Source organism: Streptosporangium minutum (assembly GCF_002149035.1).
GTDB classification, from domain to species: Bacteria; Actinomycetota; Actinomycetes; order Streptosporangiales; family Streptosporangiaceae; genus Streptosporangium; species Streptosporangium minutum.
Genome location: NZ_NGFP01000022.1, coordinates 1 through 54,893, shown reverse-complemented (window position 1 = coordinate 54,893; position 54,893 = coordinate 1). Strand labels below are relative to the sequence as shown.

General features: G+C 72.6%; 50 protein-coding genes. 14 read left to right on the top strand and 36 right to left on the bottom strand.

The features are described 5' to 3' along the window. The 16 genes from CA984_RS07585 to CA984_RS07510 form a co-directional block, all read right to left on the bottom strand. Positions 1–917, bottom strand: a 917-nt coding sequence (locus CA984_RS07585; protein ID WP_086569688.1) for an LLM class flavin-dependent oxidoreductase, incomplete at its 3' end; no start/stop codon positions are given. Continuing rightward, positions 914–1,558, bottom strand: a complete 645-nt coding sequence (locus tag CA984_RS07580; RefSeq protein WP_086569686.1) for an isochorismatase family protein — start codon at positions 1,556–1,558, stop codon at positions 914–916. The genes CA984_RS07580 and CA984_RS07585, both read right to left, overlap by 4 nt. Before the next feature lie 52 nt (positions 1,559–1,610). Next, positions 1,611–2,807 (bottom strand): CaiB/BaiF CoA transferase family protein, encoded by a 1,197-nt coding sequence (locus CA984_RS07575; protein ID WP_086569684.1) that lies wholly within the window; start codon positions 2,805–2,807, stop codon positions 1,611–1,613. Further along, entirely contained in the window at positions 2,804–3,427 is a 624-nt protein-coding gene (locus CA984_RS07570) for a GntR family transcriptional regulator (protein ID WP_086569681.1), read from the bottom strand. The genes CA984_RS07575 and CA984_RS07570 overlap by 4 nt, the downstream gene beginning before the upstream one ends. A gap of 140 nt (positions 3,428–3,567) precedes the next feature. Beyond that, positions 3,568–4,872 carry a DUF4437 domain-containing protein gene (locus tag CA984_RS07565; protein WP_086569679.1) on the bottom strand — a complete coding sequence of 435 codons (1,305 nt, stop codon included), beginning with the start codon at positions 4,870–4,872 and terminating at the stop codon, positions 3,568–3,570. Between the two features lie 12 nt (positions 4,873–4,884). Beyond that, positions 4,885–6,366 carry a class I adenylate-forming enzyme family protein gene (locus tag CA984_RS07560; protein WP_086569677.1) on the bottom strand — a complete coding sequence of 494 codons (1,482 nt, stop codon included), beginning with the start codon at positions 6,364–6,366 and terminating at the stop codon, positions 4,885–4,887. Positions 6,367–6,434: 68 nt separating this feature from the next. After that, positions 6,435–7,373: a hydroxymethylglutaryl-CoA lyase gene (locus tag CA984_RS07555; RefSeq protein WP_086569675.1), complete on the bottom strand. Its 939-nt coding sequence runs from the start codon at positions 7,371–7,373 to the stop codon at positions 6,435–6,437. Between the two features lie 81 nt (positions 7,374–7,454). Then, positions 7,455–8,417, bottom strand: a complete 963-nt coding sequence (locus tag CA984_RS07550) for an alpha/beta hydrolase family protein (RefSeq protein ID WP_086569673.1) — start codon at positions 8,415–8,417, stop codon at positions 7,455–7,457. A 45-nt stretch (positions 8,418–8,462) separates the two neighbouring features. Continuing rightward, positions 8,463–9,206, bottom strand: a complete 744-nt coding sequence (locus tag CA984_RS07545) for a maleate cis-trans isomerase family protein (RefSeq protein WP_086569671.1) — start codon at positions 9,204–9,206, stop codon at positions 8,463–8,465. Continuing rightward, positions 9,203–9,829, bottom strand: a complete 627-nt coding sequence (locus CA984_RS07540) for a hypothetical protein (RefSeq protein ID WP_086569668.1) — start codon at positions 9,827–9,829, stop codon at positions 9,203–9,205. Before CA984_RS07540 ends, CA984_RS07545 begins: the two co-directional genes overlap by 4 nt. Beyond that, positions 9,826–10,590, bottom strand: a complete 765-nt coding sequence (locus CA984_RS07535) for an SDR family oxidoreductase (protein WP_086569666.1) — start codon at positions 10,588–10,590, stop codon at positions 9,826–9,828. The genes CA984_RS07540 and CA984_RS07535 overlap by 4 nt, the downstream gene beginning before the upstream one ends. Next, on the bottom strand, positions 10,581–11,501 hold the full coding sequence (locus CA984_RS07530; RefSeq protein ID WP_086569664.1) for a hypothetical protein: 921 nt from the start codon (positions 11,499–11,501) through the stop codon (positions 10,581–10,583). Before CA984_RS07530 ends, CA984_RS07535 begins: the two co-directional genes overlap by 10 nt. 50 nt (positions 11,502–11,551) lie before the next feature. Then, on the bottom strand, positions 11,552–12,268 hold the full coding sequence (locus CA984_RS07525) for a hypothetical protein (protein WP_086569662.1): 717 nt from the start codon (positions 12,266–12,268) through the stop codon (positions 11,552–11,554). Beyond that, complete coding sequence (locus CA984_RS07520) at positions 12,243–13,382, bottom strand: aromatic ring-hydroxylating dioxygenase subunit alpha (RefSeq protein ID WP_086569660.1); 1,140 nt, start codon at positions 13,380–13,382, stop codon at positions 12,243–12,245. Before CA984_RS07520 ends, CA984_RS07525 begins: the two co-directional genes overlap by 26 nt. Before the next feature lie 131 nt (positions 13,383–13,513). Then, positions 13,514–14,314: an oxidoreductase gene (locus CA984_RS07515; RefSeq protein WP_086569658.1), complete on the bottom strand. Its 801-nt coding sequence runs from the start codon at positions 14,312–14,314 to the stop codon at positions 13,514–13,516. Further along, a complete protein-coding gene (locus CA984_RS07510; RefSeq protein WP_086569656.1) occupies positions 14,311–15,945 on the bottom strand; it encodes a nitrilase-related carbon-nitrogen hydrolase in 1,635 nt (544 codons plus the stop codon). The genes CA984_RS07515 and CA984_RS07510 overlap by 4 nt, the downstream gene beginning before the upstream one ends. 83 nt (positions 15,946–16,028) lie before the next feature. Between CA984_RS07510 and CA984_RS07505 the strand changes: the two genes are divergently transcribed. Continuing rightward, entirely contained in the window at positions 16,029–16,310 is a 282-nt protein-coding gene (locus tag CA984_RS07505) for a Dabb family protein (protein ID WP_086569654.1), read from the top strand. Beyond that, complete coding sequence (locus CA984_RS07500; RefSeq protein ID WP_086569652.1) at positions 16,307–16,894, top strand: hypothetical protein; 588 nt, start codon at positions 16,307–16,309, stop codon at positions 16,892–16,894. Before CA984_RS07505 ends, CA984_RS07500 begins: the two co-directional genes overlap by 4 nt. 54 nt (positions 16,895–16,948) lie before the next feature. Here the strand turns inward: CA984_RS07500 and CA984_RS07495 are convergent, their stop codons facing one another. The 4 genes from CA984_RS07495 to CA984_RS07480 are packed head-to-tail and all read right to left on the bottom strand — an operon-like array spanning position 16,949 to position 22,403. Continuing rightward, positions 16,949–18,367 (bottom strand): aldehyde dehydrogenase family protein, encoded by a 1,419-nt coding sequence (locus CA984_RS07495; RefSeq protein ID WP_086569650.1) that lies wholly within the window; start codon positions 18,365–18,367, stop codon positions 16,949–16,951. A gap of 46 nt (positions 18,368–18,413) precedes the next feature. Continuing rightward, on the bottom strand, positions 18,414–19,652 hold the full coding sequence (locus tag CA984_RS07490) for an FAD-dependent oxidoreductase (protein WP_086569647.1): 1,239 nt from the start codon (positions 19,650–19,652) through the stop codon (positions 18,414–18,416). 40 nt (positions 19,653–19,692) lie between these two features. After that, positions 19,693–21,129 carry an aldehyde dehydrogenase family protein gene (locus CA984_RS07485; protein ID WP_086569645.1) on the bottom strand — a complete coding sequence of 479 codons (1,437 nt, stop codon included), beginning with the start codon at positions 21,127–21,129 and terminating at the stop codon, positions 19,693–19,695. Then, positions 21,126–22,403, bottom strand: coding sequence for an acyl-CoA dehydrogenase family protein (locus tag CA984_RS07480; protein WP_086569643.1), 1,278 nt, complete (start codon positions 22,401–22,403; stop codon positions 21,126–21,128). The genes CA984_RS07485 and CA984_RS07480 overlap by 4 nt, the downstream gene beginning before the upstream one ends. Positions 22,404–22,648: 245 nt before the next feature. On the opposite strand from CA984_RS07480, the gene CA984_RS07475 reads away from it, so the two are divergent. After that, positions 22,649–23,470: an IclR family transcriptional regulator gene (locus tag CA984_RS07475; protein ID WP_086569641.1), complete on the top strand. Its 822-nt coding sequence runs from the start codon at positions 22,649–22,651 to the stop codon at positions 23,468–23,470. A 58-nt stretch (positions 23,471–23,528) separates the two neighbouring features. On the opposite strand, the gene CA984_RS07470 is transcribed toward CA984_RS07475, so the two are convergent. Both CA984_RS07470 and CA984_RS07465 read right to left on the bottom strand, forming a co-directional pair. Continuing rightward, positions 23,529–24,236 carry a hypothetical protein gene (locus CA984_RS07470; RefSeq protein ID WP_086569639.1) on the bottom strand — a complete coding sequence of 236 codons (708 nt, stop codon included), beginning with the start codon at positions 24,234–24,236 and terminating at the stop codon, positions 23,529–23,531. Positions 24,237–24,402: 166 nt separating this feature from the next. Then, a complete protein-coding gene (locus tag CA984_RS07465; protein ID WP_086569637.1) occupies positions 24,403–25,035 on the bottom strand; it encodes a thymidine kinase in 633 nt (210 codons plus the stop codon). A gap of 224 nt (positions 25,036–25,259) precedes the next feature. On the opposite strand from CA984_RS07465, the gene CA984_RS07460 reads away from it, so the two are divergent. The 3 genes from CA984_RS07460 to CA984_RS07450 all read left to right on the top strand — a co-directional run bounded on the left by CA984_RS07460 (position 25,260) and on the right by CA984_RS07450 (position 29,616). Then, positions 25,260–25,646, top strand: coding sequence for a hypothetical protein (locus CA984_RS07460; RefSeq protein ID WP_148269736.1), 387 nt, complete (start codon positions 25,260–25,262; stop codon positions 25,644–25,646). 78 nt (positions 25,647–25,724) lie between these two features. Then, positions 25,725–27,749 (top strand): hydantoinase/oxoprolinase family protein, encoded by a 2,025-nt coding sequence (locus CA984_RS07455; protein WP_086569633.1) that lies wholly within the window; start codon positions 25,725–25,727, stop codon positions 27,747–27,749. Beyond that, entirely contained in the window at positions 27,742–29,616 is a 1,875-nt protein-coding gene (locus tag CA984_RS07450) for a hydantoinase B/oxoprolinase family protein (RefSeq protein WP_086569630.1), read from the top strand. Before CA984_RS07455 ends, CA984_RS07450 begins: the two co-directional genes overlap by 8 nt. A gap of 244 nt (positions 29,617–29,860) precedes the next feature. Here the strand turns inward: CA984_RS07450 and CA984_RS07445 are convergent, their stop codons facing one another. From CA984_RS07445 to CA984_RS07425, 5 genes are all read right to left on the bottom strand, one after another. Beyond that, positions 29,861–30,439: a TetR/AcrR family transcriptional regulator gene (locus CA984_RS07445; protein ID WP_086569629.1), complete on the bottom strand. Its 579-nt coding sequence runs from the start codon at positions 30,437–30,439 to the stop codon at positions 29,861–29,863. Positions 30,440–30,470: 31 nt separating this feature from the next. Continuing rightward, entirely contained in the window at positions 30,471–31,982 is a 1,512-nt protein-coding gene (locus CA984_RS07440) for an MFS transporter (protein WP_086569627.1), read from the bottom strand. A 268-nt stretch (positions 31,983–32,250) separates the two neighbouring features. Beyond that, positions 32,251–33,219: an ABC transporter permease gene (locus CA984_RS07435; protein WP_086569625.1), complete on the bottom strand. Its 969-nt coding sequence runs from the start codon at positions 33,217–33,219 to the stop codon at positions 32,251–32,253. A 192-nt stretch (positions 33,220–33,411) separates the two neighbouring features. Next, a complete protein-coding gene (locus CA984_RS07430; protein WP_086569623.1) occupies positions 33,412–34,296 on the bottom strand; it encodes an ABC transporter ATP-binding protein in 885 nt (294 codons plus the stop codon). An 88-nt stretch (positions 34,297–34,384) separates the two neighbouring features. Further along, positions 34,385–34,777, bottom strand: a complete 393-nt coding sequence (locus CA984_RS07425) for a GntR family transcriptional regulator (RefSeq protein ID WP_086569692.1) — start codon at positions 34,775–34,777, stop codon at positions 34,385–34,387. Between the two features lie 254 nt (positions 34,778–35,031). On the opposite strand from CA984_RS07425, the gene CA984_RS07420 reads away from it, so the two are divergent. After that, positions 35,032–37,056 (top strand): hypothetical protein, encoded by a 2,025-nt coding sequence (locus CA984_RS07420; RefSeq protein WP_086569621.1) that lies wholly within the window; start codon positions 35,032–35,034, stop codon positions 37,054–37,056. Here CA984_RS07420 and CA984_RS07415 read toward each other — a convergent pair. Next, positions 37,053–37,628 (bottom strand): uridine kinase family protein, encoded by a 576-nt coding sequence (locus CA984_RS07415; protein WP_086569619.1) that lies wholly within the window; start codon positions 37,626–37,628, stop codon positions 37,053–37,055. The genes CA984_RS07420 and CA984_RS07415 overlap by 4 nt on opposite strands. Positions 37,629–37,828: 200 nt before the next feature. On the opposite strand from CA984_RS07415, the gene CA984_RS07410 reads away from it, so the two are divergent. From CA984_RS07410 to CA984_RS07400, 3 genes are all read left to right on the top strand, one after another. Next, the gene (locus CA984_RS07410) at positions 37,829–38,986 is read left to right on the top strand and encodes a CaiB/BaiF CoA transferase family protein (RefSeq protein ID WP_086569617.1); all 1,158 of its coding nucleotides are present in this window, start codon (positions 37,829–37,831) and stop codon (positions 38,984–38,986) included. A gap of 40 nt (positions 38,987–39,026) precedes the next feature. Next, positions 39,027–40,520 carry a carboxyl transferase domain-containing protein gene (locus CA984_RS07405; RefSeq protein WP_086569615.1) on the top strand — a complete coding sequence of 498 codons (1,494 nt, stop codon included), beginning with the start codon at positions 39,027–39,029 and terminating at the stop codon, positions 40,518–40,520. A gap of 266 nt (positions 40,521–40,786) precedes the next feature. Further along, positions 40,787–42,778, top strand: coding sequence for a PQQ-binding-like beta-propeller repeat protein (locus CA984_RS07400; RefSeq protein WP_086569613.1), 1,992 nt, complete (start codon positions 40,787–40,789; stop codon positions 42,776–42,778). A 192-nt stretch (positions 42,779–42,970) separates the two neighbouring features. Here CA984_RS07400 and CA984_RS07395 read toward each other — a convergent pair whose 3' ends face one another. The 7 genes from CA984_RS07395 to CA984_RS07365 all read right to left on the bottom strand — a co-directional run bounded on the left by CA984_RS07395 (position 42,971) and on the right by CA984_RS07365 (position 49,730). Beyond that, on the bottom strand, positions 42,971–45,040 hold the full coding sequence (locus tag CA984_RS07395) for a sensor histidine kinase (RefSeq protein ID WP_086569611.1): 2,070 nt from the start codon (positions 45,038–45,040) through the stop codon (positions 42,971–42,973). A 275-nt stretch (positions 45,041–45,315) separates the two neighbouring features. Continuing rightward, positions 45,316–46,539, bottom strand: a complete 1,224-nt coding sequence (locus CA984_RS07390) for a hypothetical protein (protein WP_086569609.1) — start codon at positions 46,537–46,539, stop codon at positions 45,316–45,318. Then, positions 46,536–47,036: a SigE family RNA polymerase sigma factor gene (locus CA984_RS07385; RefSeq protein ID WP_086569607.1), complete on the bottom strand. Its 501-nt coding sequence runs from the start codon at positions 47,034–47,036 to the stop codon at positions 46,536–46,538. Before CA984_RS07385 ends, CA984_RS07390 begins: the two co-directional genes overlap by 4 nt. A 56-nt stretch (positions 47,037–47,092) precedes the next feature. Beyond that, positions 47,093–47,524, bottom strand: coding sequence for a hypothetical protein (locus tag CA984_RS07380; RefSeq protein ID WP_086569605.1), 432 nt, complete (start codon positions 47,522–47,524; stop codon positions 47,093–47,095). Beyond that, positions 47,521–47,982, bottom strand: a complete 462-nt coding sequence (locus tag CA984_RS07375) for a hypothetical protein (protein ID WP_242675799.1) — start codon at positions 47,980–47,982, stop codon at positions 47,521–47,523. Before CA984_RS07375 ends, CA984_RS07380 begins: the two co-directional genes overlap by 4 nt. 9 nt (positions 47,983–47,991) lie before the next feature. Beyond that, entirely contained in the window at positions 47,992–48,786 is a 795-nt protein-coding gene (locus CA984_RS07370; RefSeq protein WP_207620771.1) for a carbon-nitrogen hydrolase family protein, read from the bottom strand. Further along, entirely contained in the window at positions 48,783–49,730 is a 948-nt protein-coding gene (locus tag CA984_RS07365) for a DUF418 domain-containing protein (protein ID WP_242675798.1), read from the bottom strand. Before CA984_RS07365 ends, CA984_RS07370 begins: the two co-directional genes overlap by 4 nt. Before the next feature lie 312 nt (positions 49,731–50,042). Between CA984_RS07365 and CA984_RS07360 the strand changes: the two genes are divergently transcribed. Continuing rightward, a complete protein-coding gene (locus tag CA984_RS07360) occupies positions 50,043–51,227 on the top strand; it encodes a pyridoxal phosphate-dependent aminotransferase (protein WP_086569690.1) in 1,185 nt (394 codons plus the stop codon). Between the two features lie 112 nt (positions 51,228–51,339). Here the strand turns inward: CA984_RS07360 and CA984_RS07355 are convergent, their stop codons facing one another. Further along, on the bottom strand, positions 51,340–52,284 hold the full coding sequence (locus CA984_RS07355; protein WP_086569597.1) for a LysR substrate-binding domain-containing protein: 945 nt from the start codon (positions 52,282–52,284) through the stop codon (positions 51,340–51,342). A gap of 96 nt (positions 52,285–52,380) precedes the next feature. Between CA984_RS07355 and CA984_RS07350 the strand changes: the two genes are divergently transcribed. From CA984_RS07350 to CA984_RS07340, 3 genes are all read left to right on the top strand, one after another. Next, complete coding sequence (locus CA984_RS07350; RefSeq protein ID WP_086569595.1) at positions 52,381–52,935, top strand: peroxiredoxin; 555 nt, start codon at positions 52,381–52,383, stop codon at positions 52,933–52,935. Next, positions 52,935–53,471, top strand: coding sequence for an alkylhydroperoxidase, AhpD family (ahpD, locus tag CA984_RS07345; RefSeq protein WP_031159322.1), 537 nt, complete (start codon positions 52,935–52,937; stop codon positions 53,469–53,471). Before CA984_RS07350 ends, ahpD begins: the two co-directional genes overlap by 1 nt. A gap of 351 nt (positions 53,472–53,822) precedes the next feature. Then, positions 53,823–54,779 (top strand): TIGR03621 family F420-dependent LLM class oxidoreductase, encoded by a 957-nt coding sequence (locus tag CA984_RS07340; RefSeq protein ID WP_165781149.1) that lies wholly within the window; start codon positions 53,823–53,825, stop codon positions 54,777–54,779. Positions 54,780–54,893 lie beyond the last annotated feature (114 nt).

The following is a 54,893-nucleotide window of genomic DNA, read 5'->3' as shown; positions in this document are numbered from 1 at the left end:
AGTTTGACCGTGTCGGCGAGTCCCTCGTAGGCGCGGAGCCGCTCGCGAACCTGCCGCGCCGTGCCCGACAGGGTCAGGGCGCCGACCATGTGGTCGGGTACGGCCCCGGCCAGGTCGCCGGCGCCCGAGCCGCTCCGGAACGCCTCGACCACCCGGGCCTGTTCCCCGGCCAGGCCGTGGAAGTCGAAGAGGCCGGAGTAGGCGCGCACGGAGGCGTAGAAGCCGACCCCTCCGGCGGCTCTGCGGCGGGCGGCCCTCGGGTCCTCGTCGATGGAGCAGCAGGCGGAGACCACGACGTCGAGGTCGGAGCGCGCGCGCCCGGCCAGGCCCTCGCCGATCCGGGGCAGCAGCCGGTCGCGCAGGTAGGCCGGCGAGCACAGCTCGTGCGAGATCCAGCCGTCGCCGATCCCGGCCGCCAGGCGGGTCATCGCGGGCCCGACGGCCGCCAGGTAGACGGGGACGCGGTCGCGGGCGGCGGGGAAGGGCCGCCGGTAGCCCCTGATCCGCAGTCCCGGTGCGTCGATCGGCTCCCCCGTGCCGCAGCGTGCGACGAATTCCCTGATCGCGGCGACGGTCTCGCGGAGCCGGGCCACGGGCCTGTCCCAGCGCACGCCGTGCCAGTCCTCGTTGAGGCGGCGGACGCCGCAGCCCAGGCCCAGGACGAACCGGCCGCCCGACAGCTCGTCCAGGTCCAGCGCCTCCAGCGCGAGGGTCATCGGGCTGCGGGTGAAGGCCAGGGCGACGGCCGTGCCGACCTGGGCGCGGGTGGTGGCGCGGGCGAGCGCGGCGGCGCTCACCGTCGCGCTGCGGTGCAACTCGGGCACCCACACCGCCTCGGCGCCCGCGTCCTCGGCGGCCTTGGCGGCGGCGGCCAGCTCGTCGAGCGTCTCGCCCCAGGGGCCGTAGGTGATCCTCATGCGGCCGGCGGTCCGTTCCCGGCCCGCGGGAGGCCCCCGCCGAGCCGTTCCGTCACGGCCGCCTCGTCCCACACCTCGCCGTACTTGGCCTGGATGTCGAACAGGCCGGCCTCGTGCGGCCGGAGGTCGCGGTCGCCGACCGCCTGCCGTACCACGACCGGCACGAAGCCGTGCTGCACCGCGTCGACGGCGCTGGCGCGCACGCAGCCGCTGGTGGACACGCCCGTGATGACGAGGGTGTCGGCCCGCAGCGCGTTGAGCGTCGAGGCGAGCGTGGTGCCGAAGAAGGCGCTGGCGTACTGCTTGACGATCACCACCTCGTCGGGGCCGGGAGCCACCTCGGGCATCAGCCGGCCGAGCGGCCCGTCGCCGACGAGGTGACGCAGCGGGGCGACCTTGCGGAAGAACAGCCCGCCGTCCACGCCGCCCGGGCCGAACGCGACCCGCGTGTGGATCACCGGGACGCCCGCCGTACGGGCGGCGGCCAGAACCCGGGCGGCCGACTCCAGGCAGTCGCGGGAGCCCAGGAACAGCTCGCCGCCGGGCTCGAAGTAGGCGCGCATCAGGTCGATGAGGATCAGCGCGGGACGCTCCCCGAACGGCAGGGAGCGTCCGAACACCTCGTCGTGGTCCCTGATCATGCGCGGGCGGGGGAGCGGGGGACGGGCGGACGGCGCATGGAGGCTCCTCGTCTCAGATGATTCCCGCGGCCGACAGGGCGGCGATCTCCTCGGCGGTCAGGCCGAGCAGCCCCCGGTAGACGTCGTCGTTGTGCTGGCCGAGCGCGGGTCCCGCCGTGCGGACGCCGCCGGGGGTGGCCGAGAGCTTGGGGACGACGTTCTGCATGGCCAGCTCGCCGAAGTCGGGGTGCGGCACGCGGACGATGGCCTCGCGGGCGGCGAAGTGCGGGTCCTCGAACATGTCCTTGGCCGTGTAGACGCGCCCGGCGGGAACGCCGCCCTCGTGCAGCGCCTTGAGCAGGTCCTCGGCGGGGATCGACGCGGTCCAGGCGGCGATGATCTCGTCGAGTTCGGCCGCGTTCCCGCCGCGCGCGCCGTGGGTGGCGTATCGCTCGTCGGCGGCCAGCTCCGGCCTGCCCATCACGGCCGCCAGGCGGGAGAAGACGCTGTCCTGGTTGGCGGCGACGAGGATGGAGTCGCCGTCCCCGGTCGGGTAGACGTTGCTGGGCGAGACGTTGGGCAGCACGGGGCCGGTGCGCTCGCGCTGGTAGGCGGCCTGCTGCCATTCGGGCAGCATCGACTCCATCATCGCCAGCACCGCCTCGTAGATGGCCGAGTCGACGACCTGGCCCCGTCCGCTGCGCTCCCGCTCGTGCAGCGCCACCAGCGTGCCGACGCAGGCGTGGGTGGCCGCCAGCGAGTCGCCCAGCGATATCCCGGTGCGCGACGGCGGCCGGTCGGGGTCGCCGGTGACGTGCCTGATGCCGCCCATGGCCTCGCCGATCGAGCCGTATCCGGCGCGGGGGGCGTAGGGGCCGGTCTGGCCGAAGCCGGTGACGCGGGTGACGACCAGCCGGGGGTTGAGCTCGTGCAGCCGCTCGGGCGACATACCCCAGCGCTCCAGCGTGCCGGGCCGGAAGTTCTCCAGCAGCACGTCGGCCCGCTCGACGAGCCGCCGGACCAGGTCCTGGCCCTCCCGGGTGCGCAGGTCGCAGGTGACCGACTTCTTGTTGCGGGCGACGACCGGCCACCACAGTGACTGCCCGTACGGCTTCTCCCTGCCCCACTGCCGCATCGGGTCGCCCCTGCCGGGGTCCTCCACCTTGATCACCTCGGCGCCGAAGTCGCCCAGCAACTGGCCGCAGAACGGCCCGGCGAGCAGCTGGCCGAGCTCGACGACGCGGATGTCGCCGAGGGGAAGTCCTCTCATCGCCTCTCCCTCGGGCCGAGCAGCGAGGCGCGCGCGGAGAACAGGTGGGCGCGCATCACCGCCTCGGCCCAGTCCGGATCGCCCGCCCGCACGGCCGCCGCGATCTCGATGTGGTGGTCGACGCTGCGCCGCATGGCCTCCTCGTCGAAGGCGCTGTAGGTGCGCAGCAGCACGGGCGAGTGGACCAGCGAGCTGATCGACTGGGCCAGTACGGCGCTGCCGCCGAGCCGTACCAGCGCCTGGTGGAACTCGGCGTTGAGCCGGTAGACCGCGTCGAGGTCGTGGCGGCGGGCGTGCTCTCCGAGGGTCACCGCCACCTCGTGCAGGCGTTCGGCGTCCTGCTCGGTCGCGGTGGCCGCGGCCCGCCGGGCGGCCAGGCCCTCGATCCCGGCCCGCAGCTCGAAGATCGTCTCCAGATCGGCGCGGGGGTACTCCATGACCTTTGCGCCCCTGTTGGCGGTGATCTCGACGAGCCCCTCGGCCTGGAGCTGTCGCAGCGCGTCGCGGACCGGGGTGCGGCTGACGCCGAGCGTCTCGGCCAGCTCGACCTCGCCCAACCGGTCGCCTGACGCGTATCGGCCGGCGAGGATCAGGCCGCGAAGGGCATCGACTGTCGACATGTATACATCCTTATGAGTTTCTTCACCTAATCATGGGAGATAGGCGAGATATTGGCAATGATCTGCATACAATTCCATGATCTGTGACGTCCGGGGCCGATGGCCGCGGGACGGGGCGGGCCCGGGGGCGAACGGACGGGTCACATGCCGTCGGCGTCCCACCGGCCCCGGGAGCGGCTGCGGACCGGCAGGCTGGAGAGGATGGGGGCGGGGACGGGATCGCCCTGTCTCCAGGCGCGGCCGTGGCCCCGGTTGTGGGCGCCGGCGTCGGTGCGCTCGCCGGGGTGTTCGAGCGATCGGGGGTCGGCTCCCCAGTCGGCGGCCAGGCCGTGCGGGTCGTGACCGCCGTCCGCGTGACCGTGGTCCGCGTGACCGTGGTCGTGACCGCCGTCCGCATGACCGTGACCGTGACCGTGGTCGTGGTGAGGGCCGTCCGCGTGGTCGTGGTCGCCGTGGCCGCCCTGGAGGCGGGCCGCGTCGAGGGCCTTGGCGATGGCGAGCAGGCTCCTGTCGGCGCCGTGACCGTGCGGGACGTGGTCGGCGTCGGCCGCGCCCTGGGAGCGGGCGTACTCCAGGGACGCCCGCAGGTCCGCCAGGTCGCGCTCGCCACGCCGGTTCGAGCCCCTGCCCAGGTCGTGAGCGGACTGGGACCAGCGCATGCGGCCGCCGTCGGTCCCTCCGTAGTTGACGGCCTCGCCGCCCCAGCGCACCCACGCGTTCTGGGTGTACCAGTTGTGCAGTTCGCCGTCGGAGCGCAGCAGCCAGGTCGCACCGCCCTCCATCGTGGTGAAGTGGCCGTGCTTGACGCGGGCGGGCCTGAAGAAGTAGGTGCCCAGGTCCAGGGTGCCGAAGTTGTACTCCATGTGCCCCTGGACGGTGTAGGCCTCCTCGTAGCAGGGGTGATGGGCCAGGCGGTGGTCGGACCAGCCGCCCTGGGCGTGGACGAGCCGGGTGTAGAAACCCGTGACCGGGTCGACGCGCAGGTATTTGATGAACAGTCCGGGCATGGGGCCGGGGTTGGGCACGGCGTCCCAGCGCATGGCCTCGGTGTCGATGACGACGACGTCGTCGCGGGCGCCGGGCCTGCGGCCGGCGTGGAGGTCGAAGCCGGCGTCGCCGTACTCGCGGTAGTGCAGGATCCGCGTGCCCTCGGCGAAGGTGATCGCCTCGGCGGGCACGCCCCGGGGCGCGTGGACGTAGCCGCCCCTGCCGAGACGGCGCCCGCCGTACGTCATCGAGCCCTGGAGCACGTAGTACTCGGTGTCGGCGTGGTGGACGCCGGGGCCGCGCCCCCAGTCGGTGCGGAAGTCGATCCGGAGGGACGAGGAGCCGTCCTCCTCGTCGACCGACAGCCGCCGCTCGCCGGCCCGGCCCTCGCCGCCGACCAGCTCGGCGGCGTGCCAGACGTAGTCGTCCTCGTGGATCAGTTCGACATGCGGTCGCATGAACGGCCCTCCTTAGTGCGTGTCGCGCAGCTCGCGCTTGAGGATCTTGCCTGCGGCGTTGCGGGGCAGTGCGGGGACGAACTCCACCCGCCGGGGGAGCTTGGGCCCGGCCAGCCGGGCGCGGCAGTGCGCGGCCAGGGCCTCGGCGTCGACCGACGCGCCGGGCAGGACGACCACGAACGCCGCCACCCTCTCGCCCCACCGCTCGTCGGGCAGGCCCACGACGGCGGTCTCGGCGACGCCCGGGAAGGCGGCGACGACCTCTTCGACCTCGCGAGGGGCGATGTTGACCCCACCCGAGACGATCATGTCCTTCTTGCGGTCGACGATGTAGAGGTACCCCTCCTCGTCGCGTTCGACGATGTCGCCGCTGGTGAGGAACCCGTCGGGGGTGGTGCAGGCGACGGTGGCCGCGGGGTCGTCCAGGTAGCCGTTCATCAGGTACGGCGAGCGGCTGAACAGCTCGCCCCGCCGCGCCGGGTTCCCCTCGTCGTCGACGACCCTGACCTCGGTCATGAACCAGGGATGCCCGACCGAGCCGATCCTGCGCCGGGCGTCGGCCGGGCGGCAGGTGCTGACGATCCCGGCCTCGGTCGAGCCGTACAGCTCGTGCACGCCGACGCCGGGGAACGCCTCCAGCACCCACTCCTTCAACGGCCCCGGCAGCGCGGCGGCGTTGAAGTAGAGCGTGTCGAGCGAGGACAGGTCGTGTTTCCCCAGCCCGGCCGCGCGCAGCATGTGGGCGTGCGTGGGAACGAGGAAGACCGACTGGGCCCGCTCCCGCTCGATCATCGCCAGCAGCCGCTCGGGGTCCCACGACCGCAGCATCGCGACCGTGCCGCCGGTGTGAACCGGGGCGTAGCCGAAGGCGAACCCGGCGCCGTGGTACATCGGCGCGACCGCGATCGTGCGGCGGCCCAGGCCGAGACCCCACTCCAGGGCGGAGGCGTAGAACGTGAGCGACCGCGACCGGTGGCTGATCACCACCCCTTTGGGCCTGCCCGTGGTGCCCGAGGTGTAGGCGACGCAGAACGGCTCCCGTTCATCCGTCTCGACCCGGGGGTCGGCGGACCTCGCCGTGGCCAGCGCCACCTCGTAGGACGGCCCGAGCCGGGCGCCGCCCACGGACAGGACCGTGCCGGGCAGCTCGACGCCGTCGACCGCGGGGGCCAGCGCGTCGTCCAGGACGAGGGCCCGGCTGCCGGAGTGGCCCAGCACGTAGGCGGCCTCGCCGGGGGTGAGGCGGGGGTTGAGCGGCACCATGGCCAGCCCTGCCTTGGCGATGCCGCAGGCGATCTCGGGATACTCCATCCGGTTGCCGAGCAGCAGCGCCACCCGCTCGCCCGGCCGCAGCCCGGCGGTCAGCAGGGCGTTCGCCAGCCGGTTCGAGCGGTCGTCCAGAGCCCGGTAGGTCAACGTGCGGTCGCCGTCGACCACAGCGGGCGCCCCGGGGGAGGCTGCGGCGAATCCGCGGATCCCGTCCGCGATGTGCATCGGCCCTCCTGTTGCGGGTGAGGAAATGCCGTTCCGGTGATGTGAGGCGCGTCGCGCGCGGGCCGCCGTCAGCCGGGGGGCCGTCCGGGTGCCGTCCGCGCGGTGGTGGTGGCCGGGGGGAAGTCGCCCGCCCTGCCGAGCAGGGCGGGCAGCGGGGCGCCGAGCCGTTCGCCGATGTACGCGGCCGCGGACATCAGCAGGTCGAGGTCGACGCCGGTGTCCACACCCGAGCGGCGCAGCGCGTAGCAGAGGTCCTCGGTGGCGATGTTGCCGGTCGCGGCGGGGGCGAACGGGCAGCCGCCGATCCCGCCACCGCTGGCGTCGAGCGCGGTGGCGCCCGTCTCGACGGCGGCCAGCGCGTTGGCGTAGCCGGTGTTGCGGGTGTTGTGGAAGTGGAAGCGCAGCGGCAGGCCGGTGACCTCGCGGACGGCTCCGGTCAGGCGCCGCACGTCGGCGGGGACGCCCGCGCCGATCGTGTCGGCGAGGGCGATCTCGTCGGCCCCCGAGTCCGCGCACCGCCGCACCATCTCGGCGACGTGGCCGGGGGGCACCTCGCCCTCGAAGGGGCAGCCGAAACTCGCCCCGACGGTCGCGGTGACGCGCAGTCCGGCCGCGCGGGCGCGCCCGGCGACGGCGCCGAACGAGTCCAGTGCCTCGGCGATCGTCATGCCCTGGTTGCGCAGGGAGAAGGTCTCCGTGGCCACGACCGTGACGTTGACCTCGTCCACTCCCGCGTGGAGGGCGCGGTCCAGGCCGCGCGCGTTGACGATCAGGCCGATGTAGCTGAGCCCGTCGCGGCGTGGAACGCGGGCCATCACCTGCTCGGCGTCGGCCATCTGGGGGACCAGACGGGGGTGGACGAAGCTGACCGCCTCGATGCGGGTGAGGCCGGCGGCCGCCAACGCCTCGATGTAGGCCACCTTGGCGTCGGTGCCGATCAGAACGGACTCGTTCTGCAGCCCGTCCCTCGGCCCCACCTCGACGATGTGCGCATTCGGAGAAGACATGCATCAGAAGTATCAGAAATGTATGCAATAAGCCCACGAGTCCCGAGAATTGTCAGGGATTGCGTCGATGAATGTATACAACTAACGCTGGGAGATCACGGTGACGTCGTCGTCGGAGGCGTCGCCGAAACCGTAGACGTAGGCCGCGGCCAGCGGGTCGCCGAGGGAGGCGCGCAGGAACAGCGCGCTCCATCTGGCGGCCGCGTCGACGCTCCTCTCCTGCGGCAGGGTCTGCGGCGAAGGGTCGGGCAGTGCCCCGGGCGGGGTCTGGGTGTCGGTGAGACCGAAGTGGTTGGCTCCGGTCAGCGTGACGAACGCCTTGGGAGGCGAGCCGAGGCCGTCGTAGGTCGCCCGTGCCGTGGCGGGCGGGTTGATCCCGTCCAGACCTCCCTGGACGAGGGCGACGGGCACCCCGGTGTTGTCGATCGGCACGGTCCCGCCGCCGGGCGCCGCGGTGCCGGCCCCGTGGAACACCGCGGCCCGCAGGGACGCGGGGCGCCGGTAGACGGGGCCGGAGCAGAACGGGACCGTGCAGGTGTTGCCGACGGCGAAGAGCCCGGCGGCCGCGCCGAAGGAGTGGCCGAGCAGCACCAGCCGGCCGGCGTCCAGCCGCCCGGCGACCGGTGAGCCCTCGCGGGAGTTCTCCGCCTCGGCCCATGCCGCGGCGGTGTTGATCTGGAGCTGTTCGGGGAACAGGCCGGAGACCGGGCCGACGGCGCGCCGGTGGTCGGGGACGGCCACCGCGAAGCCGAAACCGGCGACGGTCCGGGCGAACCTGTCGTAGCTCGCCCCGGGGACGTTGGCGCCCTGCAGCAGCAGGGCGACCGGAACGGCCTGGCGGCCCGCCGGGTAGTAGACGGCGGCCGGGTCGTCGCCGATCCGGGTCTCGTACCGGCTGACCCAGCCGGGCGACGTCGGGGCCGTCGCGGGCGCCGCGGCGTCGTCGGCGAGAGCCGCCGTGGGCGCCGTCACGGCCCCCACGGCGAGTGCCACGGCGGCCAGCACGGCACGCAGCCGGTGGGCGGGTCTGGTCGATGGGGCCATGTCTCCTCCAGGGGGTACCGATCGAGGGAAACGAACCGCTGAGAGCTACTGCTCGCGCAGGAGGCGGCCGGCGCCGTACACCTTGTCCTGAATGCCGTTGTCGCGCAGCGCCATCCACCAGGTGGCGGCGTTGATGGCGATGACCGGCTTGCCGAGCCGGCGTTCCGCCTCGTCGGCCAGGCCGACCATGGACAGGTTCGTCCCGCACTGCACGATCGCGTCCACGCCCGCCAGATCGACCTCGGCCAGCGCCTCCCGGAGCGTGGCCTCGGTGACATGCGCGATCGAGACGGCCGTCGGGCACCTCAGACCTTTGATCGCGACGACGTCGAAGCCGATCTCGGAGAAGAACCGCACCACGTTCTCGTCGCCCACCGGCTGGTAGGGGGTCACCACGCCGATCCTGCGCGCGCCGTACAGGTTCAGGGCCCGCTCGCACGCCTCCGCGCCGGTGGCCACCCGCAGCCCGGTGAGGTCGTGGATCTGCTCGACGAACCGCCGGTTGCCCTCGACGCCGCCCCAGAAGGTCTCGGCGGACATGCCCATGACCATGTAGTCCGGCTCGCAGGTCAGCACCCGCTCGCAGGCGGCGCCGATCTCCTCGCGGATCTGGTCGAGCAGCCGTCGCATGCCCTCGTTCCCGGCCATGTCCTGGTCGCGGATGTGGATGCGGCCGAAGTGCGCGGTCACACCGGGGACGGTCATGCGGTAGAAGTCGGGCTCCACGATCGTGTTCGTGGACGGGGCGATCACGCCGAACTTGCAGCGCCAGCCGAGCGCGTCGGTCACGGCGAGACCTCCTGCCGGGTACGGCCCAGCCGGAACGCGGCGACGGCGAACGCCCCCTGGGCGGCGGTGTTGGACAGTTGCTCGACCCACTGCAGGGCGACCGTCTGGTCGGGGCGGGCGGCGAGCGGGCTGAGGACGAAGAAGCCGAGCAGCTGGACGCCGAAGAGCGCGGCGGCGAGCGTGTTGCCGCGCCGCCGGGCGGCCAGGATCAGGTGGACGCCGCTGAGGGTCGCGAAGACCATGGTGCTGACCAGCAGCGGCAACGTGCTCCCGGCCAGTACGGCACCGCCCGCGCACAGCGCCGGCAGGCCGATGACCAGCGGCCGGATCCAGCCGGGCGCCGAGCCGTCGTGATGGGCGGTCAGGATCCACACCAGCAGTCCGAACCCGGCTGTGAGCAGCGGGAACAGCATCAGCTCCAGCCAGGGCAGGTCCGGGCCGCCGAGCGCGACGATGAGCTTCCAGACGGCCTTGGACAGCCCGCCCGCCCCGATGAGGGCCGCCGCCAGGAGCACGCCGGGCCGGTGCCGGGCGCCGGTGTACCCGCCGAGCAGGCACACGCCCGCCACGGTCAGCACCACGGGGACGAAGTCCTCGGCGGCCAGTGCCACGGGATACGTCACGGGATCACCCGGCGCTTCCCGAAGGGGGCGGCGGCGAAGCGGGCGAACACCTTGCGCCTGGTCAGCCAGCGGACGTGGGCGCCGTTGCGGGTCCGCGACAGGGCCCGTCCGGCCAGCCAGGGGGCGACGGTCCCGACATGGTCGGCCAGGATGTCGAAGATCCGGGCGGCTCGGGCCAGCTCCTCCGGCGAGTAGCCGTGGACCAGCAGGTCGGTGACCACCATGCCGGGGCTCAGCAGGCCCACGGAGACACCGTCGGGGACCTCCTTGGCCAGGGCGCGGGTGAGGTAGGTGAGCGCCCGCTTGGTCGCGCCGTAGACGGACAGCCCGGGTACGGCGCGGCCGTCGCTGCCGAGCCCCTCCATGTTCCAGACGTGGCCGTGGCCCTGCCCGGCCATCCCGGCCAGGGCGACCGCGCTGCCGTTGAGCACGCCGGTGAGGTTGACGCCGACGACCGTCGCGGCCTCGGCGGCCGGGAGCTCCCACAGCGGCTTGCGCGAGTGGGAGACCCCGGCGTTGTTGATCCAGACGTCGACCTTCCCGAAGCGGTCCACGGCGGCGTCCCAGAGCGCCTGGACCTGGGCCCGGTCGGTGACGTCGGCGACCACCCCGCACACCCGCCCGGCCTCCAGCGTGGCCAGCGCCCCGTCGACGGATTCGGGGCGGCTGCCGCAGAAGGCGACCTGGTGGCCCCGGTCGAGGAACGCCCGGACCAGGCCGAGGCCGAGGCCGCGGGTGCCGCCGGTGACGACTACGACCATCTCAGCACCCCGTGGACGACCGCGGACAGGACGTTGCCCTCGAACAGCTCGTAGGCGACCGCCATGGTCGACCCGGCGGCCGTCCCGGGCACGGCGTCGACCATGAACTCCCGGCCTTTGAGCTTCCACACGTCGCGGAAGTGCAGGCTCGGATGGTTCGCGCGGCCGTACGCCTGCGCGTTGCCCCACGCGTCCGGGCCCTCGTGGAAGGAGCGGAAGCCGTCGCGGCGCACGTCGGCGGTGTAGCGGCGGTCCAGCGCGCCGGACCAGGTCACGTGCCGGCGCGTGCGCAGCAGGTCCAGCGGTTCCAGCTCGACGGTGATCTCGACGGTGCCGCGCGGTTTCTGGTCGGCGCCGAAGACCTCGCAGGAGCCGGAGAAGGCGCCGGGGGTCTTGGTCGGCAGGATGTGCGGCACCGGCCCGTTGCCGGTCTCGGCCGCCGGCCAGTCCGCCACCTTGGCGGGGTCGCGGGTGTAGAGGCCGTTGAAGCAGCCCACCACGGCGGGTCCCTGGTAGAGGAGCGAGGAGTAGACCTGGGTCTCGCCGTCGGGCAGGACCTGGTTCCAGGTGTTGAGGTCGACCTGCCAGCCGGGGCCGTAGTAGTGGGCGTCCACGAACGAGCCGTACGGCTGGCCGGTGCCGAAGAAGTCGGGGCCGGTGTAGACCCGGTTGGCGTCGGAGTCGGCCACGCCGAACGCGAAGGGCGCGCCCAGCCGGAACCGGCCGGCCAGCGGGCCGCCGCCCTCCATGCCCCCGTCCATGTAGTAGGTCGTCACGCCGTCCTCGAAGACGGACGAGCGGCGGATGTCCTCGTAGCCCTGCCAGGTGCCGGTGGCGTCGAACAACGAGGGGCGGCCGTGCCACTCCCCGGCGATGCGCCTCTGCCACTCACTGGGCTGTGCCGTACTCATCTGAACCTCCTCAAGCGTGGAGAACCCGGACTTCCGCCGTGGGAAGGAGGTCAGGACAGGAGTTCCCCGCGGATCCGGTCGGTCTGGTCGGCGCCGAGCAGGCGGGTGACCTGGTGCCAGACCGGGTCCACGTCGGGGCTGAACAGGTTGGCGCGGTTGACGGCGTCACGGGCGGCCAGGTCGGTGTCGTCCGCGGCGGGGACGCCCCCGCCGAGGAGGGTCAGCCAGTGGTCGAGATAGGCGTCGACGGTCGGGCCGAGTTTCTCGAAGGCGTCCTCGGTCGCCCGGCAGACCAGCATCCAGGGGGACATCATCGCCCGCTGGCGGGGGCCGACCGCCGCGGGGGAGACGCCGTCGATCTCCCAGGCCGCCTCCAGCAGGGGGGTGAGGGGCAGGTGGACGGCGTCCAGGTAGGCCAGGTGGGTGGCCAGTTCCACGCGGGGGATCAGGTCCAGGTGCATCGCGTGGTAGTCGGCCGAGGCGACCGAGTCCAGCGTGAAGTGCGGCACCGCCGACCCCGGCCGGGTGAACGCGAAGATCATGTGACTGTCCAGCCCGATCGCGGGGACCACCAGGCTGACCGCCACCGCCTTCGCCGGTCGCGCGTCGTCCGCGCGCGCCGGCGTGGGGGGACGGAAGACGCGGAGCGCGCCGACGGGGGCGGGGGACATCGGGCTGGTCAGCTCGACGTGCGCCGAGGAGGACAGGCCGGTGGCGGCGAGCAGGCGGTCGAGGGTGCGCTCACTCAGCGCTGCGGGCAGGCTCATCGATGGTCTCTCCTCGGGATCGGTGGACCCAGGCGCGGGCGAGGTCGGGGTTGTCGCGGCGGGCGGGCGAGGGGATGACGGTGGCCTCGCGGCGTGGCACGTCACCGGTGACGATGTCGTCGCCGCCGACCCACCAGCCCCGGTCCATGAGCTGCCGGCGGCGGCGCCGGTAGGCGACCTGGAGGGCGTCGCTGCGGATGTGCAGCTCGGCCGAGAGGTCGAAGGGCAGCAGTTCGGGCCGCTGGTTCTCGACGACGGGGCGGTCCTGCTCGAAGATCTTCCCGATGCGTTTGACCGCGTTGCCGTCCGCCCACTTCCCGGTGAAGAAGTTGCGGTAGCCGACGATCTTCACCAGCGTGCGGTCCTGGCCGAGCGGGATGTTGTAGTCGTAGAGGACGAGGTCGCCGAAGGGCAGCCGCACGTGCAGCTTGACGATGTTGGGCAGGTACCAGCCGTTGGAGACCACGACGTGCTCCGCGCGGGGTCTGCGCCGGGCCAGCGCCCCCCACAGGCCCTTCGGCAGCGGGGGGCTGAGCAGGATGTCGGCCTCGGCGTGCCAGTCGTCGCCGGTGATCTCGTAGTCGGGGATCTCCGGCCTGTCCGGGTTGCCGAACGCGGTGCCGTGCACGAACGGGGTGTGCGCCGCGTCGACCACGTTCTCCAGCGTGCGCTCGTAGTTGGCGTCGACCGTGGTCTCCCAGTAGACCGCCCGGAACGCCGGGTCCTCGTGCTGGGGGATGTGCGGGATCGGCGGACGCTCCTCCTCGGGCAGGTCGCCGAGGAAGGCCCAGACCATCCCGTACCTCTCGACCACCGGATAGGCGTCGACCCGCGCCTTGAGGGGGATGCCCCGGCCCGGCGGGTTGGCCGGGATCTTCACGCACCTGCCGTCCGGCTCGTACTCCCAGCCGTGGTAGGGGCAGGCGATGGAGTCGCCGGCCAGCGTGCCCATCGACAGTGCGCCTCCCCGGTGCACGCACAGGTCGGACAGGCACGCGACCCGGCCGTCGCGCCGCCGCCAGATCACGAAGTCCTGTCCGAGGCAGGTGACCTTGCGGGGGCGGCGGTCGACCGCGTGGCCGAATTCCACCGCGTACCAGAAGTTCTTGAGCATGGTCTCCTCCTACCGGCGCCGCGGGACGGGCGGGCCGTCGGGCACGGCTCGCGCCTGCGTGTCGCCGTACAAATGAGTTCCCGGAAAGGCGAACATCAGTTGCGCCGGCGCCGCCCGTCGCGGCGAGCGGATCACGAGGGCCTCGGCAGCACGCGGTCGCCGCCCCACAGCGTGCGGACCAGCCGATCGGTCAGCTCATGGCCGAAGTAGCGCACGCCCATCACATTGGCCGGGTCGCGGTCGGCGATGTTCCTGCGGATCGCCAGGTCGGTCGCGGCCAGTGCCGCCCTGTCCGCCTCCGGCACGGGTTCCGCCTCGTCCACCCAGCGCAGCCAGCGGTCGACCCGCGCGTGGAGCAGCTCTCCGACCAGGTCGACGTTCCGCCGCGCGCGGGGGAAGGAGTAGCAGTAGGCGTTGGGCGACAGGCCGGCGCGGATGAACCCGGCCCGGCTGGTGAACCAGGTGAAGTCCGGGTTCTCCTCCCTGAACCGCAGCCAGTCCGCGTCGAGCGGCGCGTAGTGGCGGTCGTAGTGGTCACCGCGCTCGACCAGGTTCACCCGGGGGATGTAGTCCTGGTAGAACCATCCTTCCGGCCAGACCAGCAGCGCGATGCCCAGGTGCGGCACGTCGACCTGCGGGCCGAGCCAGACGGTGAGGTGCAGGTTGGCGAAGCTCGCGGCCGGGTCGCCCAGCCAGGAGTGGACCATCCAGTCGATCTCCGGGCCCGAGTAGGCCTCGATCCGGCCGCCCGGCCCGTCGGGGTAGGCGCCGTAGGCGTCGAGCGAGCTGGGATCGGCGGTCAGCTCGAACCGCGCGTCGATCTTGGTCTTGAGGGCGGCGAGCATGTCGCGGAACTGCTCGAACGTCTCGGTGACGTCGACCACCGGTGACCCGTCGAGCATCTGCTCGACGTGCTGGAGCGTTTCCTTCACCTGTCTCCTTCCAGGAGCGCGCCGACGAGCCGCCACGGTCTGCCGTCCACCAGGTCGGTGCCGCGTGAGACGTGCCGGTTGACGGCCTGCGCAGGGTGGATGTCGGCGCACACCACGCGGTCGTCGTTCTTGACCGGGGTGACGATCGGGTGGCTGATGCGGCCGGTGAACGGGCCTTCCCAGGCGGTCCAGAGCGTGAAGTCCCGCGGCGCGGCCAGGATGGCGCCGGCGAGGCCCTCCGGCCCGTCGTGTCCGGCGGCGACGACGTTGAGCCGGTTCTCCGCGGCCCGTTCCAGCAGGCCGGACCGGAGTTCCCAGGGTTCGGACGGGGTGAAGGGAGCCGCGACGACATCGGCGTCGGCCAGCGCCGCCAGCCTGAACGTTTCCGGAAATATCGTGTCATCGCCGATGATGATGGCCAGCCTTCCCCATGGCAGCGCGAAGACCTCCAGCCCGTCCCCGAACGCGGTGACCCGCCCCGCCTGCCGCGCGGACGGGTGGAGCTTGCGCTGCCGTCCCAGGACCCCCTCGGCCGAGACCAGCAGCCCGTCGTGGGCCCGGTCGCGGATCTCGCTGAGCACCACGTGCGCGGTGGTCCCGCGTACGGCCCGAGCCGCCTCCCCGGCCGTCACCCCGCACAGCTCGGGCAGCACGATCAGCTCCGCCCCGCTTCCGGCCGTCCGCCTGATGAGTTCCGTCGCGGCTCCGGGCCTCGCGCCCGGCCTGACCACGGCCACGGCCACGCTGCCCGCTCCGGCGGGAGCCGTACGGCCGCGGGGTTCGGCGGCGATCGGCCGGTAGAGGGCGGGACGGCGGGAGGCCAGCACGTCCGTGCCGTCGGGCCGGACCTTGTCGTCGGCCAGGGCCACGTCGACGTCGGCCACCACGACGGCCTCACCTGCCCGTGGCGCCCTGGCCACGACGGTGCCGTCGGGGGCGACGACCTGGCTCTCACCCGCGCCGTGCAGCCACTCGGGCGGGACGCCGAGCCCGGCGGCGACCGGCTCGATCCTGTCGGCGGGCAGCAGCGGCCCGACCTTGTTGGCGGCGATCACCCACACCCTGTTCTCCGCGGCGCGGACCGGGACATGCAGGCTCGCCTCGTCCACGGCGAAGGAGTTCAGGCTGTTGAGCAGGACCTGCGCGCCGCGCAGCGCCAGCCCGCGGGTGATCTCGCTGATCACGCCCTCCATGCAGGCGTACATGCCGAGCCGGCCGACCGCGGTCGCCACCACCGGGCCCACGGCCGTTCCCGGGTCCAGATGGTCGTTCTCCGCGCCCATCAGCACCTGCTTGTCGGCCTCGCCGAGCAGCGCGCCGTCCGGTCCGTACAGCAGGGAGGCGCCCGTGACGCGGCCGTCCTCGCGGGCCAGGGTGACGCCGAGCTTGACGTGCGCGCGGTGCCGGGCGGCTCGCCCGGCGACGGCGTTCAGGAATGGGTCTCCGTGGCGGCAGGCCAGGCGGCGCGCGTGCTCGCGGCTCTCGTACCAGGACAGGTGGTTGCAGAACTCGGGCAGCACGATCAGCTCGGCCCCCTGGCCGGCGGCGGAGTCGATCATCCGCAGGCAGGTCGCGAGATTGGCGGTCACATCGAGGCCGGTCGCGAACTGCACCGCGGCGACGCGCACCATGCACGCTCCTGTTACGTCTAGAGAAACAACGTTTCCAAGGATTAGGATCTCGCGAAACCGGAGCAAATGTCTAGGAGGCGATCGTGCTGAACCACGTCGTGCTGATGAAGTTCTCCGATCCCGAGGACGCCCCCACGGCCAGGGACCTGCTCGAAGGGCTGAAGGGCCGGATCGGGCAGATCCGGGAACTCACCGTCGGCCTGGACACCGTCGGGTCCGCGGTCTCCTACGACCTGTGCCTGGTCACGGTGCACGAGTCGGCCGACGACCTGCGCGGCTACCAGGACCATCCCGCCCACCTGGAGGTGGCGGACTGGATCCGTCCCCGGCTCGCCGCCAGAGCCGTCGTCGACCACGAGTCGTGATCTCGGCCCTGTACGGCGCGCTCGCCCTGGTCCAGGCGGCCCTGGCCGTACGGCTGGCGCGATCCGGCCTGTGGATCCCGGCCGCGGTCGCGGTGGGCGTCGCCTACGACTCGGCGGTCGTCGGAGCCGGGCGGCTGATCGGCGAGGGGCCGGGACTCGAGGCGCTCAGCACCGGCCGCTTCGCCGCCCACGCCGTCCTCACCCCGCTGCTCGTCGTCCACGCGGCCGTCCTCGTGCGCCGAGGGCTCGTCGCTCCGGCGTGGGGCCTGGCCGGCGCGCTGATCGTCTTCGACGCCGTGGGCCTCGCGGATCTGCGGCTGGAACCCCGGTGGTGGTCGGACACCCTGCGCCACGTCTCCGCGGATCCGTCGGGGCCGCCGATCGCGGCGCTGGTCACCACGGTGATCCTGCTGGCCGCGGGTGTCGCGCTGTGGGTACGGCGGCGCACGCCCTGGCTCTTCCTGGGCGCGGCCGTGCTCCTGGTGACCGCGGGCGCCGCCGTGGCGTCGCCCATCCTGGGCAACGCGGGCGAAGCCGTACTGATCGCGGCCATCGCGGCGACGGGCGGCCGCGACGGCGGATGAGGGCCAGGGCGGGGGCCGGACGGTCCCGGCGGCTCGCGGGGGCCCGTCGTGGACTCAGCCGGGATACGCGCCGGGGGCCATGCCGGGGCCGCCGGGGCGGAAGGCGGCCGGGAGGTGGACGGCCGCGGACTGGACGTACTCCAGCAGGCCCTCCCTCCCGTACTCGCGGCCGTAGCCGCTCCGCTTGACCCCGCCGAAGGGGGCCCGCAGGGACATGCCGGTGCGGTTGTGGGTGTTGACGAAGACGAATCCGGCGCCGAGTCGTCCCGCCAGCGCGAAGGCCCGCTCCTCGTCGGCGGACCAGACGGAGGCGGCCAGGCCGAGCTCACCCGCGTCGGCGCGGACCAGGACCTCTTCCTCGGTGTCATAGGTGAGCAGGGGCACCGCGGGGCCGAACTGCTCCTGCGCCACCAGCGGGGCGTGGTCGTCCAGGCCGGTGACCAGGTACGGGGTCACGAAGTACCCCGACGCCGGGTCATGCCCGGGAGCGCTCCTCCCCAGCGGCGTCGCCGTGCCGCCCGCCGCACCCGCCACGAGCGCGCCGATCCGGGCGGCGGCGGCGGCCGAGATGACCGGGCCCATGGTGACCTCCGGGTCGAGGGGGTCGCCGACGACGAGGACGCGTTCCGCCGCCGCGAGGTACGCCTCGGTGAACTCGGCGGTCCGCGCCCGCGGCACGTACAGCCGCTTGGCCGCCATGCAGACCTGCCCGGCGGTGGCGAACGACGCCATGACCAGGCGTTCGTAGTCGGCGTCCGACAGCGCGAAGTCCGGCAGGAACACGGCGGGGTCGTTGCCGCCCAGCTCCAGCACCGCCGGGGTGACCATCGCCCCGGCCGTCGCGGCGATCTCCCGCCCCGCCGCGTCGCCGCCGGTGAAGGCCACCTTGCGGACGAGCGGATGACCGGCCAGCGCCCGGCCGGTCTCCGCGCCGCCGTGGATCACCTGTACGGCGGGCAGCGCGGCCGCCACCTCGGTGATCGTCAGCGGCGCCAGGGGCGAGGGCTTGAGCACGACCGTGTTGCCCGCCGCCAGCGCGGGCCCGAGCTTGAGCATCGCCAGGATGACCGGGGCGTTCCACGGCGTGACGCACCCCACCACCCCGTACGGCTTGCGCCGCACCACCAGCCGGCCGGCGTCGTCGTCGATCTCCGTGGCGGCCAGCACCGCCGGCGCCTCGTCGCAGACCCAGCGCAGGAACGCGACCGCGAAGCCGATCTCGCCGCGCGAGTCGGCCAGCGGCTTGCCCGACTCGCGGGCCAGCAGCGGCGCCAGTTCCTCCAGCCGGGCGGCCACGGTGTCGGCGCCGTGCCGGAGAGCGGCGACGCGTTCCGCGACCGGGAGCACCGACCAGCCGCGGAACGCGTCGTCCGCCCGGCGCACCGCCGCGTCCACCGCCGCCGGGTCCGTGACGGGCACGCTCCCGACGATCTCGGCGACGCGCGCCGGGTTCTCCCGGGTGATCAGGTCCATGGGGCCCTCCGGTGTTCTCGCGGGACCCGCCGCCCCTCCCCGGCGGTCACGGGGGCTCGCGCAGAGACGAGATCAGGCAGGTGCGCAGCAGGTGAGCGCGGGTGGCCGCCGGATCGGCGGCCAGGGCGCGCAACTCCTCGTGATGGGCCGCGGGGTCGGCAGCCCTCAGCCGCTCCCAGTTCCCGTGACTGATCGGCCGCACATGCGTCAGCGCGACCTCCCGCCGCCGCGCGGCGACCTCGTCGACCGTCCGGTCCGGGAGCGCGGGTTCTTCCCGGCGTGAGGTCCGGTCCTCCCGGCGCCGGTGCGGCGCGGCGGGACGCGGAGCCTCCCGGCCCTGCCGCGCCGCGGGCGGGAGGCCGCTCAGCAGGGCGGTGGCCAGAAGGACCGCGTCGTGGATGCCGCTGTTCATGCCCAGCCCGCCGAGCGGGTTGTTGACGTGGGCGGCGTCTCCGGCGAGCAGCGTCCGGCCCTGCCGGAAACGGGCGCCGACCCGTTGGTGCACCCGGTAGAGGGACGCGTGGGCGATCTCCCAGTCGCGGCCGGGGTCGGCCACCGAGCGCAGCCGGGCGGGCAGGCGGGCCAGTTCCGCCTCGTCGGGCGTGCCGGGGGGAGTGGGCAGCAGCACCCGCCAGTGGTCCGGGGTGCGGAGCAGCACCAGCCACTCCTCCGGGTCGAAGACGTAGTTGATCGGTTCGATGTCCGGCAGCAGGTCTCCCACGTCCTCCTCCGTGGAGGCGACGAGGAAGCGTTCGGGGTAGGTGACGCCCTCGAACGGGATGCCCAGTGCCCGCCGTACCGCCGAGTGGGCGCCGTCGGCGCCGATCAGCCAGTCACCGGTGAACGTGTCGCCTCCGGCGGTGGTCGCGACCACTCCGCCCGGGTGGGACCGTACGGACCGCACCTCCTGTCCGAAGGCCGCCTCCCCGCCGTGCCGCCGCAGGTGGTCCAGCAGGATCGGGGTGAGTTTGCTCTGCTCGCACTGCACCCGGAACGGGTAGGGGGTCTCACCGGCGAGCGCGCCCATGTCGAGGGTGGCGATCGGCCCGCCGGACCGGTCGCGGTACTGGAAGGTGCGGACGACCAGGCCGCGGGCCATGAGCTCGTCCAGCACCGCCAGCCCGGCGAGCATCTCCAGCGTGGGCGGGTGGAAGGTGGAGGCGCGCGACTCGACGGCCAGCGCGGGGCCCGCCTCCAGCACGGTGACCGGCACACCGCCCCGGGCCAGCGTGAGCGCCGCGGTCAACCCCACCGGCCCGGCCCCGGCCACCAGGACGCGCCTCACCGCCGGCCGCCTTCGGTGGCGAGGCGGACGGGTGGGCGCCTCACCGCTCTCTCCCGTGCAGGGAGAAGCCGCCCTCGACGCCGACGACCCGGGCGTTGGTGAAGAACCGGAGCGTCTCGCGGGTGCCCTCCTCGCCCAGGCCGGACAGGCCCCAGGCCGGGCGCGGGGTGAACAGGTGCAGGCTCATGACGCTGGAGCCGTTGACCTTCACCTCGCCCGCCCGCACCCGCCGCGCGACCGCGAGCGCCCGCTCCTCGTCCGCGCCCACGACGTAGCCCTCCAGCCCGTACGGCGTGGCGTTGGCCAGCGTCACCGCCTCCTCGACGGTGTCGTACGGGACGACCGCCGCGACCGGCCCGAAGATCTCCTCGGCGAGGTCGGTCCCGGTGATCAGCGTGGGCGCCAGGAAGTTGCCGGTCTCCGGCATGACGCCGTACGGCACGGCCCGGCCGCCCGCGGCGGCGACCGCCCCCCTCACCCGCCGCGCGTGCGTGGAGTGGACCAGCGGGCCGAAGTCCGTGCCCTCCCGCAGCGGGTCCCCGGCGCGCAGCGCGGTCAGGCGCTCGCCGGTGGCCGCGACGAGCTCGTCGAGCCGGTCGCGGGGCACGAGGAGACGGCCCAGCGCCCGGCACCACTGGCCGTTGAGCGTGGTGAGCAGGTCCGCGGCGGCCCGCGAGGCGACCTCGACGGGGGCGTCGGGCAGGACCACCAGGGGGTTGTTGCCGCCGAGCTCCAGCTGCGCGGGGCGGAAGCCGGTGACGCACGCGGCGGCGACCGCCCGGCCCGCCACCGGGCCGCCGGTGAACGAGACCGCGCGGACGCGGGGGTCGCCGACCAGGTGGGCGCCCGTCCGGGGGCCGCCCTGCACGAACTGGAACACGCCGGGCGGCAGCACCTCGTGCAGGACCTCGGCCAGCACCTGCGAGCCGTAGGGCGCGTACTCGCTCACCTTGAGGATCACCGGGCATCCGGCGGCGAGCGCGCTGGCGGTCTTGTGCGCGGCCATCGGGGCGGGGGCGTTCCACGGCACCAGGCACAGGGCCGGGCCCCGGGGGAGCCGGTGCACCTCGACGGCGCGGCCGTCCTCGCGGATCTCCGTCGTGCGCAGCCCGCCCTCGCGAAGCTGCGCGGAGGCCAGCCGGAACGACCCGCCGACGATCGATCCCAGCGGGGTGGTCTGCCGGATCGGCACCCCGGTGGCGAAGGACTCCAGCGCGACGATCTCCGGGATCCGCCTGTCGAGCTCACCGGCCACGGCGTCGAGCAGGTCGGCGCGGCGTTCCGGTGCGGTCGCCGCCCACGGGGCCGCCACCCGCTCCGCCGCGGCGAGGGCCGCGGCGACCCGTCCGGGTGACGTCCCGCGTGCCCGGACGGCCGCCTCGCCGGTCGCGGGATCCTCCAGGTCGAAGCCGAGGTCCTCGGAGCAGGCGGCCCACGCGCCGTCGACCAGGTCCCGGGACCCGGGGACGTCGATCACGGATTCACCGCGGTCGTGAACAGCTCGTTCTCCTTGGCCTCCGTCACCATCTGGGCGGCCTCCAGCCTGCCGCGTTCGGCGGGGAAGGTCATCACCAGGCCCATCGCCAGGTCGCGGAGGGCGCGGCCGACGACGCCGCCCATCATGGCGCCGGAGGTGCCCGAGGCCTTGAACGCGCCGAGGGCGACCTGGAAGCAGGCTTCGGTGACCGAGCCCTTGCCCATCCGCCACTGCCGGTACACCTCGGGTTTGGGGCGGAGGGGCGGTTCGGAGGTCTCCAGCCGCAGCTGCCGGCGCAGCCACAGGTAGGCGGTCTCCAGCTGCACGGTCATGTCGCCGAAGAGCACCTGGTACATCGGGCCGGAGGCGATCGGCCGGCCGGTGTCGGCGAACGTCTTCCTGGTGAGCTCCTCGACGACGGCGTCGTAGACGTTCTGCGCGCAGCCGGTGTAGACGGCCGCGATGGCGAGCTGGTTGCCGACGAAGCTGCCCCGGCTCATCCGCAGCATGCGGGTGAACGCGCCGGGTATGGTCAGCGCCTCGTCGCCGGGGACGAACACCCCGTCGAGCCGGATGCCGTTGTTGGCCGTCGCCCGCATGCCGAGCCCGTCCCACGGGGCCCGGACGGAGACGCCGGGGGCCTCGCGCGGGACGAAGAACGTGGCCAGACCCTCGGCGGTGTCGTGGCCCTCCAGTTTGGCGGTGGTCAGGTAGTGGTCGGCGACGCCGGTGGCGCAGCCGAACGACTTCTCGCCGTCCAGGATCCAGCCGCCGCCGGTACGGCGGGCGGTGGTGGCGATGGTGATGTTGGCGTTCGAGCTCTTGACCGACTCGGAGGCGAAGTTGGCCAGCCACGTGCCGGAGGCCATCCGGGTCAGCACCTTCTCGGCGAAGGCCCGCACGACCGGGACCTCCTCGCCGGTGAACAGGCCCGCGTCGATCGCCTCCAGCGGGAGCAGCCCCCGGGAGGCGCTGGTGTTGTGGAAGAAGTAGGCGAGCGCCGTGGACGGGCAGGCGGTGCCCATCGCGAACGTGGCGGCGGCCAGGTCGCGCAGCGTGCCGCCGAGCCCCCCGTACCTCTCGGGCACCACCAGGCCGAGCAGCCCGGCCTCGCGCAGCAGCGCGACGTGCTCGACCGGGAAGCGGGCCTCCTCGTCGGCCTTGGCGGCGGCGGCGCGCAGTGCGGGCAGCACGGTCTCGACCCGGGCGGCACGGTCGCGCTCGGCATCGGTCATGTCGTCGACGAGACGCTCGCCCGTCAGCTTGTCGGTCATGCGGTGCCCCTCCGGCAGAAGGATGCGGGTCGTGGCCGGCCTCGCCGCCGGCCCGTCGGGCCGTGACCGCGCGGAAGGAGTCGCCGTCGGTCGCAACGGCCCCGCTGTTTCATTGGTGGAAACACTGTCACGCTGAAGGTAACGATGCGCGATGGTGGTGTCAACGTGACGGCGTTTCCCTTGGGGAAATGCTTCGCCGTAGAGTGGGTCCCTGCCGAGAAGTCTTCAGCGAACGAGGGGGACAGGTGCCAGCCCAGGCCAAGACCAGTGCACGGGTGGTGGACGCCGCGGACGAGGGCGACGGCCAGAGCCGGTCCATCGCGGCCGTGGAGCGCGCCATGGACGTGCTCCTGCTCTTCGGCCGCAGCGCCCGTCCGGATCTGGGGGTGACTGAGATCGCCACCGAGCTCGGGCTCACCAAGGCGGCCGTGCACCGCATCCTGACCGCGCTGCGCAGCCGCGAGCTCATCGCGGCCGACCCCGTCACCAGGCGCTACTCCCTGGGGCACGCCGCGATCTCGCTCGGCCGCGCCTACATGGCCCGCACCGACCTGCGCGCCATGGCGGGACCGGAGCTGCGCCGCCTGGCCGCCCACGCCGGGGAGACCGCGACCCTGTCCGTACGGCGCGGCGACACCCGCCTGTACGTGGAGCAGGTCGTCCCCGAGCAGGAGCTGAGGATGGAGGTCTCGCTCGGCATCCCCTACCCGCTGCACGCGGGCAGCTCCTCCAAGGTGATCCTGGCGTTCCTGCGGGAGGAGGAGATCGAGGGCTACCTGACCCGCCACAGGCTGGAGGCGCTCACCGCCAGGACCATCACCGACCAGGCGAAGCTCCGGGCCGAGCTGGCCGCGATCCGCCGCCGGGGGTACGCGACCTCCCTGGGCGAGCGCCAGGAGGGCGCCGCGTCGATCGCGGCGCCCGTGTTCGACCACGACGGCGGCCTGATCGCGGCGATCAGCGTCTCCGGGCCGAGCACCCGCTTCAAGTCGCACATGCAGCAGTCGGCGTCCCTGCTCGTCGAGGCGGCCGACCGCCTGTCAGCCCAGCTCGGCTACCACCGCTAGCCCACCGCCGGCCCGCCGGGGTCCGCCCGGCGCCGGTGGGCGGTGGCCCCCGGCCCCGTCAGAGGACCGCCCCCGGCTTGAGCACGCCCAGCACGGCCGCCGTGAGCACGCTGCCCCAGATCACCCACACGTAGGGCAGGCAGCCGTCGACCGAGCCCCGCAGCGTCCGTTCCACCTCCGGGGTCGATCCTGACGCGGCGAGAGCTCCGAAGGCGGGGCCGAAGGGACGCAGCGTGAGCCGGATGCCCAGCCCGGCCGCGATGGCCAGGGCGTAGAGCGCCAGCTTGGCCCCCAGCCAGCGGGGGTTGGTGTCCACCCCGAAAGGCCGGGAGGCGAGCAGCGTGTAACCCGCCGCCACGGCGATCACCGTGATCAGCGCGATCCTGATCGTCCAGTCGGCCCGCCGTGCCAGGGGAAACCTGCCGTGGGTGCGGTGGTCGGCCACGGTCAGCGCCAGCCAGGTCAGGGCGAGGGCCCAGACCGCCGCCACCGGCCACGGTGAGAGGAGCCGCGCGCCGAGGAGCTCGGCCCCGTGGGGTTCCAGTGCCATCAGCGTGACCCCGCTGGGCAGGAACAGCACCAGGCAGATCTTCGGCCCCAGATCCAGCCCACTCATGATCTTCAGTGCGGTGGAGCGGGCCTCGGGGGACAGCGCCGGTCGCAGCACGTACCTGCTGGAGTAGAAGACGCCCAGGTCTCCGCCCAGCCAGAAGACGAAGAGTAGGAGGTGGAGCACGATCCACCAGCCGTGAGGATGAGGTCCCACGCGCTTTCTCCGAAGGCTCGGGGATATTGGAAACGAAGTTACATCCTCCGAAACGTATGACGGAAGGGCGGACCGCCCGGACCGGTCGGGGCAGTCGGGGCGGCGGGCGCCGGAGGCCGCCGCCCGCCGAGCCGTTCAGGGCTCCCGCCGGGGAACGGGCGAGGGGTCAGCCGGTCAGGCCGAGGTCGCCGGCGCGGTGGTGGCGGCGGCACAGCACCTGGTAGCGGACCGGGGCGTCGCCGGTGTCGCCGATCATCACCTGCTCGCCGGTGCGCACCAGCCTGTCGCCGACCACGCGGGCGTTCAACCGGCCGGGGCGGCCGCACCAGCACAGCACCTCCACCTGGAGGCGGCTGATCTCATCGGCCAGCTCGAACAGGCGCTGGGCGGCGGGGAACATCTGTGACCGGAAGTCCGAGGCCAGGCCGAAGGCGTAGACGTCGACGCCGAAGTGGTCGGTGAGGTCGGCGAGCTGCTCGATCTGGGCGACGGTGTAGAAGCACGCCTCGTCGCAGATCACGTAGTCGATGCGCTCGTGCTCGCGGACCAGGGCCACCAGGTCGAGGTCGTCGACGACCTCGATCGCCTCGCTGCCCAGTCCTATCCGGCTGGTGACCTGGGGGCCGCCGGAGCGGTCGTGCTTGGTCAGCACCAGGCCACGCCTGCCCTGGCGGCGGTGGTTGTAGTTCATCTGCAGGGCCAGCGTGGACTTGCCGCAGTCCATCGGGCCGAAGTAGAAGCGGAGCACCCCGTCACGGGACCCGACGGGGACGGCGGAGAGCGCGGACAGTTCGGTCACGGGGGGTCAGCCTAGTGGGTCGGCTGTGAGTGTTTGGGCAGGCGGTGTCCTGGTAGAGGATGGTGCCCCCCGCGTGACATAGCCTGACTTGGCTTGATTGTGAAAAGCGTGGGAGATTCGTGATGGCCTATCGGAAAGAGGGAGAGTCTATGACGACTACCAAAACCCCTGCTCCAAACTCTGCCCCACCCCTCAACAAGATCCCCGCGGCTACGTCCCCGGCCATGCCGTCCGCKGCCGAGACGGCCGAGATGCCCGTCGCGCTCGCGGCGATGATGAGCGAGGACGAGGCCGTCGCCGCCCAGGCGGAGGCGGCCCGCTGGCGCTACGGGTTCTACGTCGTCGTCACGGGCCTGCTGGTCCTCCTGATCGCCTTCGTGGTGATCGCCCTGCGCAACGGCGAGTCCGCGGCCCCCTTCGCCGGCCTGGTCGGCGTCTCGGGCGCGATCATCGGCGCCTACTTCGGCGTGCAGGTCGGCCAGTCGGGCAAGGACCGGGTCGAGGCCGAGCTGCGCCGTACGAACGAGATGGCCATCCGGCTCGCCGCGAAGGTCCACGCGCACGACGCCGACGCGGTGATCGGCTCCACCATGGGTCCCCGCCGCCGCTAACAGTGCCCAAGGACGCGGCCCAGCTTCGGCAGGGTCCGCCGATTTGCCGGCTCCGCAGGACTGGGTAGACACGGGGGCATGCGTAGCGTCCGTATAGGCGTCGACACCGGGGGCACGTTCACCGACGTGGTCGCGGTGGACGAACAGACCGGTGAGATCACCACTACCAAGACTCCCTCCACACCCGCCGACCCCGCTGACGGGTTCATGGAGGGAGTGCGGAAGGTCCTGCGGAAGGCGGGCGTGGAGACTGTGTCGACGGTCGTGCACGGCACCACCGTCGCCACCAACCAGCTCCTCGAGGACCGCATCGCCGACCTGGGCTTCGTCACCACCGAGGGCTTCGAGTTCATCCTGGAGATCGCCAGGCAGAGCGTCCCCGACGGCTACGGCAACTCCTACTTCTGGGTGAAGCCGCCCCGGATCGTCCCCGTGCACCGGGTCAGGACCGTCGGCGGGCGCCTCGACCACACCGGGGCCGAGGTCCGGCCGTTCGACGAGGCCCAGGCCACGGCGGCGGCCCGGTGGTTCCGGGAGCGGGGGATCACCGCGATCGGCGTGTGCTTCCTGCACTCCTACGCCAACCCCGGGCACGAGCTCCGCATGCGCGAGGTCATCGAACGGGAGCACCCCGAGGCGGTCGTCTCGATCTCCAGTGACGTGCTGCGCGAATACCGCGAGTACGAGCGGTCGGTGACGACCCTCGTGGACGCCGCCGTCAAGCCGACCATGCGCCGCTACATCGCCAGCCTCGCCGACCGTCTCGGCATGCCGTTCTCGGTGATGAAGAGCAACGGCGGGGTGCTGTCCGCCGCGGAGGTCGTGCACCAGCCGATCACGACCGTGCTCTCCGGACCGGCGGCGGGCGCGCTCGGCGCCGCGCTGATCGCCTCCACCGCCGGGCACCCGTCGGTCATCACGCTGGACGGCGGCGGCACCTCGACCGACGTCGCGGTGGTGGTCGACGGGGAGCCGTCACTGACCACCGAGGGCAGCATCGGCCGCTACCCATGCAAGATCCCGATGATCGAAATCGTGACCGTGGGCGCGGGCGGCGGGTCCGTCGCGTGGATCTCGCCGGAGGGCACGCTGAAGGTCGGCCCCAGGTCGGCCGGGGCGGACCCCGGCCCGCTCTGCTACGGCCGCGGCGGCACCGAGGTCACCGTCACCGACGCGCACGTCTTCCTCGGGCGGGTCCCCCCGCACCTGCTCGGCGGGGAGATCCCGCTCGACGCGGACGCCGCCAGGCAGGGGATCGAGGCGCTGGCGGGGAAGGTCGGGCTGAGCCCCGAGCGGACCGCGGCCGGCATCCTGGAGATCAGCGCGTTCAACCAGTCCAACGCGATCCGCCAGATCACGGTGAAGCGAGGTCTGGACGTGCGCGACTTCCCGATGGTCGCCTTCGGCGGCTCGGGACCGCTGCTGGTCTGCCGGCTGATCGACATCCTCGGCCTGCCATCGGTGATCGTCCCGCCCGACCCGGGGAACGTCTCGGCGTTCGGCCTGCTCACCGTGGACGTCAAGAACGACTACGTGCGCACCTTCGTCACCCGCGAGCTCGCCCTCGACGCCGCCGCGGAGATCTTCGGCGACCTGGAGGCCCAGGCGGCCGAGGCCCTCGGCCGCGAGGGCTTCCCCGCCGACCGGCACGTCTACGCCCGCAGCGCCGACCTGCGCTACTACGGCCAGGCCTACGAGGTGCGGGTACCCGCCCCGGCCGGGCCGCTGGACGAGGCCTGGCGCGCCGAGGTGCTCGACCGCTTCCACGAGGCGCACCAGAAGCTCTACGGCTACGGCTACCGCGACGACCCCCGGCACGGCGTCGAATGGGTCAACCTCCGCGTCTCCGGCATCGGCCCCATCACCCGCCCGGCCATCGGGCGCAGGCCGTACGGCACGGCCGGAGGCGGGCCGGCGGCGGCCCGCGAGGTCTTCTACGACGAGTGGGGCCCGGCGCCGATCCACCGCCGCGCCGACCTGACCGCCGGATCAGCGGTCTCCGGCCCGGCCGTCATCGAGGAGTACGGCTCCACGCTGCCGCTCCACCCCGGCTTCACGGCCACCGTGGACGAGTTCGGGAACCTGGAGGTGCGCCGTGGCTGAGCGGGCACAGAGGAAGGACGGTGAGCGGCCGGTGAACGGCGCGGACCCGGTGCTGGTGGAGATCGTGGAGGGCACGCTCGCGTCGGTGGAGAAGGAGGTCGAGACCGCCATCGCGCGCACGGCCCGCTCGCCGATGATCCGCGACGCGCACGACTTCCGGGCGGGCATCCACGACGTACGGCTGCGCAAGCTGACCGGCAGGTCCTACTCGGCGCTGGTCCAGCCCGTCGTCAGGGACTTCCCCGTGGCCGGGATGAACCCCGGCGACGTGTTCTTCCACAACGACGTCTACCTGTCCGAGGGCGGCATCGGGCACCTGCCCGACCTGTGCGTGACGGTCCCGGTCTTCCACGACGGCGCCGTGGTCGCCTTCGTGCAGGCGTTCGGGCATCACGACGACATCGGCGGAGCGGTCCCCGGGTCGATGCCCTCCCACGCGCGGAGCGTGTTCGAGGAGGGCCTGATGGTCCCGCCGATCAAGCTCTGGGACCGGGGCGTGCCCAACCGGGCGGCGCTCACGATCATGACGCGGAACTCGCGGATGCCCGACTCGCTCGCCGGAGACCTGGACGCCGAGTGCTCGGCCTGCCTGATGGGCGCGCGGCGGCTGGGGGAGCTGTTCGACCGCTACGGGCGCGAGGCGGTCGAGGACTGCTTCGACGCGATCATCTCCAAGACCACGGAGACGTTCCGCAGGGAGCTGCTGGCCAGGATCCCCGAGGGCACGCACGTGTGGGAGGACTACGCCGAGCACGACGGCGTGGACGAGCCCCGCCTGCACACCCAGCGGATGACCCTCACCGTGGACCATTCGGCGCAGGTGCCGCTGGTCATCGACTTCACAGGCACGTCCCCGCAGGCCAAGGGGCCGATCAACCACGCGGGCGACTACGCGGACGGGGTGTTCCTGAAGAAGTGGCTCGCGCCGATCCTGCGCAACCTGGCCGAGACGCCGGAGCGGATGGCGGAGCTGGACGTCAACGAGGGCGTCGTCCCGCTGATCGAGATGAGGTTCCCGGAGAAGGGGACGCTGCTCACGCCGATCTTCCCGGCCCCCACGAACGCCCGGACGTTCGTGATCCTGCGACTGCTGGGCGTCCTGGCGGGGGTGCTGGCCAAGGCGACCGGCGGCAGGATGCCCGCCGACCAGGAGACCATCCGCTACACCGGCGTCTACGGCGACGACGCCGGCGGCACACCGTACCTGATGCGGGAGGTCCTGGGCGGGGGTTCCGGCGGCCGGTGGTACGCCGACGGCGAGGACACCATCCACGTCGTCCCCGACTCGCGCAACATCCCGGTCGAGTTCGCCGAGTCCCGCTGGCCGTTCCGGGTCGAACGGCTCGGCCTGGCCCAGGACTCCGGCGGTCCCGGCCTCTACCGCGGCGGTCTCGGATACGACAAGCATCTGCGGATGCTGCGCGACGCCTCGTTCATGTCCATCGCCGACCGCTCGATCCTGTCCTGCTGGGGTGTGAACGGCGGCAGGGCCGGGCGGCCCTTCGTCGTGGAGATCGAAGGCCGGGAGATGGAGGGCCTGGTGGACGACTCGCCGGTCCGCGCGGGCGAGGTCATCCGGGTGCGCACCACCGGAGGCGGCGGCTGGGGCTCGCCGCTGGAGCGCGACCCCGCGCTGGTGGCCGCGGACGTCCGGGACGGCAAGGTCTCGGCCGAGGGAGCCCGTGACGACTACGGCGTCGTCCTGCACGGCTCCCGCGACGACCTCCGGGTCGACGCCGAGGCCACCGCGCTGCGCCGTGCGGAGCTGCGGGCACTCCTGCCGGCCCGCGCGCCCTTCTTCGACCGGGGCCCCGGTTTCCCGTCACTGTCGGGCGGCCTGCCGTACTCCGAGGTGGATTTCGTGTAATGAGCACATCACGCCAGGTGATTGTCGCGGCAGGCATGATCTGGCGTGAATCCCCTTCACTCCGCGTACGTCGACGCGTCGATGCGGGTGTCGTCAAGCCTGTGTCCGATGGCGGCTGTCCCGGTCCCTCCGACGTATGCGGAGGCTTGCCGCACGGTTCCTCGCGGGCTGCTCCTGAGTAGGGGGCGGCACGTTCATCGCACCCGTGTGCGCGCCCTGTCACCTGGAGCCCGCTGAGGTCCGGTCACTGCTCGACGGTCTCGCGCGGGACGCCGAGTGCTTGCTGCAGGACGGTGTGTACGTAGTCGGTGTCCGCGGGAGCGTTGTCGATCAGGATGGCGGTGCAGAGTCCGTCAGAGGCCGCGACGAGGGCGGCCACGGCACTGGGGGAGTCGGTGCAATGCCGGGCGAGTTCTGCGACGTTCTCGCGCCAGCGGCGGGCGATGGGCCGTAGGGCGGGTCGCCGGGCGGCGAGAGTGGACAGTTCGCGTTCGGCCAGGGCGCGGTCGCGCCCAGGACCGGCGGACTCGGCGATGAGCTCGGCGAGGCCGCGCAGTTTGTCGTCGTCGTGGTCGATGATGTGCCGGATGCGCGCGGTATAGGCCTCGGCGACGCTGGTCAGGGCGGCGACGAGCAGGTCGTCGAGAGTGGCGAAGTAGTAGGTGCTCAGGCTGACGGGGATGCCGGCTTCTTTGGCGACGGTGCGATGGGTCACTCCGGCTGCTCCGTCACGCTGGACGACCGTCAAGGTGGCCTCGATGATCTCGGCCCGGCGTTTCCGGCCTCTGGCCTTGCGCCGGTCCGTGGTTGTGTCGTCGCCCATGCCCCCTCCAGGACACCAGGTTAGACGATCATCACGGCTGGGTTTCCCCGATGGGGCGGATGTGCCGGAGCATGAGCAGGCACAACACGGTGGCAGCCGCGATAGCGGCCCCCGCGCTGAGGGAGGCGACGTTCAGCCCGGTGATGAAGGCTTCCTGGGCGCCTCGGATCGTGTCCGGCGAGATCCGGTCGGAGACCGTCATGGCGCTGCCCAGGCTGTCGCTGACATGGCCGGCGATCTCGGACGTCACCTCTGACGGCGCCTGGACCTGGGAACGGTAGACGGCAGTGGTGAGACTGCCGAGCAGTGCGACCCCCACGGCGATGCCGAGTTCCTGCACGGTTTCGGACATCGCCGCCGCCGATCCGGACTTCGCAGCCGGCGCGGCCCCGACGACGATGTCGGTTCCCAGCGCTGCGACGGCTCCGAGGCCGAGGTAGACGAAGGCGAATCCGACCACCACGCTCACCGCGCTGTCGGCGCCGGCCGTGGCGAGAAGTGCGTATCCGATCAGGGAGAGCCCCAGGGTCGCCGCCATGACCGTCCCCGGCCGGATGCGCCTGGCCGCGATCGGGGCGCCGACGGCGGCGGCGAACATGGCCAGCGCCGGTGGCCCCATCCACAAGCCGGCCACAGCCGGTGAGAGCCCCTCGACCAGTTGCAGGAACTGGGTGACCAGGTACATCGTGCCTCCCACCCCGACGAGTCCGATCAGCAGGACCGCCAGGGCGGAGGAGAAGGCGCGGTCGGTGAACAGCGTCATGTCCAGCAGCGGGGAGGCGAGCCGGAGTTGCCTTCGGACGAAGGCGATCCCCGCGGCCGCACCGAGCAGCACGAGGAGCAAGGTCAGCGCGTCGGCCTCGTGTGCGGCGAAGGTCTTCACGGCATAGACCACCGGCAAGATGGCGGCCAGAGACAGGACGACACTGGTGAGATCCAGCCGGCCCTCCCCGGGCGCCGCGTACTCGGGTAGCAGCGCACGCGCGCCGGCCAGGACGATCAGCGCCACCGGCACCGCGACCAGGAAGGCCGCTCCCCACCAGAACCGGTCGACCAAGGCGCCGCCCATCACCGGACCGGCGGCCATGCCGAGGGCGAACATGGTCGCCCAGACGCCGATGGCCACGGCCCGCTGGCGTACGTCGGTGAACATGTTGCTGATCAGCGACAGCGTCGAGGGCATGAGCGTGGCGCCCGCGATGCCGAGCAGCGCTCGAGCCAGGATCAGGAGGCCGGCGTTCGGGGCGAACGCGGCGAGGACCGAGACGGCCGCGAACGCCGCGACCCCGATCGTCAGCAGTCGCCGCCTGCCGATCCGATCTCCCAACGTGCCCATCGTGATGAGGAAGCCGGCGATGAAGAAGCCGTAAGCGTCCATGATCCACAACGTCTCTGCGGCTGTGGGATTCAGCTCGGCGGCCATGCTCGGCAACACCAGGTACAGCACCGTGACGTCGAGTCCCAGCAACATGGTCGGCAGTGCCAGCAGCCCCAGGCCGGACCACTCCCGCACGCCGGCACGCCGGGTTACGGCTTGCGCCATGACACTCTCCTCGGTAGGCGGCAACAATTTGAACGATAGTACAACTTGAACTATCGTTCAAATATGTGCTCGGGCGTCCGCGCCGGCGATCGGGCGGCCAGGAGGAGATGCGCGTGCCAGGGCATCGTGATCATCGACGGCGGCGTCCGTCATCCGTGTCGAACCTGGTCGCGCACCAGGCGCCGCCGGATCCGACCGATGCCGAACAGGTGGCGCCGGAGCGGGAGGCGAGCGTGCCGCCGCTCAGATGACACGGACCCGGTCGGGCTCAGCTGCGGCGGCGGAGGGTGCGGGTGACGGCGAGACCGCCGAGGGCGAGGGCGCCGGTGAGCAGGATGCCGGTCTCGGTCCACTGGAAGCGCCAGAAGCGCTCGGGGGGATGGTGGTAAACGGCTTTGCGGTAACCCTCCTCGATCAGGCATCCGTCCTTCAGCAGCTGGGCGCGTTCGGAGCGGGCGTCCACGCCGGGCGGCGGGGGGCAGACCCCGTCGGGCGGGGTGATGACCTCCTGGCCGGAGGGGGTGACCCAGGCGTCGCGGACCAGGCTTCCGCCACGGTCGTACAGGGCCGTCCAGCCGGTGGTGACGGTCCGTACCGGCTCGGCGTAGGAGTCGCGGGAGAAGAAGACGGCGGGGATGGTCAGAGCGATCAACGCGACGGTCACCGCCATCGCCGCGAGAGTGCGCCGGAAGAGCGTTCCGGCGGCGGCGCCCAGCACGAACGCGAACAGCCACCAGGCGGCCGGGACGACCCCGGTGATCGTGAACGTGCCGGGCTCCAGCGTCTTGTCGCCGACCGCGCCGCGGAACACCGGCAGCCACGCGCCGATCATCGCGGACAGGGCCAGGGCGGCGACCACGACCATGCCGCCGAGGAGGCCGAGCTTGGCCATGAGCCAGCGCCCGGGGGAGACCGACTGGGTCCAGGCCAGCGCGTTGGTCCCGCGCTCGAACTCGGCTGCCAGCAGGGGCGCGCCCCAGAACGCGCCCACCAGCGCGGACCCGACGAGGGGGAGCAGGCCGAAGACCGTGAAGACCGGGTGGTAGTAGTCGTGGTAGATCGCCGAGTTCACGCCCGAGCAGGCGGCGGCCGGGCCCGGGCAGCCGGAGGGGGCGTGTTCGGAGATGTAGGCGGTCGCCCGCAGGCCGGAGACGAGCAGCAACAGGCCCAGGGCGAGCAGCAGGCCGCCGGTGACCAGGATCTGCGTGCGGTGCTGCCGCCAGGTCAGCCAGAGCAAGGGGGAAGTCCTTTCAGGGTGGTGTGTCCCGGTCGTTCCGGGTGATCCCGCGTGACCGGCCGTGTGAGCGGGGTGGTCCCGTGCGGCCGGCCGTACGGGTCGGGTGGTTCCGCGTGACCGGCGGTGCGGGTCGGGTGATCCCGCGTGACCGGCCGTGTGAGCGGGGTGGTTCCGTACGGCCGGCCGTACGGGTCAGCGGGCGGAGGCCAGGGACGGCCGGGGGAGGGCCGCGAGGTCGGGGGCGCGGAGGTAGGCCAGGACCGTCTCCTCCAGGTTCACCGGGCGGGCGGTCCAGCGCGGGTCGAGCGGCGGCGTGGCGTCCCGGACGAGCATGGTGGCCTGCCGCCCGGCCCCACCCCGCGAGACGACCGGCATCCGGGCGGCGAGCGCGTCGGCGGTCTCGGCGGGTCCGGTCAGCAGGCGGTGCCCGGCGACCAGCTCGTCGATGTCGCCGCTGACCTGGATCCGGCCCCCGTTGACCACGACCAGCCAGTCGCAGACCCCCTCCAGCTCGGAGACGACGTGCGAGGAGAGCAGCACGGTCAGCCCCGTCTCCGCCACCGCCTCCATCAGGCCGCGCATCACGTCGTCACGGGCGAGCGGATCGAGGTCGGCCAGCGGCTCGTCCAGCACCAGCAGGTCGGGACGCTTGGCCAGCGCGACGGTCAGCGCCACCTGCGTCCGCTGGCCGCCGGAGAGCCTGCCGACCCTCCGGTCCAGCGGGATGCCCAGATCCGCCAGCCGCCGCCGGGCCGCGGCGCCGTCCCAGCGCGGGTTGAGCTCGCGCCCGAACCTCAGCATCTCCTCCACCCGGAACCCGGCGTAGAGGGGCTTGCTCTGTGCCAGGAACGCGATCCGCTCCATGCTCTCGCGGACCGGCCGGCCGAAGACCCGCACCTCGCCCGTGGCCGGGGCGAGCATGCCCACGGCCAGGTGGAGCAGGGTGGTCTTGCCCGCGCCGTTCGGTCCCACCAGCGCGGCGACCCGCCCGGACGGCACCGCCACCGAACAGTCGCGCAGCGCCCAGGTCCGCCGGTAGCGCATGCCCAGGCCGGTGGCCTCCAACGCCGGCGTCACGCGGTCTCCCCGGGGAAGGGGCGGCCCGGGACCGTGGCGGCCGGCGCTGTCGCGCGCTCCGCCCGGGGGAGGGCGGCGGTCGTCGTGGTCACGCGATCTCCTCTCGGAACATGTCGCCCAGGACCGTGGCGACCAGCGCCCGCATGTCCTCCTGGTCCAGCCCGGCCTGGCGGCCGTTGCGCACCCACTGGACCAGCTCGGCGCGTAGCCGCACGCGGTCGCTCATGGACGTCTCGCCCAGCGACCGCTCCACGAACGTGCCCAGTCCGGGCCGCCCGACGACCAGCCCCTCCCGCTCCAGCTCCCGGTAGGCCTTCAGCACCGTGTTCGGATTGATCGTGAGCTGGGCCACGACCTCCTTGGCCGTCGGCAGCCGATCACCGGGCCGCAGCGCGCCGAGCCGGAGCGCGTGCCGGACCTGATGCACGAGCTGGAGGTATGTCGCCACCCCCGACCCCCGGTCGAGGTGGAATTCGATCACCGCCAACACCCTTTCACTAATGAAGTAGGGAAATGATGAAGGCTGGCGCCGCCGTACGTCAAGCCTTGCCGGTACGGCGCCGGACCTGATCGCCGCCGCCTCGGTCTCCGTGTGGCGGGGCGGAGGTCCTCAACGACGTCGGACACCCGGGAAACGTGACGTTTTAGGCCCTGTTCGCCGCTCCTCCATTGACGGGCGCGCCATCCTGGGGTCTGCTGCGGCTAGATCAAGACGTGGTTCGAGGAGGGAGGCGCATGCGCCTGCGCACGGTGGTGGCGGCTCTCGTACTACTGGCCGCGACGTCGACGACGGCCGCACCCGTCTGGGCCGGCCCCGATTCCGGCGCCGGTCACGCGACCCCGGCCCCGTCGCCTCCGAGCGGCTGCGACCCGATCGCCGGCGCGGAGTGCCTGCTGCCGTTCCCCAACGACTGGTTCACCACGGGCGCGCGCACCCGTACAGGACTGCGGGTGAACCTCTCCGCCGAGGCCATGCCCCGCAACGCGGCGGGCGCCCCGATCGACCCGGCCCAGTGGAACGCGGCCGACGGCTTCTCCCCGGGCTCCATGCTCCTGGCCCACCTACCCGGCGTCGACCTGACCAGGACCGGCGCCGCACCCGTCACCGACATCGGCTGGTCCCTGCGCCGCGACGCCCCCATCGTGATCGTCGACACCAGGACCGGGGAGCGCTGGCCGTACTGGGCGGAACTCGACGCGGGCGCAGCCGACCCCGCCCGGCGGGCGCTCGTCATCCGGCCGGCGAAGAACTTCCAGGAGGGCCACCGCTACGCCGTCGCCCTGCGCGGGCTGAAGAACGCCGCGGGCGAGGACCTGCCGGCCCCGGAGACCTTCATCAGGCTCCTGTCCGGCGAGCTCCCCGCCGGAGACCCGCTCGCCGGACGGCAGCACGCGCTCCACCGGACGCTCGGAGACCTCTCCAGGGCCGGGGTGGACGCCAGAGGACTCCAGCTGGCCTGGGACTTCACCGTGGCCAGCGAGCAGGGCATCGCCGGCCCCGTCCTGACCATGCGCGACCGGGCACTGCGCACGCTCAGGGGCCGCTCGCCGAAGTTCACCGTCACCTCCGTCACCGACCTCGCCCCCGAGCAGGACCCCGACATCGCCCGCGAGGTCAGCGGCGAGATCCTGGTCCCGAACTACCTCGACAAGCCCGGCGGCCCGCCGGGCTCGAACCTCAACCGGGGTCCCGACGGGTTGCCGCGCCCGCTCGGCGACACGGTGAAGGCGCACTACCAGTGCGAGATCCCGCGCTCGGCGTTCAGGCGGCCCGCGCACCCCTCCCTGTACGGCCACGGCCTGCTCGGCAAGGCGACCGAGGTGCGTGCCCGAAACGTGCGGGCGATGGCGGGGGAGCACGGCTTCGTGTTCTGCGCCACCAAGTGGATCGGCATGTCCGACGAGGACGTCCAGCACGTGGCGAGCGTGTTCGGAGACCTCTCCCGGTTCGGCACGGTCACCGACCGGCTCCAGCAGAGCCTGCTGAACTTCGTCCTCCTCGGCCGGGCGATGATCACCCGGGACGGTTTCGCCGGCCACGCGGCCTTCCAGGACGGGCGGGGCAGGTCGCTGATCGACCTGCGGGCCGATCTCGCCTACGACGGCAACAGCCAGGGCGCCATCACGGGCGGCGCGCTGGTCGCCGTCTCTCCCGACGTGCGCAACGCCGTGCTCGGGGTGCCGGGGATGAACTACAGCACGCTGCTCAACCGCAGCGTGGACTTCCAGCCGTTCCAACGGCTGATGGACGGCGCCTACCCCGACAGGCTGACCCAGCAGATCTGCTTCGCGCTGATGCAGATGCTCTGGGACCGCGCGGAGACGGACGGCTACGCCCAGCACCTGACCGACGATCCGCTGGCCGGCTCGCCCCGCCACCGCGTGCTGCTGCACGTCGCCTTCGGCGACCACCAGGTCTCCACGGTGACGGCCGAGGTGGAGGCCCGCACGATCGGGGCCCGGATCCGTCAGCCGGCCCTCGCCGCCGGGCGCGGTCCCGACCTGGCGCCGTACTGGGGGCTCAGGTCCATGCCCCGCAGGCCGTACGCCGGCTCGGCGCTGGTCGTCTGGGACAGCGGCGCCCCCGCGCCCCCGGTGACCAACACCCCGCCGCTCGGCCCGGAGTACGGCCGGGACCCCCACGAGGACCCGCGTCACGACCCCGCCGCCCGCGTGCAGAAGGCCCACTTCCTCCGGGACGGCCTGGTGGTCGACGTCTGCGGCGACGCCCCATGCGCGGCGGATCCGGTGGAACCCTAGGTGAGCCTGACGAACTCGCCCGGGACCGCGGCGCCGTCGAGGAGGAGGTCGGCGCGGGCGCGGGTGCCGTCGGCGGCGAACCACTCCTCCTCGGCGCGTGTCCAGTCCCGCCACTGCGCCGCGTAGGAGGCGCCGTCCCTGGCCAGGGCGCGGGCCAGCCGGAGCTCGCCGGGCGCCTCCACCCAGACGGTGAGGGCGGCCGGGGCCGCGCGCCGGGCGGTGCTGACCCCTTCGAGGATCAGCACCGGCGCGACCGGCACGTCCACCCAGTCGGTGAAGACGCCGCGGACCCAGTCGTAGCGCCGGTATCCGCCCGGCCTCCCCGCCGCCAGCGGGTCGAGCACCTGCTCCTCCACCTGCTTGAACCACGCCACGGGTGGCTCGTCCCACGGGACGGGGAAGTCGTCACTGTGGATCACCTGGGCGCCCAGGGCCGACGCCAGCCGGCCGGCGAAGGTCGTCTTGCCCGACCCGCCCGGACCGTCCACCGCGACGACACGGACCGGTCCGCACGACGGCGGCAGTTCCCGGATCGCGCCGGCGAGTTCCCCGAAGGAGACGATGAGAGCCACCCGTCCATGCTGGCAGCACCCCGGGCACGGAGGCGCGCCGGCCGGGGCCGGAGACGGGAGGCCCCCGTTCGGGAGGATCTCCGTGTGCCGGACCTGGACGCGGAGCGGCGCGGGCCCCCTGGCAGGCCGGCCGACGTCGGGATTGATGCCTTTCCCGCTCCGATTCGACTAGGCTCGGCGACCACCACAGGAGGTTGATCATGCCCGGTGCACTCGGCGACATCGTCGTTCTCGACCTCTCGCGCGCGCTGGCGGGACCACACGCCGCTCAGATGCTCGGCGACCTGGGCGCCCGAGTGATCAAGGTGGAGCATCCCGGCGGGGGCGACGACTCCCGGGGCTGGGGGCCGCCGTTCGTCGGCCCCGACGGCGACATCTCCACCTATTTCCTCGCCGCCAACCGCAACAAACAGTCGATCACCGTGGACCTCAAGTCCGCCGAGGGCAAGGCCCTGATCGAGCGCCTGGTACGGCAGAGCGACGTGCTGATCGAGAACTTCCGCGCCGGAGTCCTCGACCGGCTGGGCTTCCCCGTCGAGTGGCTGCACGAGCTCAACCCGCGCCTGGTCGTCCTGTCGATCACCGGGTTCGGCCACGACGGTCCCGAGGGAGGGCGGCCGGGCTACGACCAGATCGCCCAGGGCGAGGCCGGGCTGATGAGCCTCACCGGGCCGTCCGCCGACGAGCCCTACCGGGTGGGCGCCTCGATCGCCGACCTGCTCGGCGGCATCCACGGCGCCTACGGCGTGGTCGCCGCCCTCTACGAGCGCGAGCGGACCGGCCGGGGCAAGGTCGTGCGGACCTCGCTGCTGGCCGCCGTGACCGGCGTGCACTCCTATCACGGCACGGCCTGGACGGTCGGCGGCCAGGTGCCCAGGGCCAACGGCAACCACCACGCCTCCATCGCCCCCTACGGCGCGTTCCACTGCGCCGACGGCATGATCCAGATCACGGCGGCGAACGACGCGCAGTGGCGGAAGGTGGCCGCCCTGCTGGACATCGATCCCGGGATCCCGAGATACGCGACGAACCGGGAGAGGTTCGCGCACCGGGACGAGCTGATCGCCGACATGGAGCAGGCGCTCGTCAAGCACGACCGCGCCCACTGGCTGGCGGCGCTCGGCGAGATCGGCGTGCCCGCCGGGGCGATCCGGTCCATCGACGAGGTCTACGCCTGGGAGCAGACCCGCTCCCAGGGGTTGCTCGTCGAGGTGGACCACTCCGTGCTCGGCGCCATCGAGCTGCCAGGCCCGCCGCTCCGCTTCGACGGTGAGCCCCCCGTCCGCCACGGCGCCCCGCCCACCCTGGGCCAGCACAACGACGAGATCCTGGCGTGGCTGGAGGAACGTGAACGATGAGAGCGCGTCCCATGCGGATCCCGCCGCGCGGGGGCAGGGGATGAGCCTCACCCGGCCCGACGCCCGCACGCTGATCGGCACCGTCCTCGATCCGGGGACGTGGCGGTCGTGGGACGAGACGCCCGCCGATCCGGCCGCGCCGGGGTCGGACTACGCCGAGGAACTGGCCAGAGCCCGGGCCAGGACCGGATACGACGAATCGGTGATCTCCGGGGAGGGCCTGCTCGGCGGGCGCCGGGTCGCGGTCGTCGTCTGCGAGTTCTCCTTCCTTGCCGGGTCGATCGGGGTGGCCGCCGCCGAGCGGTTGACCGCCGCGATCGAGCGGGCCACGGCCGAGGGGCTCCCGCTGCTGGCCGCCCCGGCCTCCGGGGGCACCCGGATGCAGGAGGGCGCGCTGGCCTTCGCCCAGATGGTGAAGATCACCGCCGCGGTGGTCGCGCACCGCGCCGCCGGCCTGCCGTACGTCGTCTATCTCCGCCATCCCACCACCGGCGGGGTCTTCGCCTCCTGGGGCTCGCTGGGGCACGTCACCGCCGCCGAGCCGGGCGCGCTGATCGGATTCCTCGGGCCGAGGGTGTTCGAGTCGCTGCACGGCTACCCCTTCCCGGAGGGCGTGCAGGTCTCCGAGAACCTCTTCGCCCACGGCCTGGTCGACGCGGTCGTCTCCGCCGAGGACGCGCGGCGCATCGCGATCCGGGTGCTCGCCGTCCTGTGCGCTCCGCGCGAGGGGCTGGAGAGCGGGCCCGAGCCGGACGAGCGCGTCCAGCCGATCGAGGCGTGGGACGCGATCAGCCGCTCACGCCGGGACGACCGCCCCGGCGTGCGGGCGCTGCTCAAGCTCGGCGCCTCCGACGTCACCCCGCTCAACGGCACCGGCGAGGGCGAGAACGACCCCGGCATGCTCCTCGCCCTGGCCCGCTTCGGCGCGGCTCCCGCCGTCGTGCTCGGCCAGGACCGCAGCCGGCAGCGCGTCGTGGCCCCGCTGGGCCCGGCCGGTCTCCGGGTCGCGCGGCGGGGCATGCGTCTGGCCTCCGAGCTGGGCCTGCCGCTGGTCACCGTGATCGACACCTCCGGGGCCGCCCTGTCCAAGGCGGCCGAGGAGGGGGGCCTGGCCGCGGAGATCGCCCGGTCCCTGGCCGACCTGGTGGTGCTCGACGCCCCGACCGTCTGCCTGCTGCTCGGCGAGGGGGCCGGCGGCGCGGCGCTGGCGCTGCTCCCCGCCGACCGGGTGCTCTGCGCCCAGCACGGCTGGCTGTCCCCGCTGCCGCCGGAGGGCGCCTCGGCGCTGCTGTACCGGAGCGTGGACTTCGCCCCGGAGATCGCCGCCGCGCAGGGCGTGAAATCCACCGACCTGCGGCGCGACGGCGTCGTGGACCGGATCATCCCGGAGCTGCCCGACGCCGCCTACGAGCCGGAGGCCTTCTGCCGCCGGGTGGCCGGCGCTCTCGAATACGAGATCGCCGGCCTGCTGAGGCGGGCCCCCGCGGACCGTCTCGCCACCCGCCTGGCCCGCTACCGGCGGCTCGGCGTCTAGAGCCCGTCCTGTGAGTCTCCGGCCGGGGCGTCAGGCTCGGTCGCCGATGCGCCGATGCGCCCATGGTGACCTCCCCCGATGGTCACAGCCGTCGGGAGCCCGACCCGGGCCCGACCGGCTGAGAACGTGTCACCGGCCCGAGACGACGGCCCGGCCGGCGGCGAAGGGCGCCTGTCGCTCATCCCCGGGGGTATTGACGTGTCACGCTCAAATGATTACGGTCTGGACCAAAATCAAGCAGTATTGAACATCCTGGAGGTGCGGCCGTGCCGCGGACCTGTCTGGCGCTGCTCATGGTCCTGACCGCCTTGTCGATACCGGCCTTGTCGACACCGGCCGCCGCGCAGGCGACGGCCGCGCCGAACTGCGACACCCCGGCCGTCACCACGTACGGCCCGGCCTCCGTCACCGGCGCGATCGTCGGCGCCACCGTCCACGAGGGCCACGCCTACGTGGTCTCCCGCGGACCGAAGCCGCCGGTAGTGGCCGAGATCGACCTGGCCACCCGCAAGGTGACACGCACCGCCACCCTGCCGGACGGCCCCGCGGCAGGCGAGCCGGAAGGCGGCTGGGCCACCGCCGTCGCCGACGGCAAGCTGTACATCGGCACCTACCCCGTACCCGACCTCTACAGCTACGACCTGGCCACGGGCCAGGTGGCGCACCTGCACTCCTTCGGCGCGAACGGCGGCTTCGTCTGGAGCATGGCCGCCGCACCGGACGGCACCCTCTACCTCGGCACCTCCTCCGACGGCAGGCTCTGGGAGTACGTCCCCTCGACCGGCGCGATCCGCAGGTACGGCGTGCTGGTCCAGGGTGAGCACTACGTCAGAGCGGTCGCCGCCGACGAGACCACGGCCTACGTCGGCCTGCTGGAGAAGGCCAAGCTGATGGCCGTCGACCGGGTCAGCGGCGCGGTCAGGGAACTGGCCCAGGGGCCCGCGGCCGTGGGCACGGTCTCGCTCTACGGCGATCGGGTGCTGGCGGCGAGCGGGAGCACGCTGATCGACGTGCGCAAGGACGGCACGGACCGGCGGCAGTTCGAGGCCGGAGTGGGCATCATCGACGCGTTCGAGGTGGCCCCTGACGGCACGGTCTACCTCACCTCACGCCCCGACGGCGCCGTCTACAGCTACCGCACCGGCCAGGACGCGGTGACCAAGGTCGCCGCCCCGCCCTCGCCGGGCGAGGAGACCCGGGCGCTGAAGCTGGCCGGGCAGCAGCTCATCGGCTTCGCCGGCAGCGGCGGCATGTGGTGGCTGGACCTGCCGAGCCGGACCTCCGAGTTCGTCGACCTCATCGAAGCCGGCTTCCCGGCCGGCGCCGAGCGTACCCAGAGCATGCTGCTGGTGCCGAACCGGGCCCTCTACATCGGCGGCCACTTCGCCGTGGAAGTGCGCGACCTGCGGACCGGGAAGCAGCGCAGAATCCGCGTGGTGGGCGAGCCGAAGGCCATGGTGCGGCGGGGCGACAAGATCTACGCCGCGCTGTATCCGAGCGGCCAGATCATCTCCATCGACGTGCACACCGACGCAGTGCGCGGCTTCGGTCACATCGGGCACGACCAGTCGCGGCCGTGGGACATCGAGCACGACCCCGTCACCGACACCATCCTGGTGGCCTCCGCGCCGACCGGCGCGAAGCTGAAGGGCGCTCTGACGGTGCTCGACCCCGACACGGGGAAGATGGACGTCTACCCGGACGTCATCCCCGACCAGAGCCTGATGAGCCTGAGCGTCGACTCCAAGCGCGGCGTCGTCTACCTCGGTGGCGACGTGCTCGGCGGAGGCGGCACGCCGCCGACCAAGACGACGGCCTCGATCGCCGCCTTCGACCTCAAGCAGCGCAAGGTGGTGTGGCAGATCGACCCGCTGCCGAACCACCGCACCTTCCAGGACCTCAAGGTGCACAACGGGCTGCTGTACGCGGTCTACAAGCGCGTGCTGGGCGCCTGGATCGCCCTCGACCCCGCCACCGGCACCGTCAAGCACCAGGGCCTGCTGTCGGGACACGGCGAACTGCAGGTCCACAGGGGCCGGGTGTTCACCTCCACCTACTTCGGCGGCGGCAACGCCTACGAACTCGGATCGGAGGCCAAGCTGCTGGCGACCGGGCTGGGCGACGAGTGGCACACCAATCCGCAGCTGCAGTTCGAACCCGGCTCGTTCGACGCGTGGACGATCGTCGGCCGGGATCTGGCGAAGGTACGGCTCGACCCGCGCTGCCCGCCCGTGCAGATCCCGGCACCGCAGAGCTAGTTCGGGGTGCGGCTCACATGCGAGAGAAAGGGCCGGTGACGCCGGTCACGTCCACGGATGTGGTGTACGGATTCCGCCGGTGAACGGGCGGCGGCAGCGGGCACCCGTTCGCCTCCGCTCCGCCCCGGGAGGCGTCCATCTGCGCGGTGCCGGCGTCCGCCAGCGGCCACTGCATCCTGGTGATCTCCAGAATCAGGAGGCCGATTGCCTGCCGACAGGAGCCGTCCGGTGCTGCCCCACCGGCGGCGCGTCGGTCGCGGGAACGGGGAGCGTCACCTCCACTGTGGTGCCCGCCCCGGGCTCGCCGTTGATGAGGCAGATTCCGCCCAGCTCCGCAGTGCGCTCGCGCATGGAGCTCAGGCCGACGCCCAGGCGGCGCTCCGGCGGCAGGCCCACGCCGTCGTCGGCGATCAGCAGGCGCAGCGCCTCGGGCTCGCGGCGCAGCTCGACACGGACGCGAGTGGCACGCGCGTGCCGCCGGACGTTGGTCAGCGCCTCCTGCGTGATCCGGTAGACGGCCACCTCGACGGCGGCGGACAGGCCGGCCAGGTCGCCCTCGGCGCTCACCTCCGTGGCGGGGCCTCCGGGGTGGGCCGGCCCGGCCAGCGCCTGTACGGCGGCGGCAAGGCCCAGATCGTCCAGGACGGGCGGGCGCAGGCCGTAGACGAGCTGCCGGATGTCACCCGTGACCGCGTCCATGCCGGAACGCAACTCGCGCAGCAGCCCGTCCGCCGCCTCCGGGGAGGTCTTCAGGCTGAGGCGGGCCATGTTGACGGTCATGGCCATCCCGCTGAGCGTCTGGCCCAGGCCGTCGTGCAGGTCGCGGCGGAGCCTCCGCCGCTCCTCCTCCCGGGCGGTCAGAATGCGCTCCCGGGAGCGCTGCAGGTCGGCCGACATCCGCAGCGCGTGCGCCACGTCGGCCGCGTACGGGACCAGCGTGGCCAGCACCCGCTCGTCGTGTGCGGCGGGGAAGCGGCGCGGGGTGGGCGGGCCGACCAGCAGCCGCCCCACCCGCTCGCTGTGCCAGACCAGCGGCACCTCGCGTGGGGAGTCGCCGACCTGCCCGCTGACCGTGCTCGCCACGCTGACCTGGTGGCCCGGCTCGCCGCCGGTCACCTCCACCGCGACCCCCTGTACCGCCAGGCCCTCGCGCAGCACGCCGATCACCGACGCCAGCGCCTGCGCCGGATCTCCCCGGCGCACCTCCTGGACCAGCCGCTCGGCGAGCACGCGTGGGTCGCCGACCGGGCCGTAGAGCAGGCGGTCGATGACCCGTTGCAGCATCCGGCGCAGCGGCTGGAAGAACGCGCCCGTGAACAGGGCGGCGGCGAGCCCGGCGATCTGGTCGAACCCCGAGACCATCAGGCTCGACAGCGCGGCCACACCGAAGTAGACCCCGCCGACCACGGCCAGCAGCCCCGCGGCGACGAAGGTCCGGCTGATGATGGTGTCGATGCCGTACAGCCGGTAGCGCATCACCGAGAACACCATCGCGACGGGGATGAGCGCCGCCCAGAGGATCGACAGCCAGTACAGCTCCGGCGCGACCACGCCCACGAGCATGAACACGATGTACGCGGCGAACGCCGACAGCGGCCAGCCGATCTGCCGCCTGCCCACCGGGCCCGCCCGGCGGAAACGCGGCAGCAGGGACAGCGCCGCCAGCGGGATCGCCACCAAGATCCCCGTCCAGATCAGCACCGCTATCGCCGAGTCGTACGGCGCCAGAGCGGGGATCTGCAGCGGGTTGGGGATGACGGCCGGAAACAGGGAGTCCTCGAGCGGCGGGTCCGGCCGCACGGACTTGCGCGCGACCTCGGCGCCGACGGACACCACACCCAGCAGTACCACCGCCCGCCAGCGCCGCGAGGGCAACCTGCCGTCCGGGGAGTACAGCGGCAGCAGTATCTCCAGCGCGAGCGTGCACGTTGCCCAGCCCAGCAGCGCCGGGAATCTCAGAAGCCCCGCCGGCGCGAGATCCCCACGTTCCGCGGACGCCAGAGCCGTCGCCTGGCAGAAGTCGTAGACGGCGCCGCCGATCCCGCCCACGCACATCAGCCACGCCAGCTTGAGCCGGGGCCGATGCGCGATGAGGAACGCGCCGACCGCGGGAAAGGTCACCCCCGCCGCCGTCAGCGGCGTGACCGTCACCGGCAGCCGCCACTCCTCCGGAAGCCCCGCGAAGATCAGCATGGCCGCGCCCACGAGCACCGGGGACACCACGGCCAGGACGACGGCGACCGCCCGGGCTGCCCACGCCATCCCGTCCCCGCTTTCCGGCTCCCGTCCCTGCCTGACCCTAGCGTGCCCGCGGAATGGCATAAAGGCCGCGATTTACCGCCATCGTGGCAGGGCCGTTACCAACGGGGAACTCGGGAGCGGGACATCCGGGTGAACGCCTCCCGCCGGTCGACGGGCGGTGAGGCGGCCGTGGGAGCGCCGGCGTGCCCCGGCATGGCAGGACACGCCGAGGCAGGCCCCCGCGGACCGCCTCACCACCCGCCTGGCCCGCTACCGGCGGCTCGGGGTGGGCTGACTCAGCGGGTCTGACCCGGGGCGGGCTGAGACGGACCGGGCGGAGAGGCCTGCCATGCCGGCTGACGGCCGGCCCTGTCCTCACGCCATGTCTCGASCCCCGCCGCGTCGTAGCCGACGATCTGGTAGCCCTCGGCGCGAGGGTCGCCGGAGGGGCGGCCCGGTGAGGCGCCGGAGGGCGGATAGGTGCCGGAGAACAGCACGGCGGCGCCTCCCCATGGGTCGGGGACTGTGTCGGCGCTGGTCGACGTGCCGTCCTTGAAGACCACGGAGACGCGGGCGGTGCCGGGGCGGGAGATGCCGAACCAGAAGCCGTGGCGGATCTGCAACTCCACCGGGAGTTTCTTCCCCGCCACGTCGGTCAGCAACAGGCGGGACTCCAGGAGGTTCAGTCCCACCTCCTCGTCACCGTGTGACCAGACCACGGTGCGGTCCGGTTCGGCGTAGAGGCGGGCGGTCAGCCCCCCGGGCATGTCCTGGCCGGGTCCGATGGGTTCGGCGGCGTGCGTGTCCTCTGGAAAGACCTCCAGTTTCACCCGTTGCACGACCTTTCCGCGGACGTCGGAGAACTCGAAACGGATCACCCCCGCCTTCGACGGGAAGGCGACGGTCCATACCGCGAGCGGTGCGCCCTCAGGCTGGTGAACCGTGCCGGGTATCCTCGCGCCGTCCTTGGTCACGGCCTCGACCTTCGCGACCCCGTCGCGGGCCGCGCCGTAGCTCAGCGCGATCCGGGGACGCGGCCAGTTCGAAGCGGTTCCACCTTCGTACCAGGCCTGTGCGCCGGACGATCGGGGCACGGACTCCTGGCCGCAGCCGCCCATGCCCCCGCCGTACAGGTCCTGGGTGACCTGGCAGAAGGCGTGGAAGGTGCTGCCGTCCGCGGCCGTCTTCTCGGTGAACCACACCCGCGTCTGCCGTTCCTCGGGCACGTCGTCGATCGTCACGGGCTCGCCGACCGGCGGGTTCTTGACCGAGACCTGCTCGTAGATGTCGCGGGGCCCGTCGACGACGCCGGTGGCGACACCGTCTCCGCCGCTGCCACCGAGGTTCACGGCCAGCACGATCGCGGCCGCCGCGGCGGCGACGGGGACCAGGGCGATCCAGTGGTGCCGCCGTATCCGGCGGCCGCGGGCCTGGACTCTCGGGTAGGCGTCGGGAGCCGCGGTGTAGGTGCCGGCGCGGGCGTCGAGCGCGGCGCGCAGGCGCTCTTCGAGGTCGTTCACGATTCCTCCCGGAGGGCCTTGCCGAGGGCGGACAGGCCCCGGCTCGTGTGCGTCTTGACGGAGCCGGGGGAGACGCCCATCGCGTCGGCGATCTCCCGTTCGGACAGGTCCAGCCAGTAGCGCAGGACCAGGGCCTCGCGCTGGCGGCGGGGGAGGCGGTCGACGGCGGACAGCAGCTCCCGGTACTTCTCGGCGACGATGACCACGTGCTCGCTGCTGTGCGCGGCCGGTGGGAGGGCGAGCGGGCGCAGCCGTACCAGCCGCAGATGGCGCAGCCGGTTACGGGTCAGGTTGCACACGGTGGACCGCACGTAGGCGAGGGCCGCCCCGGCGTCGCGCAGCCGCGCCCACCGTGCGTGGAGGCGGGCGAACGCCTCCTGGGCTATGTCCTCCGGGTCGTCGGCGCCGAGCAGTCCGGCCAGCCGCACCATCGACAGATGGTGCGCCGCGAACAGCTCGGCGAACGAGGGAGGTGTGGAGACGGAAAGGTCGATCACACTGTCGAGACACCTGCGGGGCCCGCCGGTTGACAGGACCCGCCGGTCCGTCCGCCCTAGGGCTCCGACCGCGAGGGGCTCACGGGGATCGGCAGGCGCTCGATCCGGAGGGAGAACACCTCGTCACGGGGGACGACGACCTCGTAGGCGCCGTGGTCGACCATCCAGTAGCCCAGCGCCTCGGCTTTCATGCCGCTGTGCCCGGTGTAGGCGATGTGCAGGCTCTCCTCGCCGTTCTCCTCCGAGACGTCGAGGATGAGGCACGGCTCGCCGCCGAACGAGCCGACCGTGCGGACCAGCACCAGCCAGTCGAGCTCCTCACGGGCGACCACCGTCCGCCAGTAGCCGGAGGCGGCCTCGAAGCCCTCCTGGGCCTCCTCGTTGAACAGCACGACCTCGTCGCCGCCGGGGCCGAGCGCGGCCGCGTAGGTCCGCTCGGCGTAGTGGGCGACGAAGCCGGAGGCCACCGGCTCGATCTCGGGGCTCATGAGGCCGGCCTCCAGCTCAGTCCGTCGTAGAGGCCGAAGAGGCGTTCCTCGTCGGCGGTCACGTGGATGATCTCCGCTCCCGCCGGGATCGGCATCGGAGTGGTGTGGAACTGCGGTACGACATGCTCGCGCGAGGTCGTGAAGCCGTTCCCGGCGAACGGCGGTGAATCGTTCCAGTCACCGCCCATGTGCGGGCCGTACGGCACGACGTAGCTGTCCATGTCGCGGGCGAACCAGCGCATGAGATAGATCTCCGGGACCGTGGCCGTCAGCTCCGAGCCGTCGAAGCCCAGGTCGAGCCCGGCGAAGAGCTCGGCGGGGGTCGTCAGCCGGGCACAGTCCTGCACCCGGTAGACATATCCGGAGATCACCGTCCGCCTGCCGGCCAGATAGGGCACGAGCAGCCGGGGCGGAATGACCTTCTGCATCTGCGTTCTACGCCCAGGTGGCTCACTCACGGTCGCATTTTACGATCTGCCGAGAGGCAGTCGCCGGTGTTCCAGGCACGGTAGGGCATTCCGGGTGGCAATCGTGATCTGCGGGTCCAGCTCACAGGTCTGCACGGCGGGCGCGGGACCCAGGTCGGAGCGGACCACGCCCATCGGATCGACCAGCATGCTCCGGCCGATCCCGAAGCCGTCGCGGGCCTCCGGGTTCGGCGCCTGACCCACCGCGGCGACCCAGGTGGTGTTCTCTATCGCGCGGGCCCGGACAAGGGTGACCCAGTGCTCCTCCTTCATCGGGCCCGATCCCCACGCGGCGATCACCGCGAACAGGTCGGCCCCCTGGTCGACCAGGGCCCGGGTCAGCTCCGGGAACCGGATGTCGTAGCAGGTGACCAGGCCGATCCGGAGCCCGGCCAGCTCCACCACGACCGGGGCGCCGCCCGGCGCGACCAGCTCGGACTCGCGGGCGCCGAAGGAGTCGAACAGGTGGATCTTCCGGTAGGCGGCCTCGATCCCGCCTCCGGGGCCGATGGCCACCGCGGTGTTGTGGACCCGGCCCTCTCCCGGCTCGAACACTCCGGCGATCACGGCCAGGCCGTGGGCCTTGGCGGATTCGGCCAGGCCGGTGACGAAGGGACCGTCCAGCGGCTCGGCCAGGTCGGTGATCCGCCTGCCGTACCGGGTGAGCGTGGCCTCGGGGAAGATCGCCAGGTCGGCGCCGTCGGCGGCGGCCCGCTCCAGCGCCTCGCGGGCGCTGCGCAGGTTGGCGTCGGGCTCCTCGGAGACCGGTATCTGGCACAGGGCGATGCGTGTCACGCGTTCGACCCTATCCGGCGGTTCGGCACCGGCTCCATCCATGTCAGGCGGCGCCACACCCATTCCAGCGGGCCGTACCTGAACCTGGCCAGCCACATCCGGCTGAGGACGACCTGGAGCGCCAGCACGCCGGCGGCCAGCAGCACCCCGGTGATCCGGGTCGGGTCCGCGGTGAGCAGCGGCAGCGCCAGCAGGATGACCGCGGTGCTGGCCAGGTAGTTCGTCAGCGCCATCCGGCCGAGCGGGGCCAGGACCGCCAGCAGCGCGCCGCGTGGCCGGGACCGCAGGAGCAGCAGCAGCCCGGTGCAGTAGGCCGCCGCGGCGGCCAGCCCGGCGGCCGGGTAGGTGCCCCGGTAGAAGAGGCCGGAGTCGTCGAGGGTGCGGATCCACAGGTAGCCGAGCCCCACCGCGAGCGCGGCGGTGACCGCGAAGAAGGGGGGCAGCAGCCACTCGGGCGGCGGATACTCCATCACGGCCATGCCCAGCAGGAACAGTCCCGGGATGAGCTTCATCCCGCCTCCCTCGTGCATCGCCCAGGCGGTGACGGCCAGCCCCAGCACCGGCACCGCCGGCCGGGGGAGGAAGGAGGCGGGCAGCAGGACCAGCGCCCCGAAGATCGCGTACGGCAGGAGCACCTCGCCCGGGTTCACGAGCTGGTGGACCAGGCCGAAGCACGCCAGCACCGCGAGCCTGCGCAGCAGCACCACCCGGGGGTGGTCCGTCCGCGCGTCCGCGGACCGCAGGAACAGGACGAAGCTCAGGCCGAACAGGAACGAGAAGATCGGATAGAACCTGCTCTGCAGGAGGTTGTCGACCGCCCAGTCGACCGCGTTCCGGCCCGGGGCGTCGAGCTGCTCGCGGGTGTGCTGCCAGGTGTTGACCAGCATGATCCCGCACACCGCGAAGCCGCGGAGCGCGTCCAGCTCATGAAGCCTTCGGGTCACAGGGAATAGACGTACCACCCCACAACGCACCACGTACATCCAACCCTGCCAAAAGGTGGGTTTCCGGGGCGGCCGATCGGGTTCGGGCTGGAGTGCCGGCCGACCGGCGCGACGGTCGGCGTCACGCTCAACATGTCGCCGAGCGTGCCCGCGGGCCCGTCGGACGAGGACGCGGCAGCCGCCCGCCGGATGGACCTGATGGTCAACCGGCAGTTCACCGAGCCGCTGCTCGGCGCCGCCCGAGGGCGCCGGGGGCGTACCGGGGGCGATCGGCGTCGATCGCCGGACGGTGTGCCGGTTACCCTGGGGCACGTGAGCGATCCTCTGGTGGCGCGGATGCGCGAGTTCGGCACAACGATCTTCGCTGAGATGTCGGCGCTCGCCGTACGGACCGGCTCGATCAACCTGGGGCAGGGCTTCCCCGACACCGACGGGCCCGCGGCGATGCTGGAGCGGGCGGTGACGGCGATCCGCGACGGCTTCAACCAGTATCCCCCCGGCCCCGGCGTCCCCGAGCTGCGCCAGGCCGTCTCCGAGCACCGCAAGGACCACTACGGCCTGGTCTACGACCCCGACGGCGAGGTCCTCGTCACGGTCGGAGCCACCGAGGCCGTCGCGGCCGCGATCCTGGCGCTGTGCGGTCCCGGCGACGAGGTGATCGCCTTCGAGCCGTACTACGACTCCTACGCCGCCTCCGTCGCCCTGGCCGGTGCCGTGCTCCGGCCCGTCACCCTGCGCCCGGTCGAGGGCCGCTTCACCTTCGACCCGATGGAGCTGCGCGCCGCCGTCGGCCCGCGCACCCGGGCGATCCTGGTCAACTCCCCGCACAACCCCACCGGCACGGTCTTCACCCGTGCCGAGCTGGAGGAGATCGCCCTCCTGTGCCAGGAGCACGGCCTGATCGCCCTCACCGACGAGGTCTACGAGCACCTCACCTTCGACGGCGTCGAGCACATCCCCCTGGCCACCCTCCCCGGCATGCGCGACCGCACCGTGATGATCTCCTCGGCGGGCAAGACCTTCTCGGTGACCGGCTGGAAGACCGGCTGGGTCTGCGCCCCGCCCGAGCTCGTCCGCGCCGTCCAGACCGTCAAGCAGTTCCTCACCTTCACCGCCGCCGCGCCCTGGCAGCTCGCCGTCGCCTACGGCCTGCGCCACGAGCTCGGCTGGGTCTCCTCGCTCCGGGCCGACCTGCAGGCCAAGCGCGACCGCCTGACGGCCGGGCTCTCCGCGGCGGGCTTCGACGTCTACCGCCCGGCCGGCACCTACTTCGTCCAGACCGACATCCGCCCGCTCGGCTTCACCGACGGTCTCGCCCTCACCCGCGAGCTGCCCTCCCTGGCAGGTGTGGTCGCCATCCCCACCCAGGTCTTCTACGCCCATCCCGAGCGCGGCAGTCACTTCGTCCGCTTCGCCTTCTGCAAGAAGGACGAGGTCATCGACGAGGCCGTGAGCCGCCTGACCAGGCTCGGTCAGGCGGGCGCCGCCCCCGCCTGACCGGGTGCCCCGGACCTCCTCGCGCCTGCCCGCGCACGAGGTCAGGGGCGGCCCTCGCGGCTCCACGATCGCGATCTCCCCGGAGCATCGCCCGGCCGCCGTCCCCGTGTGATCACGAGGTGACCCGGACCGGGAGGCGTTTGGCACGGATCGCGCCGCGGACGGCCTTGGCGAGCTGGGCGTATTCGGGGGCTCGGGCGGAGCTCGCGCGGTAGGCCAGGCCGATGGTGCGGCCGGGGGTCGGGGACTGGAAGCGGCGCAGCGCCAGCCGTACCCGCTTGCCCGTCTCCACCGGCACGGCCGACTCCGGGAGCAGGGTCACGCCGAGGCCGCCGGCGACGAGCTGGACCAGGGTGGGGAGGCTGGTGGCGTAGGTGGCCGCGGTGGCGCGGGCGCCGACCTCGCGGCAGACGTCGATGGCCTGCTCGCGCAGGCAGTGCCCCTGGTTGAGCAGCACGATGTCCAGCCCCTTGAGCACGTCCCGGTCCAGCGGCCCGTCCCCCTCCGCCAGGGGGTGGTCGGAGGGGAAGGCGAGCAGGAAGTCCTCGTCGTAGAGGGGCTCCTCGACCAGGCCGGCCGCCTCCGTCGGCAGCGCCAGCAGCACCAGGTCGAGGCGACCGTCGCGCACCTCCTCCAGGATGGTCTCGGTCTTGGCCTCGTGCACGGTCAGCTTGAGCCGCGGGAACCGTCGCGCGAACATCGGCAGCAGCGCGGGAAGCACGTAGGGGGCCACTGTGGGGATCACCCCCAGGTGTGCCGGGCCGTGGAAGGGCTCCCGGCTGTGGGCCACCTCGCCCATCAGGCCCTCGACCGCCTTGAGCACCCGCGCGGCGTGCACCGCCACCCGGTCGCCCGCCGGGGTGAGCAGGACCTTCCTGGTGGTCCGTTCCAGTAACTGAGTGTGCAAAGTCTCCTCCAGAGCCGACACCGCACTCGACAAAGCGGGCTGGCTCATCCGGAGCGAGACGGCGGCCTCCCTGAAGTGGAGGTGATCGGCGACCGCGAGGAATGCCCGCAGCTGGGCCAGGGTGGGCGTGGGCTCATTGATAGGAAACACCTCTCAGATTGCTCCGACTGCTCGATTTCTCTGATCAATGCTAGATGCGGCAGGGTAGGACCCGACAACGACGTCCTCTTCAAAGGAGATCCGGACTTGCTCACCGTCGGTGACCACTTCCCTGAGTTCGAGCTGACCGCCTGCGTCTCCCTGGACGCGGACAGCGCATTCGCCGAGATCACCCACAAGTCCTACGAGGGCAAGTGGAAGGTCTACTTCGCGTGGCCGAAGGACTTCACCTTCGTCTGCCCGACCGAGATCGCCGAGTTCGGCCGTCTGGAGGGCGAGTTCGCCGACCGCGATGCTCAGGTCCTCGGTTTCTCCGTCGACTCGGAGTACGTCCACCACGCCTGGCGTAAGGACCACCCGGACCTGCGTGACCTGCCCTTCCCGATGATGTCGGACATCAAGCGCGAGCTCTGCGCCGAGCTGGGCATCCTCGGCGCCGACGGTGTCGCCCAGCGCGCCACCTTCATCGTGGACCCCAACAACGAGATCCAGTTCGTCATGGTGACCGCGGGCTCCGTCGGCCGCAACGTCAAGGAGGTCCTCCGGGTCCTCGACGCGCTCCAGTCGGACGAGCTCTGCCCGTGTAACTGGAACAAGGGGGAGACGGGCCTCGACGCGCAGAAGCTGATGGCCGGCGCCTGATGTCGATCGACAACCTCAAGGGTTCCCTCCCAGGCTTCGCGAAGGACATCAAGCTCAACCTGGGCTCGCTGGTCACCACCTCCTCGCTGAGCGAGCAGCAGCTCTGGGGGACGCTGCTCGCCTGCGCGGTGGCGACCAGGTCCTCGCGGGTGATCGCCGAGGTCGCCGCCGAGGCCGTCGGCAACCTCTCGGATGAGGCGTTCACGGCAGCCAAGGGCGCGGCCGCGATCATGGCGATGAACAACGTCTACTACCGGTCCGTGCACCTCATCGGTGACGAGACGTACGCGACCATGCCCGCCAAGCTCCGAATGACGATCATCGGCAACCCCGGTGTCGACAAGATCGACTTCGAGCTCTGGTCGCTCGCGGTCTCCGCGATCGGCGGCTGCGGCCGCTGCCTGGAGTCGCACGAGCGGGTGCTGCGCCAGTCGGGCATGCCGCGCGAGCAGATCCAGGAAGCCGTCAGGATCGCGGCGGTCGTCAACGCCACCGCCGCCGTTCTGGAGTCAGAGGCCGCGCTGACCACGGTCTGATCTTCCGGCCACACGCGGGGCGGGCGCTCTCCGGAGTGTCCGCCCCGTACGCCGCTCCGGGCCTGGCCCGGCGGTCCCGCCGGGCGGCGGCGTCCTCGGCTCTTTCCTTCCAGGCCGTCCGTGGCTTCCTTCCGGACTGTCCGTGGCTTCCTTCCAGACCGTCCGTGGCCTCCTCCGGACCGTCCGTGGCCTCCTCCGGACCGTCCGTGGCCTCCTCCGGACCGTCCGTGGCCGATGATCTGCGTCGTGGCGGAGGCAGGCCGGCGCCGCCGTCCCGTCCGGAGTTCCGGTGGGCGTTCTGTCCGTGCTGAACGGTGTGGACGGCCGGCTGATCATGTGAGGATGTGCGGCATGCGATCCTTTCGTTTCACCGCCTCCGCGGCCGAGGGTGTCGTCGACGCCAAAGAGCTGGCCGACACCGCCCGCCGTGCCGAATCGATCGGTTACAGCGCACTGGTGCTCCAGGATCATCTTCTTCCCCAGCACGCTCCGATCCCGCTGCTGGCCACCATCGCCGCGGTGACCGAGCGGATCCGTATCGGCACTTACGTGCTCAACGCCGACCTGCGTCACCCGGCTGTGTTCGCCCAGGACCTGGCCAGCCTCGACCTGCTCTCCGGAGGCCGGTTGGAGATCGGCCTCGGCGCGGGCTGGAACCGGCCGGAGTATGACGCGATCGGCCTGCCGTTCCAGCCCGTCGGGGCCAGGGTGAGGCGGCTGCGCGAGGTGATCGCCGTGCTCAAGGGCTGTTTCGGCGACGGCCCGTTCTCGTTCGCGGGCGAGCACTTCACGATCAACGAGCATGACGGGCATCCCAAGCCGGCGCAGCGGCCGCATCCCCCGCTGTTCGTCGGCGGGGGCGGCAGGCGGCTTCTCACGCTGGCCGCGGAGCAGGCCGACATCGTCGGACTGGGACCACGGCTGCTACCCACTGTCCAGGGAAAACCCGAGCTGGACCCGCGCAGCATCACCGCCGACGCCACGGCCGAGAAGATCGGCTGGATTCGCGAGGCGGCCGGTGACAGGTTCGACCAGCTGGAGATCAACACGTACTCCGTCGGCGGATCCGTGACGGTTACCGACAACGCCCGCGCCGAGGCCGACCGGCGCGCCGATCAACTGCGTCGGCTCACCGGCGTGGAGATGAGCGCCGACGAGATCCTGGACTCGCCGAACATGTTCATCGGGTCGATCGACGGACTGACCCAGAAGTTCATCGAGTTGCGCGAGCGGTTCGGGATCAGCTCGATCATGGTCGGTTCCGTCGACGCGTTGGCGCCGGTCGTCGAGCGCCTGGCGGGCCGGTAGCCCGGCCGTTCATGAAGGTGCCCGGGACCGGCGGAGAGGGCCGGGCCCGGGCACTGCGGAGATGGTCCTATTCGGCCGGGACCGGGGGAGCGGTCGGGTCGGCGGGGGTGGCGG

Excerpts from the sequence above, each read along its gene's own strand:
- CA984_RS07580 (WP_086569686.1), bottom strand. The coding sequence starts at position 1,558 with ATGATCAGGGACCACGACGAGGTGTTCGGACGCTCCCTGCCGTTCGGG.
- CA984_RS07575 (WP_086569684.1), bottom strand. The coding sequence starts at position 2,807 with ATGAGAGGACTTCCCCTCGGCGACATCCGCGTCGTCGAGCTCGGCCAG.
- CA984_RS07570 (WP_086569681.1), bottom strand. The coding sequence starts at position 3,427 with ATGTCGACAGTCGATGCCCTTCGCGGCCTGATCCTCGCCGGCCGATAC.
- CA984_RS07565 (WP_086569679.1), bottom strand. The coding sequence starts at position 4,872 with ATGCGACCGCATGTCGAACTGATCCACGAGGACGACTACGTCTGGCAC.
- CA984_RS07560 (WP_086569677.1), bottom strand. The coding sequence starts at position 6,366 with ATGCACATCGCGGACGGGATCCGCGGATTCGCCGCAGCCTCCCCCGGG.
- CA984_RS07555 (WP_086569675.1), bottom strand. The coding sequence starts at position 7,373 with ATGTCTTCTCCGAATGCGCACATCGTCGAGGTGGGGCCGAGGGACGGG.
- CA984_RS07550 (WP_086569673.1), bottom strand. The coding sequence starts at position 8,417 with ATGGCCCCATCGACCAGACCCGCCCACCGGCTGCGTGCCGTGCTGGCC.
- CA984_RS07535 (WP_086569666.1), bottom strand. The coding sequence starts at position 10,590 with ATGGTCGTAGTCGTCACCGGCGGCACCCGCGGCCTCGGCCTCGGCCTG.
- CA984_RS07530 (WP_086569664.1), bottom strand. The coding sequence starts at position 11,501 with ATGAGTACGGCACAGCCCAGTGAGTGGCAGAGGCGCATCGCCGGGGAG.
- CA984_RS07525 (WP_086569662.1), bottom strand. The coding sequence starts at position 12,268 with ATGAGCCTGCCCGCAGCGCTGAGTGAGCGCACCCTCGACCGCCTGCTC.
- CA984_RS07520 (WP_086569660.1), bottom strand. The coding sequence starts at position 13,382 with ATGCTCAAGAACTTCTGGTACGCGGTGGAATTCGGCCACGCGGTCGAC.
- CA984_RS07510 (WP_086569656.1), bottom strand. The coding sequence starts at position 15,945 with ATGGTGCGCGTCGCCGCGGTGCAGTTCGCGACCGGCCTCGATGTGACC.
- CA984_RS07495 (WP_086569650.1), bottom strand. The coding sequence starts at position 18,367 with ATGGACCTGATCACCCGGGAGAACCCGGCGCGCGTCGCCGAGATCGTC.
- CA984_RS07480 (WP_086569643.1), bottom strand. The coding sequence starts at position 22,403 with ATGACCGACAAGCTGACGGGCGAGCGTCTCGTCGACGACATGACCGAT.
- CA984_RS07455 (WP_086569633.1), top strand. The coding sequence starts at position 25,725 with ATGCGTAGCGTCCGTATAGGCGTCGACACCGGGGGCACGTTCACCGAC.
- CA984_RS07445 (WP_086569629.1), bottom strand. The coding sequence starts at position 30,439 with ATGGGCGACGACACAACCACGGACCGGCGCAAGGCCAGAGGCCGGAAA.
- CA984_RS07440 (WP_086569627.1), bottom strand. The coding sequence starts at position 31,982 with ATGGCGCAAGCCGTAACCCGGCGTGCCGGCGTGCGGGAGTGGTCCGGC.
- CA984_RS07420 (WP_086569621.1), top strand. The coding sequence starts at position 35,032 with ATGCGCCTGCGCACGGTGGTGGCGGCTCTCGTACTACTGGCCGCGACG.
- CA984_RS07410 (WP_086569617.1), top strand. The coding sequence starts at position 37,829 with ATGCCCGGTGCACTCGGCGACATCGTCGTTCTCGACCTCTCGCGCGCG.
- CA984_RS07405 (WP_086569615.1), top strand. The coding sequence starts at position 39,027 with ATGAGCCTCACCCGGCCCGACGCCCGCACGCTGATCGGCACCGTCCTC.
- CA984_RS07395 (WP_086569611.1), bottom strand. The coding sequence starts at position 45,040 with ATGGCGTGGGCAGCCCGGGCGGTCGCCGTCGTCCTGGCCGTGGTGTCC.
- CA984_RS07380 (WP_086569605.1), bottom strand. The coding sequence starts at position 47,524 with ATGAGCCCCGAGATCGAGCCGGTGGCCTCCGGCTTCGTCGCCCACTAC.
- ahpD (WP_031159322.1), top strand. The coding sequence starts at position 52,935 with ATGTCGATCGACAACCTCAAGGGTTCCCTCCCAGGCTTCGCGAAGGAC.
- CA984_RS07340 (WP_165781149.1), top strand. The coding sequence starts at position 53,823 with ATGCGATCCTTTCGTTTCACCGCCTCCGCGGCCGAGGGTGTCGTCGAC.